General features: G+C 34.7%; 54 protein-coding genes (1 of these 54 running past the window's edge). 29 read left to right on the forward strand and 25 right to left on the reverse strand.

Annotated features, from left to right (window positions below; translation table 11 throughout):
* Window positions 1-5 precede the first annotated feature (5 nt).
* The 5 genes from T368_RS15305 to T368_RS0102795 are packed head-to-tail and all read right to left on the reverse strand — an operon-like array spanning window position 6 to window position 2,824.
* Window positions 6-164 (reverse strand): hypothetical protein, encoded by a 159-nt coding sequence (locus T368_RS15305; protein ID WP_004087035.1) that lies wholly within the window; start codon window positions 162-164, stop codon window positions 6-8.
* Window positions 161-988: a hypothetical protein gene (locus T368_RS0102780; RefSeq protein ID WP_004087034.1), complete on the reverse strand. Its 828-nt coding sequence runs from the start codon at window positions 986-988 to the stop codon at window positions 161-163. The genes T368_RS15305 and T368_RS0102780 overlap by 4 nt, the downstream gene beginning before the upstream one ends.
* Before the next feature lie 11 nt (window positions 989-999).
* Window positions 1,000-1,437 (reverse strand): hypothetical protein, encoded by a 438-nt coding sequence (locus T368_RS0102785; RefSeq protein WP_004087032.1) that lies wholly within the window; start codon window positions 1,435-1,437, stop codon window positions 1,000-1,002.
* The gene (locus T368_RS0102790; RefSeq protein ID WP_004087030.1) at window positions 1,437-2,624 is read right to left on the reverse strand and encodes a hypothetical protein; all 1,188 of its coding nucleotides are present in this window, start codon (window positions 2,622-2,624) and stop codon (window positions 1,437-1,439) included. Before T368_RS0102790 ends, T368_RS0102785 begins: the two co-directional genes overlap by 1 nt.
* An 11-nt stretch (window positions 2,625-2,635) precedes the next feature.
* Window positions 2,636-2,824, reverse strand: a complete 189-nt coding sequence (locus tag T368_RS0102795) for a hypothetical protein (RefSeq protein ID WP_004087028.1) — start codon at window positions 2,822-2,824, stop codon at window positions 2,636-2,638.
* Between the two features lie 378 nt (window positions 2,825-3,202).
* Between T368_RS0102795 and T368_RS0102800 the strand changes: the two genes are divergently transcribed.
* From T368_RS0102800 to T368_RS0102820, 5 genes are all read left to right on the forward strand, one after another.
* Complete coding sequence (locus T368_RS0102800; protein ID WP_230455641.1) at window positions 3,203-4,405, forward strand: M48 family metallopeptidase; 1,203 nt, start codon at window positions 3,203-3,205, stop codon at window positions 4,403-4,405.
* Window positions 4,392-5,381: a peptide chain release factor N(5)-glutamine methyltransferase gene (prmC, locus tag T368_RS13070; protein ID WP_230455633.1), complete on the forward strand. Its 990-nt coding sequence runs from the start codon at window positions 4,392-4,394 to the stop codon at window positions 5,379-5,381. Before T368_RS0102800 ends, prmC begins: the two co-directional genes overlap by 14 nt.
* A gap of 22 nt (window positions 5,382-5,403) precedes the next feature.
* Complete coding sequence (locus T368_RS0102810; RefSeq protein WP_004087022.1) at window positions 5,404-7,296, forward strand: mechanosensitive ion channel family protein; 1,893 nt, start codon at window positions 5,404-5,406, stop codon at window positions 7,294-7,296.
* A gap of 156 nt (window positions 7,297-7,452) precedes the next feature.
* Window positions 7,453-8,325: an isochorismatase family protein gene (locus T368_RS0102815; protein WP_004087021.1), complete on the forward strand. Its 873-nt coding sequence runs from the start codon at window positions 7,453-7,455 to the stop codon at window positions 8,323-8,325.
* A 120-nt stretch (window positions 8,326-8,445) separates the two neighbouring features.
* The gene (locus T368_RS0102820; protein ID WP_004087020.1) at window positions 8,446-9,258 is read left to right on the forward strand and encodes a spermine/spermidine synthase domain-containing protein; all 813 of its coding nucleotides are present in this window, start codon (window positions 8,446-8,448) and stop codon (window positions 9,256-9,258) included.
* 172 nt (window positions 9,259-9,430) lie between these two features.
* Here the strand turns inward: T368_RS0102820 and T368_RS0102825 are convergent, their stop codons facing one another.
* Window positions 9,431-13,879, reverse strand: a complete 4,449-nt coding sequence (locus tag T368_RS0102825; RefSeq protein WP_004087019.1) for a YhdP family protein — start codon at window positions 13,877-13,879, stop codon at window positions 9,431-9,433.
* A gap of 19 nt (window positions 13,880-13,898) precedes the next feature.
* On the opposite strand from T368_RS0102825, the gene mltG reads away from it, so the two are divergent.
* The 7 genes from mltG (at window position 13,899) to T368_RS0102860 (ending at window position 20,112) form a co-directional block, all read left to right on the forward strand.
* Complete coding sequence (gene mltG / locus T368_RS0102830) at window positions 13,899-14,801, forward strand: endolytic transglycosylase MltG (RefSeq protein ID WP_080628852.1); 903 nt, start codon at window positions 13,899-13,901, stop codon at window positions 14,799-14,801.
* Window positions 14,802-14,974: 173 nt separating this feature from the next.
* On the forward strand, window positions 14,975-16,138 hold the full coding sequence (gene sucC, locus T368_RS0102835; RefSeq protein ID WP_004087017.1) for an ADP-forming succinate--CoA ligase subunit beta: 1,164 nt from the start codon (window positions 14,975-14,977) through the stop codon (window positions 16,136-16,138).
* Window positions 16,139-16,169: 31 nt separating this feature from the next.
* Window positions 16,170-17,060 carry a succinate--CoA ligase subunit alpha gene (sucD, locus tag T368_RS0102840; RefSeq protein ID WP_004087015.1) on the forward strand — a complete coding sequence of 297 codons (891 nt, stop codon included), beginning with the start codon at window positions 16,170-16,172 and terminating at the stop codon, window positions 17,058-17,060.
* A gap of 187 nt (window positions 17,061-17,247) precedes the next feature.
* Window positions 17,248-17,580 carry a 4Fe-4S dicluster domain-containing protein gene (locus tag T368_RS0102845; protein WP_004087013.1) on the forward strand — a complete coding sequence of 111 codons (333 nt, stop codon included), beginning with the start codon at window positions 17,248-17,250 and terminating at the stop codon, window positions 17,578-17,580.
* Window positions 17,573-18,703, forward strand: coding sequence for a 2-oxoglutarate synthase subunit alpha (locus T368_RS0102850; RefSeq protein WP_004087011.1), 1,131 nt, complete (start codon window positions 17,573-17,575; stop codon window positions 18,701-18,703). Before T368_RS0102845 ends, T368_RS0102850 begins: the two co-directional genes overlap by 8 nt.
* 21 nt (window positions 18,704-18,724) lie before the next feature.
* Complete coding sequence (locus T368_RS0102855) at window positions 18,725-19,555, forward strand: 2-oxoglutarate ferredoxin oxidoreductase subunit beta (protein ID WP_004087010.1); 831 nt, start codon at window positions 18,725-18,727, stop codon at window positions 19,553-19,555.
* Window positions 19,555-20,112, forward strand: a complete 558-nt coding sequence (locus T368_RS0102860) for a 2-oxoglutarate:acceptor oxidoreductase subunit OorC (protein ID WP_004087009.1) — start codon at window positions 19,555-19,557, stop codon at window positions 20,110-20,112. The genes T368_RS0102855 and T368_RS0102860 overlap by 1 nt, the downstream gene beginning before the upstream one ends.
* Window positions 20,113-20,733: 621 nt before the next feature.
* On the opposite strand, the gene T368_RS0102865 is transcribed toward T368_RS0102860, so the two are convergent.
* Together T368_RS0102865 and T368_RS0102870 are read right to left on the reverse strand one after the other, a co-directional pair.
* Window positions 20,734-21,363, reverse strand: coding sequence for an META domain-containing protein (locus tag T368_RS0102865; protein WP_004087008.1), 630 nt, complete (start codon window positions 21,361-21,363; stop codon window positions 20,734-20,736).
* 11 nt (window positions 21,364-21,374) lie between these two features.
* Window positions 21,375-23,084, reverse strand: a complete 1,710-nt coding sequence (locus T368_RS0102870; RefSeq protein WP_027338281.1) for an ATP-binding protein — start codon at window positions 23,082-23,084, stop codon at window positions 21,375-21,377.
* Window positions 23,085-23,417: 333 nt separating this feature from the next.
* Between T368_RS0102870 and T368_RS0102875 the strand changes: the two genes are divergently transcribed.
* Window positions 23,418-24,884 (forward strand): hypothetical protein, encoded by a 1,467-nt coding sequence (locus tag T368_RS0102875; protein WP_027338282.1) that lies wholly within the window; start codon window positions 23,418-23,420, stop codon window positions 24,882-24,884.
* A gap of 283 nt (window positions 24,885-25,167) precedes the next feature.
* On the opposite strand, the gene T368_RS0102880 is transcribed toward T368_RS0102875, so the two are convergent.
* Window positions 25,168-25,734 (reverse strand): RDD family protein, encoded by a 567-nt coding sequence (locus T368_RS0102880; protein WP_004087002.1) that lies wholly within the window; start codon window positions 25,732-25,734, stop codon window positions 25,168-25,170.
* Between the two features lie 15 nt (window positions 25,735-25,749).
* Entirely contained in the window at window positions 25,750-26,460 is a 711-nt protein-coding gene (locus T368_RS0102885; RefSeq protein WP_004087001.1) for a uroporphyrinogen-III synthase, read from the reverse strand.
* A 184-nt stretch (window positions 26,461-26,644) separates the two neighbouring features.
* Here T368_RS0102885 and T368_RS0102890 point away from each other — a divergent pair, with 184 nt between their 5' ends.
* On the forward strand, window positions 26,645-27,397 hold the full coding sequence (locus T368_RS0102890; protein WP_004086999.1) for a hypothetical protein: 753 nt from the start codon (window positions 26,645-26,647) through the stop codon (window positions 27,395-27,397).
* Between the two features lie 61 nt (window positions 27,398-27,458).
* Window positions 27,459-28,277, forward strand: a complete 819-nt coding sequence (locus T368_RS0102895; protein ID WP_230455632.1) for a hypothetical protein — start codon at window positions 27,459-27,461, stop codon at window positions 28,275-28,277.
* Window positions 28,278-28,596: 319 nt separating this feature from the next.
* Here T368_RS0102895 and T368_RS0102900 read toward each other — a convergent pair whose 3' ends face one another.
* The 6 genes from T368_RS0102900 to T368_RS0102920 form a co-directional block, all read right to left on the reverse strand.
* Entirely contained in the window at window positions 28,597-29,682 is a 1,086-nt protein-coding gene (locus T368_RS0102900; RefSeq protein ID WP_004086996.1) for a DegT/DnrJ/EryC1/StrS family aminotransferase, read from the reverse strand.
* Window positions 29,683-29,694: 12 nt separating this feature from the next.
* Window positions 29,695-29,841 (reverse strand): hypothetical protein, encoded by a 147-nt coding sequence (locus T368_RS15310; protein ID WP_155116647.1) that lies wholly within the window; start codon window positions 29,839-29,841, stop codon window positions 29,695-29,697.
* A complete protein-coding gene (locus tag T368_RS13075) occupies window positions 29,841-30,662 on the reverse strand; it encodes an alpha-1,2-fucosyltransferase (protein WP_004086995.1) in 822 nt (273 codons plus the stop codon). Before T368_RS13075 ends, T368_RS15310 begins: the two co-directional genes overlap by 1 nt.
* Before the next feature lie 10 nt (window positions 30,663-30,672).
* Complete coding sequence (locus T368_RS0102910) at window positions 30,673-31,740, reverse strand: glycosyltransferase family 2 protein (RefSeq protein ID WP_004086994.1); 1,068 nt, start codon at window positions 31,738-31,740, stop codon at window positions 30,673-30,675.
* 173 nt (window positions 31,741-31,913) lie between these two features.
* Window positions 31,914-32,624, reverse strand: coding sequence for a peptidoglycan metallopeptidase Pgp3 (gene pgp3 / locus T368_RS0102915; RefSeq protein ID WP_004086993.1), 711 nt, complete (start codon window positions 32,622-32,624; stop codon window positions 31,914-31,916).
* A gap of 29 nt (window positions 32,625-32,653) precedes the next feature.
* A complete protein-coding gene (locus T368_RS0102920; protein WP_004086992.1) occupies window positions 32,654-33,067 on the reverse strand; it encodes a hypothetical protein in 414 nt (137 codons plus the stop codon).
* Between the two features lie 364 nt (window positions 33,068-33,431).
* Here T368_RS0102920 and T368_RS0102925 point away from each other — a divergent pair, with 364 nt between their 5' ends.
* A complete protein-coding gene (locus tag T368_RS0102925; protein WP_027338283.1) occupies window positions 33,432-35,135 on the forward strand; it encodes a cation:proton antiporter in 1,704 nt (567 codons plus the stop codon).
* A 428-nt stretch (window positions 35,136-35,563) separates the two neighbouring features.
* On the opposite strand, the gene T368_RS0102930 is transcribed toward T368_RS0102925, so the two are convergent.
* From T368_RS0102930 to lpxB, 8 genes are all read right to left on the reverse strand, one after another.
* Entirely contained in the window at window positions 35,564-36,406 is an 843-nt protein-coding gene (locus tag T368_RS0102930) for an SMP-30/gluconolactonase/LRE family protein (protein ID WP_004086988.1), read from the reverse strand.
* A gap of 73 nt (window positions 36,407-36,479) precedes the next feature.
* Complete coding sequence (locus tag T368_RS0102935) at window positions 36,480-38,339, reverse strand: lytic transglycosylase domain-containing protein (protein ID WP_004086985.1); 1,860 nt, start codon at window positions 38,337-38,339, stop codon at window positions 36,480-36,482.
* Window positions 38,340-38,365: 26 nt separating this feature from the next.
* On the reverse strand, window positions 38,366-38,644 hold the full coding sequence (locus T368_RS0102940; RefSeq protein ID WP_004086984.1) for a YggT family protein: 279 nt from the start codon (window positions 38,642-38,644) through the stop codon (window positions 38,366-38,368).
* 1 nt (window position 38,645) lies between these two features.
* Window positions 38,646-39,980: a glutamate--tRNA ligase gene (gene gltX / locus T368_RS0102945; protein WP_004086982.1), complete on the reverse strand. Its 1,335-nt coding sequence runs from the start codon at window positions 39,978-39,980 to the stop codon at window positions 38,646-38,648.
* 50 nt (window positions 39,981-40,030) lie between these two features.
* The gene (locus T368_RS13080) at window positions 40,031-40,480 is read right to left on the reverse strand and encodes an aminotransferase class I/II-fold pyridoxal phosphate-dependent enzyme (protein ID WP_004086981.1); all 450 of its coding nucleotides are present in this window, start codon (window positions 40,478-40,480) and stop codon (window positions 40,031-40,033) included.
* Window positions 40,477-41,547, reverse strand: a complete 1,071-nt coding sequence (locus T368_RS0102955; RefSeq protein WP_004086980.1) for a hypothetical protein — start codon at window positions 41,545-41,547, stop codon at window positions 40,477-40,479. The genes T368_RS13080 and T368_RS0102955 overlap by 4 nt, the downstream gene beginning before the upstream one ends.
* Window positions 41,548-41,685: 138 nt before the next feature.
* Window positions 41,686-42,507, reverse strand: coding sequence for a UTP--glucose-1-phosphate uridylyltransferase GalU (galU, locus tag T368_RS0102960; protein ID WP_004086979.1), 822 nt, complete (start codon window positions 42,505-42,507; stop codon window positions 41,686-41,688).
* Between the two features lie 119 nt (window positions 42,508-42,626).
* Window positions 42,627-43,775, reverse strand: coding sequence for a lipid-A-disaccharide synthase (gene lpxB / locus T368_RS0102965; RefSeq protein WP_004086978.1), 1,149 nt, complete (start codon window positions 43,773-43,775; stop codon window positions 42,627-42,629).
* A gap of 208 nt (window positions 43,776-43,983) precedes the next feature.
* Here lpxB and T368_RS16095 point away from each other — a divergent pair, with 208 nt between their 5' ends.
* The 3 genes from T368_RS16095 to T368_RS0102980 all read left to right on the forward strand — a co-directional run bounded on the left by T368_RS16095 (window position 43,984) and on the right by T368_RS0102980 (window position 44,847).
* Window positions 43,984-44,121, forward strand: a complete 138-nt coding sequence (locus T368_RS16095; RefSeq protein WP_004086977.1) for a hypothetical protein — start codon at window positions 43,984-43,986, stop codon at window positions 44,119-44,121.
* 64 nt (window positions 44,122-44,185) lie between these two features.
* Entirely contained in the window at window positions 44,186-44,578 is a 393-nt protein-coding gene (locus T368_RS0102975; RefSeq protein ID WP_004086976.1) for a hypothetical protein, read from the forward strand.
* A 53-nt stretch (window positions 44,579-44,631) separates the two neighbouring features.
* Window positions 44,632-44,847 (forward strand): hypothetical protein, encoded by a 216-nt coding sequence (locus T368_RS0102980; protein WP_027338285.1) that lies wholly within the window; start codon window positions 44,632-44,634, stop codon window positions 44,845-44,847.
* Window positions 44,848-45,223: 376 nt separating this feature from the next.
* Here T368_RS0102980 and purD read toward each other — a convergent pair whose 3' ends face one another.
* Window positions 45,224-46,549 (reverse strand): phosphoribosylamine--glycine ligase, encoded by a 1,326-nt coding sequence (purD, locus tag T368_RS0102985; RefSeq protein ID WP_004086975.1) that lies wholly within the window; start codon window positions 46,547-46,549, stop codon window positions 45,224-45,226.
* Window positions 46,550-46,853: 304 nt separating this feature from the next.
* On the opposite strand from purD, the gene T368_RS13085 reads away from it, so the two are divergent.
* The 10 genes from T368_RS13085 to ftsZ all read left to right on the forward strand — a co-directional run.
* The gene (locus tag T368_RS13085; protein ID WP_004086974.1) at window positions 46,854-47,840 is read left to right on the forward strand and encodes an RluA family pseudouridine synthase; all 987 of its coding nucleotides are present in this window, start codon (window positions 46,854-46,856) and stop codon (window positions 47,838-47,840) included.
* A 36-nt stretch (window positions 47,841-47,876) separates the two neighbouring features.
* Complete coding sequence (locus T368_RS0102995; protein WP_004086973.1) at window positions 47,877-49,223, forward strand: fibronectin type III domain-containing protein; 1,347 nt, start codon at window positions 47,877-47,879, stop codon at window positions 49,221-49,223.
* A 9-nt stretch (window positions 49,224-49,232) separates the two neighbouring features.
* Entirely contained in the window at window positions 49,233-50,753 is a 1,521-nt protein-coding gene (gene trmB / locus T368_RS0103000; protein WP_004086971.1) for a tRNA (guanosine(46)-N7)-methyltransferase TrmB, read from the forward strand.
* A 14-nt stretch (window positions 50,754-50,767) separates the two neighbouring features.
* On the forward strand, window positions 50,768-51,439 hold the full coding sequence (locus T368_RS0103005; RefSeq protein ID WP_004086969.1) for a cell division ATP-binding protein FtsE: 672 nt from the start codon (window positions 50,768-50,770) through the stop codon (window positions 51,437-51,439).
* A complete protein-coding gene (locus T368_RS0103010) occupies window positions 51,426-52,235 on the forward strand; it encodes an FtsX-like permease family protein (protein ID WP_004086968.1) in 810 nt (269 codons plus the stop codon). The genes T368_RS0103005 and T368_RS0103010 overlap by 14 nt, the downstream gene beginning before the upstream one ends.
* Window positions 52,232-53,692, forward strand: coding sequence for a murein hydrolase activator EnvC family protein (locus tag T368_RS0103015; RefSeq protein WP_004086959.1), 1,461 nt, complete (start codon window positions 52,232-52,234; stop codon window positions 53,690-53,692). Before T368_RS0103010 ends, T368_RS0103015 begins: the two co-directional genes overlap by 4 nt.
* A 13-nt stretch (window positions 53,693-53,705) precedes the next feature.
* A complete protein-coding gene (gene nth / locus T368_RS0103020) occupies window positions 53,706-54,344 on the forward strand; it encodes an endonuclease III (protein ID WP_004086958.1) in 639 nt (212 codons plus the stop codon).
* Between the two features lie 282 nt (window positions 54,345-54,626).
* Window positions 54,627-56,258 (forward strand): SurA N-terminal domain-containing protein, encoded by a 1,632-nt coding sequence (locus T368_RS0103025; RefSeq protein WP_004086957.1) that lies wholly within the window; start codon window positions 54,627-54,629, stop codon window positions 56,256-56,258.
* Window positions 56,255-57,640 (forward strand): cell division protein FtsA, encoded by a 1,386-nt coding sequence (gene ftsA, locus T368_RS0103030; RefSeq protein WP_004086956.1) that lies wholly within the window; start codon window positions 56,255-56,257, stop codon window positions 57,638-57,640. Before T368_RS0103025 ends, ftsA begins: the two co-directional genes overlap by 4 nt.
* A gap of 18 nt (window positions 57,641-57,658) precedes the next feature.
* On the forward strand, window positions 57,659-57,671 hold the 5' end (the start) of the coding sequence (ftsZ, locus tag T368_RS0103035; RefSeq protein ID WP_004086955.1) for a cell division protein FtsZ. It continues 1,190 nt past the right edge of the window; the window shows 13 of its 1,203 coding nt (coding positions 1-13); the start codon lies at window positions 57,659-57,661; its stop codon lies off the right edge, out of view.

Genomic DNA, 57,671 nt, shown 5'->3' on the forward strand with positions numbered 1-57,671 from the left:
CATTTCTAGTTCCTTTTACTCTCAAAAAATGTTGAAGTGAAGTCAGGTTGTCCTATGTCATTACGCTTAAATTTTTTAATTTTTTCAGGTTTAATTGTGTCTGCTTTCGCAGGATTTGTTTCTTTTATTGTATCTAATGCCATACTTGCATATAGAGTATTCATATTTTGGCATTCATATTTTGCATAACTTCATATTGTGATACTAAGACTTGTAATATCATGCTTTGTGTTCTTAGCAAGGCTTCTTGCTTTTCCTTATCATTCATCGTTCTAATTTTTGTATCGCTTAGTTGTTTTTGAATCTTACTCATCATTTCTTGTGTGTCTTTTCTGTAAAGCATGTTATATTTACTGCCATTGCTTGCACTGCCCTCTGTGTAGAGATTGTATGAGTTTAACACTTTATTGACACTTTCATTTTGTGTTTTTGCAATATTTTGTTTTCGTTTATCCTCTACTTCTTTTGCTTTTACAATCTCTTTGCGATAATTATCCATATCTCCATTTTTTAAATATTCTTTTGCCTTGTTTTGATATTTGTTTGATACCTCTTTTGTAAATTCCTCATTTGCAAGGGCATTCATACAAGCTTGTTTCAATGCTAATGTAGAATCCATGCCTTTTAGTTTTTTCTTTTGTTCGTTTATAAAATCTTTAAATGTATCACTTGCCTCTTGCAATATATCACAATCGCTTTTTATCCCATCTAAAAGTGATTCTATCCCACTTAGATTTAAGGCTTGTTCGTTTAGGTTTTGAATAGAATCCCATGCACCTTGTATTTCATTAATAAAGCCACTGATTCTATCTACATCAATTCCCATTTCCTCTAATTGCTTCTCAAACATTATCATTTCTTTTATCTGTTCTTGGTATTCCATAATAGCTTGTGTGAGATTAGAGAAGTCAAATACAGGCATATTAGAATACGCTGGTGTAAGACTTAACAAACTTGCCAAAACAATGCTTTTTAACGATATTTTCATGTCATGCTCCTTTATGTAAGTTTTCTATTTTGTATATTGATATTGTCAATAACCTTGCGATTATTTTCAATAAATAGTGTGCTATATTCTTGTTCTAGCACAGATAATCTATTATGTAAATCATCATCAACATAGACATCAAAGCTTTTTGCTTCATTGATGAGATTCCATATAGATTCAAGCATAAGCTTAAACTGCTTAATTGTGAAATTTGATTTCTTTGATTCTAAGAAGTTAATCAAATCTCTTAATTCCATATTGTATTTTGATTGCAAATTATTTGTCTTATTCATTTGTATAATTTCCTCTTTGGTGCAAATATCTTTACATTCTCTAATAACATGATTTTGTGTTTGCATATTGCCAACATGAAGTGCATTATGAATATCATGTATATCATCATTATGTTTATGTATGGCATAATCCCATGCTTTTTGCAATTCATTCATTACAATGTCCTGCCCTTTCTTACATCTTTTTCTTTGCTTTTTGTTTTCTCATAAGATTTTAGAGTTTCAGTTGCCCTTTCATAAGTTTTAGGGTAATTTTTTCTAAAATCAGGCAATTCTTTATTGACATATTCCATATTCTTTTGCATTTGTATTGCATGATTTTCTTTTTGCTTGGGGCTTATTGCTAATTTGTAGGCTTTTGTTTGTGATGACAGATTTCTTTGCATTTCAACTTCTTTTTTTCTTGTATTAATATAATCATCAAGCTCTCTCTTTTTTTCCGCTATTTCTTTTATTGCTATTACAGCGTATTCTTTTGTTAATTGCCAACCTTTTTTAGCCCCTTTCTTTAAAAGCTGTATAGTTTTATTTTTTTCAGGTCTCTCTCTTTTATCTTTAATGGCAAATAAGGCTTCATCAAGCATATATAGAGCCCTTATTAAATCCGCAAAGCTTCTTACTTTAATGAGATTATCAAGGGCTCTATCAAGATTCTCTTTTTCTTTTTCTAAGTTAATTGGCTTTTTATCTAAATCTTGCGTATCTCTTGTTTCTGCCTTATTATTATTGGGATTGTTATCCATATTATTATCAAGGGTATTGTCAAGTTGATTTGATAGACTTAGAATCTCATTTATATCGCTAAACTCTGTTTCAAATTGTTCTTTTGTTTTATAGGCTAGATTGTCTCTATCGTTAATATTTTCAATCTTTTCTACTTTTTTATTGAGAAAATCAAGGTTATTGTTGTTATGATTTTCTTTATTTTCCTCATGTTCTTGTTCCTTAGTAGCTGTGGGTTGTATAGTCGTAGTAGTTGCAATATCTTGCGTATTTTCATCATGTTCCTTTATATTAGAATCTTGTGTTTGCTGTATCATATCGTTTATGTCGCTAAACTCTGTTTCAAAGTTTTGCTTTGCTTGTTCTGCTATCTTGTCTGCTTCTAAAACCTCACTTGATATTTCATTGCTCGTGTCATCATAATCATCATAGGTTGTATGATTATCATCAAATTGTGTAAAATCCATGACTTGTTCGTTATCATTGGTGTTATCCTCCTCTATGATAATACCATCTGTGTCATACTCGTGGTCTGCAAAGTTATTATCTGTGTCTATAAAAATCTCTGTATTTTGTGCTTCATTTTCAATCACATTGCCATTTTCATCGTATGTTGCCATAGTCTATCTCCTTACTTAGATTTATTTGTGTTAGCTTTATGCTTATTAATAAAATCACTACATGCCTTAAAAGATGTCTCTGCTTCTTTTGGTAGTGAAATGCCTTTAGCTTGTGCTATCTTTTTTGCAAACTCTAGCTGTTTTTCTGTGGGTGGATTTTCTTTCTTGTTTTTGTCTATGAAATCACTACATGCTTTCATGGATTCTAAAACTTCGCTAGGTAAAATAATGTTATTTTCCTTAGCAAGTTTTGTGGCTAATTCAATTTGTTTTTCTGTGGGACTGCATGGTGCATTCTTGCGTGTAGTGGTTTTATGAAATCAAGGTAGGTAGCTTTAGATTCTGTGATTAAACATGAAAATCGCATTGCCATTTCACTTTTTATTTCTTAAGTTTCTTATCTACTCGTCATATCCTGCTCGTGAGCAGTAGGCTTAAACATAATTTCCCATTTTTTGCAACCAAATACTATAACTTACAGCACAATATTAGCGTGATATTTAAAAATTTATAATACACTAAAGGTTTTTTAGCGTTAAAAGGGATTTTATTGCAAAAAGGAGATTGCATTGTATCTTGTGATTTTGGCGTATTTGCTATTGTTTGTTACTCCTGCGATAGTTTTAAATATTTTGCAAATGCGTTATATACAAACTTATGCTACAAAGAAGCCAGTTATTCTTAACGCACATGATTATAGCATTGCTGCAAGTTATGCTATTACTCGTTGCTGGGTTGCGTTAATAGAGCATATTTTTAGTTTTATTGCATTAGTGTTTTGGCTATTCTTTGGCATTACCTATCTTACGCAATTTTATAATATGCTGCATATAAGTGGTTTTGGTGCAAATCTACTTGTGATTCTATCTTTTCTTGGCTTACACGCCCTTATTCATATACCTTTTAGTATCGCTCAAAAGCGTATAGATTCTCATTATGGCTTTAATAAACAAAGTGCAAAGGGTTTTGTGCTTGATGGCATAAAAATGTTTGTAGTGAGTGGGATTTTGCTTGGTATCATTTTTGCCTTGTTGTTATGGATTATGGAATCTCTTAGTTCTTGGTGGATTGTTGGCTTTTGTGTTGTATTTGCATTTCTTGTATTTATACAGCTAGTTTATCCCACGCTTATTGCTCCAATGTTTAATAAATTTTCACCTTTGGATAACGAATCTCTTCGTCAAAGGATTACCACACTTATGGAACATGCAGGATTCCATAGCAGTGGGATTTTTGTCATTGATGCAAGTAGGAGAGATGGTAGGCTGAATGCGTATTTTGGCGGTTTAGGCAGTATGAAGCGAGTGGTGCTATTTGATACGCTGCTAGATAAGATTAGTGAAGATGGATTGATTGCGATTTTGGGACATGAGCTTGGACATTTTAAGCATGGGGATATAACACAAAATATCATAATAAGTGGTTCTATTTTATTTGCTATGTTTGCTATTATGGGTTTATTTTTTGAACCTTTATGTTTGTATTTAGGACTACCTTTTACAGATAGCAGTATTCTTATACTAGCTATATTGCTTTTTCCAGTATTATCATTTTTATTTATGCCGATACAAAGTTATTTTAGCAGAAAGGCAGAATATAGGGCTGATGCTTTTGGTGCGTCTTGTGTAAGTAAAAAGGCGCTTAGTGAAGCTTTAGTGCGTCTTGTAAATGAAAATAAGGCTTTTCCATATTCACATCCAGCATATATATTTTTTTACTATTCTCATCCGCCGCTTTTAGAGCGACTTAAGGCACTTGGGGGATTGCATGATGGAAATTGATTTATTGTTGCGTATTGCGATTGCATTTTTAAAAGATATGAATCTTGAAGAGTTTAAAAAACTTGTGTATGAGACACAATTTTTACTCGCTGATATTAACTCATTTGAGAATGAAAAATTACCAAAAGATTCTCCAAAAGAGAGTAATAGAGTGCGTCAATCACTTGATATAAAAGCACCAGAGTTTCATATCGTAAGTCCGCGTTATGAGGCTGAAATCCTATTAGGACATATCTTAAATATGACTCGTGTAGAGTTGCATACGAACGCAAAAAAAGAGATTACAGACTTTGATAAGCAACGCTATTTTAAAATACTTGCTATGCGTAAAAATGGTGTGCCGCTTGAGTATCTTACAAATAAAGCAAGTTTTTATGATCTAGAACTCTATGTGGATAATAAGGTGCTAATCCCCCGCCATGAAACAGAGCTTTTAGTCGAACATGCCCTAGAGATTATCAAAGCACATAATATTACGCATTTTGTAGAAGTGGGTGTCGGTAGCGGTGCGATTAGTGCAGCGATCCTTACACATGCAAAAGAGACTTGTGCGATCGCTACTGATATTAGCAAGGAAGCATTAAATATTGCCAAGCATAATATACAGAATCTTGGTTTAGAAAATCGCTGTGATTTTGTAGAATCTGACTTGCTTTCTTCGCCTTATCTTATCATGCGAAAACCAATCACACTTTTAGTTGCTAATCCGCCCTATATCGCAAATAGCTATCCACTCAATCAAGAAGTGCTATGTGAGCCGCATATTGCGCTTTTTGGTGGTGAAAAAGGCGATGAGATTCTAAAAAAACTTATCCTCCAAGCAAGAGAGAAGCAAATACAATTTCTTATATGTGAAATGGGCTATGACCAAAAAGAGAGTATGCAAGAGATACTTTTAAATGTGGGTTATAAGCCAACTTTTTATAAAGATTATGCGGGTTTTGATAGGGGCTTTATCGCAAGACTTATGCCCTAATTTTCTAAATCAGGATTCTATAATGAAAAAATTACATTATTATCTCAGTGCATTCTTAATGCTTTGTAGTATTTGTGTGCTTGTCTTTGCAAAAGATATAACAAGCAAAGATACAAATAAGCAAGAAAAACTTAATGCAGAATCTTTGCCCCTGCATTTTGAAAGTTTAGCCCTATTGTTTCAGCATATCACAGATATTTCATGGCAGATTCACACATTACAGGGGAGTTATGATTTTAAGCAAAAAGAGGAATTAATCGCACAAAAAAATCTTTTATTGCAAAACTTTATCGCTAATATTAGGAATACAAAACAAAGCTTAGGCTTTGATATAGATGAAAATAAACAAATGCAAATGAGAATTGACATGCAGCTAAATGATGCTAAAATCCAGCATGATGCAGCTTTGATTCTAAAAGAAGAAATTGCTAAAAACAATCTTATTATAGAATCTCATTTAGCTACTCTCTTTAAAAATTTGCGAAAGCAAATTGACTTTTTTTCACAAAAACAAAAAGTAGTAGATATTATACAGCCAACACTCCAAGCCCTAAATGCCATGCCAACAACCTTTGATATATCAGCTGAAATCCCTACAAAACAGCAAAAAAATCTCAAACTACAAATAGAAAAATACAGAAACACACTCGCAAGTGCCATTGAGATTGTTTCATATTTAGAATGGCATGCAGATGAGCTTGTGCCACAAAATACGATACTACATGCTTGTATGCGATGGACACTGCAACTTCTCTCAAACTTTATGAGTGTTAATCATGGGAATTTGGTTTTTATTAAGATAGTTTTATCGCTTTTATGTTTTGTTATCCTGTGGGCATATCGCAAACTTATCACAAAGATTGTCGTCTATCTTATGGACCTTGCTATCCATCTTACAAATCAAGATAAAGACTTGCATGCTGCTATTCAAAAAAATCTATTGCAACCTATCTCATTGTTTCTACTTGCATGGAGTTTGCGTGTTTGCATTGGCGTGCTGTATTATCCGCATTTACAGCCAGAAAAGATTGAAGCGTGGTTTAATATCTTGTATATAGTAAATGTTGCATGGTTTATGGTAGCTTTAGTGAAAAGCTATGGCACGGTGCTATTAACAAAGATTCTGCAGAAACGAAATAATGAGTTTAGACGAGAGATTATAAATCTTATATTAAAAGCCTTGTATGCGGTTATTATTATTATCGCATGTTTGCTTATCCTAAAATATTTGGGCTTTAATGTGTCTGCTATTATTGCTTCACTTGGTTTAGGGGGATTAGCCGTTGCTCTCGCAGTAAAAGATATACTTGCAAATTTCTTTGCCTCTGTTATGCTCTTATTTGATAATTCTTTCTCGCAAGGCGATTGGATTGAGTGCAATGGTGTTGATGGTGTTGTGGTTGAAATAGGACTAAGAAGGACTACCGTTCGCACCGCAGATAACGCCTTGCTTTTTGTCCCAAATGCAGAATTAGCAGGGAAGATTATACGCAATTGGAGTCGCAGAAAAGCTGGTAGAAGAATAAAAATGAGTGTAGGCGTTACCTATGATGCAGATGAAGCAAAGCTAAAAAAATGTGTAGCAAGTATTAGACAAATGCTTTTAGACCACCCAGAAGTAGTAACAACGCCAATCTATAATCAAGAAGAAACACAACTCATGTCTCTAAGAAAAGACATTATTTCCCTTGATGATTTCTTAGGCTATAAAAGCGGACTTTTTGTCTGTGTGGAAGCCCTTGCTGATAGTTCAATAAATATTTTAGTAGAATGCTTCACTCAAAGTGTTTCAAAAAAAGATTATTTTGAGGTAAGAGAAGATATAATCTTTAAAATCATGGCAATCGTGCAGGAATGCAACCTTAGTTTTGCTTTTCCTAGTCAAAGCGTCTATGTCGAGACATTGCCAAAGTGAAAATAATACGCGAAATAATCTCAACAAAACAGCAAAATAAATATTGCATAGGTAGCATAAAATTAAATCACAAAACTTTATAGAATCTAACAGATTCAATAAACTTATAAAATGTTCGATATAAAAGAATCTATTCTCAAATATAGGGGTTTTATTATGCAAAAGACAATAGAGCAAGATAAAATAGACTTTCATCGCAGAGAGAGTATCGCAAGGATTGCAAAGATAGGTGCTTTAGGTGCAAGTGTGTTAGTTGGCACAAATATTCATGCCGAAACAATTGATGAAGCACAGGAGCAAACACGCAAACAGAACTATATAAATATTAATCCACTCTATGTAGATAGTGACAAAATGCTACTTCCAAAAACACAGATGAAGCTACAAAAAGATTCTGTTGGGCTTGTGGTTGTGAATCCGCAGATTGATTTTCTTAGCCCAAAAGGTGTGGGCTGGAGCTTATATGGTGCTAGTATTAAAGAAAATAATACTATTGAGAATATCGGTATGCTTTTTAGAGTGGCAAAAGCCCTGCGTTTGCCTACATTTGTGTCCTATGTGGTATGGAATAGTCAAGATTTAAAAACTTTGCCAAAAACACCTATGAAAAACTTTTCTCGTGGGACAAAGCTTGCCTATGGTAATGGCAAAGGTTTGAATGCAAATGATATTGAGCAAAGCGGGGCAGATTTCTTGCCTGAATATAAACCCTTTATACTTGATAACAAAACAATCCTTACAACACCTAGAAAGGATTTTGGACTTAAGGGGAGTGATTTAACCACTCAATTGCGTATCAGTGGGATTAAGCAGGTGATTTTATGCGGCATGGATGCAAATGTACATCTTGATTCCCATTTGCGTGATTTACTTGCGGAGGGTTTTGAAGTAGGTGTTGTGCGTGATGCTACTGCTGGGGCAAAGTTGCCTGAGGGTGATGGCTATCTTGCAGGGCTTATTAACTTCCGCTTTATTGCAAATGAACTTTTCTTTACACCAGATATCGTGCAAAGATTGCAGAATATGTAGATAAAGTCTTATCAAAAAATCCTTATGATGATAGAGAAAATCGTAGGAATACAGAGATAAACTATCATGAATTGACTATTTTTGCTTTATAATGCGACCATTTACAAATAAAGGTTTTTTATGTGGATGACAAGTGAAGTTACAAGAAACTTTCAGAATCAATATGCTATTACAAATAAATTTGCAGACTATAAGGGTAAGACAATTGATATTGAGTTGTTTAATACTGAAGCATTGCAACAGATTGCACTTATTAGTTTTAAAAATGATAAAAAAGAAGTAACACGACAAGCAGTAATGACGCAGCGTTATAACTTTATTGAAAGTGAAATGCTTACCTATATTCCCTATTGTGTGGCTACAAATCCAAAAAGAGTTCTCATCTGTGGCACATTGAATGCAACGATTGCTAATCATTTTGCACAGCATGATATGAGCGTAGATATGGTGGTAGGCGATATGGAAGCCCTTTATACATTAAGTGGCTTTATCCCTAAGTTTAAGGAAATACAAGAGAATGTAAATATTGCTTTTTATGAGCGATTTATGGATATTAAGCAAGCTGGCTATGATATTATTATCCATGCTTCTAGTCCAAAGCTATATGAGTTTGAGGCACTAAAAAAGATGGCAAGTGAAAAGTTTATTTGCGTTTTTGGGCTTGCTAATTGCTATCTAGAACCAAGCTTAGCTCTTGATACATTAGCCTTTGGCATGAATTTTGGACATGTGATGATGCCTTTTATGCTACCCACACTCACCCCGAGTTTCTATGCGTTTTTAAGTAACTACGCACACCCTTTAGCCGATTTACAACTACAAAAAAGCGATATGCTAGATAATTTACAATGCTATAATGCAAACCTGCATACTAGTGTCTTTAGACTCCCCACCTTTTTACAGCATATCATCGCACCTTATGTGAAGAATTAGATATAGAATCTTGAGTATTTGTGGCGTGGTGGCTATGAGATCGCAAGTTTTCTAATTACCTTGCTTTTTATAGGATTGTATTGTGAAATTAGATTCTAAAAGTATTTTTACGCCTAGTAATAAGCAAAACTTTAGAGTATAGAAGCAACCGCTTTATTGCTCTCATGTATCATTAATACAGAATCATCTCTTCTTCATCTTTTGAGCTATTCACTAGCATTTCAACTGGGAAAACGCGTCTTAAAATATTAAATGGGGCTTTGATAATGTCGGCAGCAAGTGTGATATTAACCTTTGGGTCAGAGTATTTGCCACTTAGAATAAGGTTTGTGCTGATTTGCCCCTCGCGTCCTAATATCAAATAGCCTATGATTGGAATCTTATTGATAAATTTACTAAGATTTTTAATTGTAGAAATGTTTAGATTCACATTCATTTCTTGCGTATCAATATCGATAATGCCTTGTCCATTTATATCCATAGAACTGCCAAGTAAAAATACATTTTGTAAGCCGACATAATCGCTATTAATCGCAAAAATCACCTTACCATAATTCACTTGATAGCCTTTTGCAGAGATATGCGGGTCTTTAAACATAAAGAGAGATGGCACTGTATCGATTAGGGCGAAAATATTTTGGACAGATTTAAAATCAATTAATGCGGTATTTTGAAGCTCTATTGAAGCATTTAAGATTCCACCGCGATAGATTCCATCAAGGCTAAATGCCCCACCATTTAGCATTTTTTTACCACCTTTTGCAGAAGCTAGAATAATATTGATAAAATCTCCACTAAAATTTTTTGCCTTTACATATACATTGTCTTTAATCAGTGAAGCATTTAAAATGCCCTTGCCATACTGCCCATCGACTACGATACGATTATCAATAAAGCGGATATTTACAGAATCAAATGGTGCGGTATAGCCCAAAAAGCTAAATTGCAAATCCTGCCCAATGATATTAAAATCTGTTGGCTTTATATTCATTTGCTTTCTTAATTTATTCTTAATTGCGATGAATTTTAACTCTTGCAAAATCGCTGCTTCAGAGTAAGGCAGGGCGTCTTTTTGCTTATCTTTAAATAAATCTATGAAGAATGGAATCTTTGATTGCATTGCTTCATCAATGTCAATGCGATAGCCCTTCATGCGTAACATACTAAGAGAATCTTGACTTTTAAAGTCAATATCATCATTTACAAGCACAACGATAGAGTTATCTTGCAAATGCCCTTTTAGATTCAAATCTGTAACGCGTTCATGTTTGATGGTATATAAAGGGTGTTTTAGCTTTGTGAGATTGAGTGTAAAATCTATACTTTTAAAACTTTCTTGCTTTGTTTTTGGATAAGGTGTAGTTTGCAAACTGAAATCCCCATGCGTTATGCCATAGTATTGGGCTAATGGGGAGAACTGCAAGATATTTTCAATTTTTGCAATACTTAATTGCAAGTTTTTACCACTTTCTAAATGCAGACTTAAAGCTGGGACATCAAGGACAATTTTATTATTCGCAAAGGATAGATTCAAATGAATATTTGCATTTTTGATATTTAGGAAGTCTTGGTCTAGCATGAATGAATCTTTTTCTTTTTCTATGGCTTGTTTTGCTAACTCTGTGAGTTCTTTTGTGCTTAGTTGCTTAAAAGGCTGGGTCTTTTTACTGCGGATTTTTAGGTCATTCCATACGGGATTGTTTTTTAAATCTTTCAATACCTTGTCATCTTCTTTTGCCCTCTCTCCATCATCTTTTATGTTTTGTTTAGGCAGAGATTTAATCACTTCTGGGGAGAGTTCTTTATTTTGTAATTGCTGTTTTCTCGCATCTTCTAGTAATTTATGCGAGTCGCTACTTATGCTATTATTTGGTGTTTGCATGTTTGTTCGCTGTATTGAATACTCATCAAAATATTTTAGAATCTTTTGAGTGTTACTATAAGGCATACTTTCTTCAAGATAGATTCCGCTATGTTGTGCGATATTGTTTTGTATAGAATCTTTAGGGTCTTCTTGTGGGGTAGGGCGATTTATCTTTTTTTGTTTTTTTATGTCGTATAGATTCTTAACATGTAGGGCAATTTTAGAATCATTGTTATTTACCTTAAGATTCTCATTATTTGGGCTGGGTAAATGTATGGTCGGCTTATTTGGTGCTAATCTTAAATCCTGCAAATTATGCGTATTTAATATGGCTTTATGTATATAGGTGTTTGCTTGTATATTTTGCTTATTTATATCAAGCAAGACATTGACATTTGCGTCTATAAGCCTTTGCCATTTTACCCTTTCACCATTGATATACACAAGCTTTTGTTGCGGTGTAATATCAAGGGCAATGTTAAGATTATTGGCTTGTAGTGGAATATCATATAATTTTAGGCTTGTATTTTGGGCTTGGATAATGCCTTGCAGTGAGAATAATGGGTGCGTTGGAATCTTTTTATTATGTCGTATTGCAATTTGTAGGTGCATGCTTGTGGTTTCTTTAGTGCTTGATTTAGTTAGGTTTGGATTATGTAAAAGTTCATTTGTGAGTGTTGTTTGTGGGTTTAACTCTAGAATCTTTTCATAGAGATTCTCATTGGTTGCTATTTGTGCTTGTTTTTCATTTGTATTTGTTTGCGTGGTTTGCTCTGTATTTAATGTTTGCTTAGTTTGCAATGCTTTTGTTACAGCATCTTCTGTGGTATTTATCGCACTATCTAATGTTTTTTTAGTATTTTTTGATTCTGTTTTGATTTTTGTCTGTTTTGATTTTTTCGTGTTTTGTGCGAGGGATTGCTGCATAATGGGCAGCACAACACCATAATGCTCTAAAAGTTTTGCAAGATTAGAATCAAATCGCACATTTTTTCCATGCAATTCAATAATTACATCACTATGAGGCATATTTGCTATAAGCACTTCTGATTGAGCTAGATTCATACCCGCAAATGTAGCATTTATAGGCGTAATCTTTAAATCAGTATCCTTAAAAGTTATTACCGCTTGTTCTGCAAGGATTGGCTTTACCCCCTTTGCTAGAGTAACTTCTGGCTTTTCTACAATGATTTCTGCTTGTGTGTTATGTAGTAAAGTATTGCCTATATCATCTAGGTTAATACGCATAGCTAGATTGCTTAAATGCAAATTATCGTATTTAATATTGTTAAATAGCCAGTCCTGCAAGGTTTTCTTTAGCTTTGGATTTTGTATATTATCTATAAATGGTTTTATAATGGCTAGATTATTGAGTGGGCTACTTTTTGCATTTATATTGATTTCATTAAAATTTGTGTCGCCTGAAAGCATGATTTTTTCATTATCATCATCTTTTATTGCCTCTAGGTTAAAGGATAATTGCTTCTTTGGCACAGAAAAATTAAGATTTCCTTCAAAATGCAGGGGCAGTGTCTTTAACTGAAATTTATTAATGTCTAAATGTATATTATTATGATTATTATTGATAGCGAAATCTGCGTCAAATAAAGCACCTTGTATGCGATAGTTTGTATCTGTGTAGTCAATACTCCATTTGTGATTATTTGGCAATACAAGCTCTTTTATATTTAGTCTTTCAAAATAGCTTAGTATGTAAAGTGTCCTTTGCGTGTATTGTATTGTGTTTTGCAAAATCTCATTAAAAGGTCTTGTTTCTTGTGTATTATCTTTACTTTCGTTGTTACTAAGTGTGCTTAAATCAATGGAATCTATTTCTAGTATTAACTTATTTTGTAGTTGTAAAAAAGCATTATATATAGTTATATTGCCAAACTTTAGATTTTGAAACGAGATTCCATTTGCTAGAATCTTGTAGCCTATAATCGTAACGCTAAGAATCACTACAAAAAATATAATAAGCCTTAATAGTGGATTGCCTTTTTTCTTTGCCTTCTTCTTGTGTTTTTTAGTATCCTTTTTTTCTGCGGTGTCATGCGGGGTGTCATCTAGCGTATATATTGCAGGTTTTGTGCTAGATTTTGTTTGGCTGGGATTTTCTTTTTTACTTGGAATATTGTTTGCAATGTTTAGATTATTGTAATCTTGTGTTTGTATAGAATCTTTGTCGTTAGAGTGTGCTATATTTTCATTACTACTAGGCTGCTTTAATGAAGGTCTTATTTGTTTTAGTGTATGATTGTTACTTGAAAAATCTATATAAGGTGTGTGTATGTGGTTTAAGTGCATTGTATCTTGTGTGTTTAATCTCTGTTGCAAAGCAAGGCTTATTCCTTGCAAGTTTAAATCATTTTCAAGCGATTTATGTGCGTTTAGATTCTCTTCTAGGAATAGGGCTTTTGCTTTGGAATCTAAATCATTAGAATCCAAACTAACAGAATCTAATATGGTAGAATCCGATATACTAGATTCTAAATCACGAGATTCTAAGTCTTTATACTCTTTATCTAAACGCAATGTGTTTTCACTTGATAGGGAAACATTAGATTCTAAATCTCTTTCTTTAGAATCTAAGCCAATGCTTTCATCATCGCCATTTACCTTATTGACTTGGAGTAGTGGAGCAGTATCTACACCCCCATCATCGAATACTTTAGAATCTTCTAACTCTAATTCATTTATTTTTTGGCTTGCTTCTAAATTACAAGCTAAGTTTTCATTATTTTCTTTATCTGGCATTATCAATATACTCTTTGAATTGTGTTTAATATTGTTACTTGGTATATGTTTTTATCTTTCAATCCCCTTGCATTCAGAGAAAATCATTTTTATTCCAAAGGGTTCAACGAAAGGAATTATAACACATTTGCAGACTAAAGGTTATAATGTAAGCTTGATTGATGCGTATTTTTTGCGACTTATTGGCAGACCACAAAGCGGCTGGATAGAATTACCACAAACGACTTTAAGCAAAGGGAAATTTCTAAATGCCCTTGCTACTTCAAAAGCCCCTATGAAAAATGTTACTTTAATACCGGGTGAGACAAACTACTTTTTTTTAAGGCAAATCGCACAGACTTTTAACTTTAATATCAATGAGTTAGAATCTCTTTATAATAAATATGCCCCTTATAGTGATGGAGTAATACTAGCAAATACCTATAGTCTGCCCTATCATGCCAATCCTGAATTTATCATACAAACACTCATCAATCAATCGCTTGAAAAGCATAAAAGCCTAGCAAATGATCTTGTAGGCTATTATAATGAAAAGCAATGGTTTCAAATCGTAGCAAAAGCGTCCATCATACAAAAAGAAGCAGCAAATGTTGCTGAAATGCCAATTGTCTCAAGCGTTATAGATAATCGCATTGCAAAAAATATGCCCTTGCAAATGGATGGCTCTCTCAACTATGGCAAATACTCTCATACTCGCATTACACCAGATAGGATACGCAATGATTTAAGTGAGTTTAACACCTACAAATATAGCGGGATACCACATACACCAAGCGGTAGTGTAAGCATTGATGCAATTAAAGCGGCAATAAATCCAGCAAAGACAGATTATCTCTATTTTATGCGTAATAAAAACGGCACACACGACTTTAGCGCAACCTATGGAGAACATCTCAAAAATATAAAAAAGGTAAAAAATTAACACTTTGAGTAAATTTTGTGAATTTTTATCACATTTTAACTTTTTTTAAGTGAATTTGTAAGAAAATTTGCTAACCAAAGCGAAACGCAACAAGCCTAGCACTACACAAAACACTTTGATGTGCTATCCTGTGTTTCACTTTGTAATTCCTTCGTGAAAAATAGGAGCATAACATGAATATACATGAGTATCAAGGAAAACAGGTTTTAAGAAAATATGGTGTAGCAACACCACGCGGTAGGGTGGCTAATAATGGCTATGAAGCAAAGGCTATTGCTAACGAGCTAGGCGGTAGCGTATGGGTTGTGAAAGCACAAATACACGCAGGCGGACGCGGTAAGGCAGGTGGTGTAAAACTTGCAAAAAGTTTAGATGAAGTGGCAACGCTTACAGATTCTATGCTTGGTATGACTTTGGTAACACACCAAACAGGACCATTAGGTAAAAAAGTAGGTCGTGTATATATTGAAGAGGGCTTAGATATTAAGAAAGAATTTTATATTGCCGTTGTGCTTGATAGAGGGCTTGAAATGCCAATTTTCATTGCTTCCACAGAAGGTGGCATGGAGATTGAAGAAGTTGCAGAGAGAAGTCCAGAAAAGATTATTAAAGTAGCAGTTGATCCTACTATAGGTTTTAGATCATTCCATGCACTTGAATTGGCACTTGGTTTAGGACTTACAAAAGAGCAGCAAAAGCCATTTAGTAAATTTGCAAAAGCACTTTATGAAGTATTTATTAATGAAGATGCAGAGCAAGTTGAAATTAACCCTATGATTCTTACGGGTGATGGTAGCTTTTTAGCGCTTGATGCAAAACTTGGGTTTGATAATAACGCATTGTATCGACATAGTGATATTGTAGCTATGCGAGATTTCACAGAAGAAGAGCCTAGTGAAATCGAAGCAAGTGAAAGCAATCTTAGCTATGTAAAACTAGAGGGCAATGTAGGCTGTATGGTAAATGGAGCTGGACTTGCAATGGCTACTATGGATATTATTAAATATGAGGGTGGACAACCTGCAAACTTCCTTGATGTAGGCGGCGGTGCAAATCCCACAACGGTTGCAAAAGGTTTTGAGATTATCTTAAAAGACAAGAATGTAAAAGCTATTTTTGTGAATATTTTTGGTGGTATCGTGCAATGTGATAGGGTTGCAAATGGAATCATTGAGGCTACAAAGCTTACAAGTGTGGAAGTGCCTGTTGTTGTGCGACTTGATGGCACAAATGCAGAAAAGGCGAAAGAGATTCTAAAAGGTGCTGGTATTAAGAATCTAATCGCAGCAGAGAACTTGAAAGATGGCGCACAAAAAGTAGTTGCAGCAGCAAAGTAAGCAAAAGTTAAAATCATATAAGGATAGAAAGATGAGTATTCTCGTAAATAAAAACACAAAGGTAATCGTTCAAGGTTTTACAGGAAAGGAAGGGAGCTTCCATAGTGAGCAGTGTATGGCTTATGGCACACAGATTGTAGGCGGTGTTACACCAAATAAGGGTGGCAGCGAACATTTAGGCAAACCTGTATTTAACACCGTTAAAGAAGCCGTAGCTAAGACTGGGGCTACTGTGAGTATGATATTTGTGCCACCAGCATTTGTTGCTGATGCGATTATTGAAGCAGCAGCAGGGGGCATTAAACTCGCAGTTGTAATTACAGAAGGTGCGCCTACAAAAGATATTATGTTTGCAAAAATGTATGCGAAGAAGCAAGGTATGGATATGATAGGACCAAATTGTCCGGGTATTATCACAAGCGATGAGTGTAAAATCGGTATTATGCCGGGCTATATATTCAAAAAATCTAGCACGAATATTGGACTTATCTCAAAAAGTGGGACGCTAACTTATGAGAGTGCTAATCAGCTTGTAACACAAGGTTTAGGAATCTCAACTGCAGTAGGTATTGGTGGCGATCCAATCATTGGTTTGAGCTATAAACAAATATTACCTATGTTTGAAGCAGACCCTGAAACAAAAGCAATTGTTATGGTAGGCGAGATTGGCGGAAGCTTAGAGATTGATGCCGCAGCTTTAATTAAAGAGCAAATTAAAAAGCCAGTAGTAGCATTTATCTCTGGGGCTACAGCACCAAAAGGTAAGAGAATGGGACATGCAGGTGCGATTGTAAGCGGTGGTAAAGGCACAGCCGCAGAGAAGCAAGAAGCATTGCGTGCAGCAGGTGTTATGGTAGCAGAAAGCCCAGCAGTTATTGGCGAAACAATGAAAAAGCTTTTAGCTGATAAAGGTATTAAGTAGTAAAATTATATATTGCTATGTTTTTATGCTGCAAACAAAAATAGTTTGTAGCTATCAATATGCTATATGATTTTATAGATCAGCACAATTTTAATCTTAGATTCTATATACAATCCATAGATATAGAATCTAGTCAAAGTTTTAAACTAACCCAAAAGTTCAAAATATTAATAAGGAGAACCTAAATATGTCAGATGTTTTAATGCCTGAAAACACGCCTGTGTGGGTCAATGAAAAACGCTGCAAAGCTTGTGATATTTGCGTATCGCGGTGTCCTGCCGGTGTATTAGCCATGCAGCTTGATGCACATAAAGTGTTAGGCAAGATTGTAAAAGTTATGTATCCACAAAGCTGTATTGGTTGTATGGAGTGTGAGTTGCATTGTCCAGATTTTGCTATCACTGTTGCCGATAGAAAGCAATTTAAATTTGCAAAAACAGATAAGGCTGCACAAGAGAGAGCAGAGAAAATAAAAGCAAATAGATTTATGGCGATTGAGGAGGGTGCAAACAATGCGTGAGGTAATTACAGGTGGAAATGAGCTTGTTGCAATGGGTGCAATTGATGCTGGTTGTAAATTTTATGGTGGCTATCCAATCACACCAAGCTCTGATGTTATGCACGAAATGGCACATTTACTGCCCCATCATGGTGGTAATTTTATCCAAATGGAAGATGAAATTAGTGGGATCTCTGTAGCACTCGGTGCATCTATGAGTGGTGTAAAAGCTATGACTGGAAGCTCTGGTCCGGGCATTTCTCTTAAAGCTGAGCAAATCGGTTTAGGTTATATGGCAGAGATTCCACTCGTTATTGTAAATGTTATGAGACTTGGTCCATCTACTGGTATGCCAACAAGGGTAGGGCAGGGCGATGTAGCCTTTGCAAAGCACCCAACACATGGCGATTATAAATCCATTGCATTAGCTCCCGGGACTTTAGAAGAAGCCTATACGCAAAGTGTGCGTGCGTTTAATCTCGCAGAAGAGTTTATGCAGCCTGTATTCTTACTGCTTGATGAGACTTTAGGGCACATGTATGGTAAAACACAGATTCCAGCATTAGAAGAAGTACAAAAAAACAATAAGGTAAGAAAGCAGTTTGGTGGCGATCCAAAAGATTATAAACCCTATGGCGTAGGACCAGATGAACCTGCGGTGCTAAATCCTTTCTTTAAAGGCTATCGCTATCATATCACAGGTTTACATCATGGTGCGATTGGATTCCCAACAGAGAATGCTGCTGAGGGACAAGCCCTTATTGATAGATTATTCAACAAAGTAGAAAGCAGGGCAGACTATCTAAGCAATAATGAAGAGCTTTATCTAGAAGATGCAGATATTGCGATCATATCTTATGGTAGTGCTACTTTAGGTATTAAGGAAGCCTTGCATGAATTGCGTCAGACTAATGAGATTAAAGCTGGTTTATTCCGCCCTATTACAATTTGGCCTAGCCCGGAAAAAGAGCTTAAGAAAATAGGCGAGAGTTTCAAAAAGATTCTTATGGTAGAGTTAAATAAAGGGCAATATAGAGAGGAAGTTGAACGCATACTTGGGCGAAGAGTAGAGTTTATGGGTCGTGCAAATGGGCGAACTATTGCACCAAATGAAGTGATTGAAAAATTGCGTTCTATGAAGTAGATTAGCGATAAAGGAAGAAATATGGCTTTTAATTATGATGAATATTTACGCGTAGAAAAAATGCCGACACTTTGGTGTTGGGGCTGTGGCGATGGTGTGATTTTGAAAAGTATTATACGCGCTATTGATGCAGTGGGTTGGAATATGGACGATGTGTGTTTGGTGAGTGGGATTGGCTGTAGTGGTCGTATGAGCTCTTATGTGAATTGCAACACAGTGCATACAACACATGGCAGAACTCTAGCCTATGCGACAGGTATAAAGCTTGCAAATCCAGATAAGCATGTAATCGTAGTAAGTGGCGATGGCGATAGCTTAGCAATCGGTGGGAATCACACTATACACGCATGCCGCAGAAATATTGATATTAACCACATTATTGTGAATAACTTTATCTATGGCTTGACAAACTCACAGACTTCGCCGACAACGCCAAAGGGCTTTTGGACTGTTACAGCACCCGGAGGCAACATTGATAATCAATTTGATATTTGCGAGTTGGGTGCGGCAGCAGGGGCGACTTTTGTAGCAAGAGAGAGTATTTTAGACCCTAAAAAGCTTGAAAAAGTGCTAATTGAGGGCTTTAAACACAAAGGCTTTAGTCTCTTTGATATTAACTCAAACTGCCATGTGAATCTTGGTAGAAAAAATAAAATGATAGAGGCTACTGATATGCTTAAATGGCTTGATTCTAGAATCTTACCAAAACGCAAATATGATGAGTTAAGCGAAGAGGAAAAGAAAGGGAAATTCCCAACAGGCATTTTAAAGCATGATACAGAAACAGAAGAGTATTGTGAGGCTTATGCTGCATATAAAGCAAAAGTAACCGCTAAAAAAGGAGGACATTAATGGAACATCAATTACGATTTACAGGCGTTGGTGGGCAGGGTGTCCTTTTAGCAGGTGAGATTCTAGCGGAAGCTAAGATTAGAGGCGGTGGCTATGGTGTCAAAGCTTCTACTTATACAAGCCAAGTGAGAGGCGGTCCTACAAAGGTTGATATTTTACTCGATAGTGAAGAGATTCTCTATCCTTATGCAATGGATGGTAATATCGATTTTATGCTATCTGTTGCACAGATGAGTTATGATATTTATAAGTCTGGCATAAAAGAGCAGGGCATTGTCGTATTGGAGCCAAACCTTGTAAAGCCTACTGATGAAGATAGAAAAAGATTTAGAATCTATGAGATTCCAATCATTACAATCGCAAAAGAAGAAGTAGGCAATGTAGTAACACAAAGTGTTGTAGCACTAGCCGCAACCGTTACTTTTACAAATTGTGTCCCAGAAGAGCTAGTAATTGAAACCATGCTTAGCAAAGTGCCTGCAAAAGTCGCAGATGTCAATAAAAAGGCTTATGAACTCGGCAAAAAATATGCACTCGAATGTTTAAATAAGCAATAAGCATAAATTAGCTACTATTCATCATGGAGTCTTTTTGTTTTTAAGGCTCAGAATAAAGGGCTTAGAAACCGAGATTTTATATCGCACAGAAACTGAAATTCCTTTGTTACTTCACTTGCAACACAATGCTTTTATGCTAAGTTTTTAAAAATTTTAAGGCAGCATTTTACGATCTTTCCATAGGCTAGATACTCTAGGAATAAAGCAGATGGGGATCACTATCGCAATAGGGCAGACTACAGAGCAATCAATCTTTTTTACATTGATGAGAAATGAATGAAAGGGCAACCCCCATTTTTTGGTGATTCATGAATAATACAATCTTATTTCAGATTCTAGAATATATAGGGGATTGCTCTGTTATATTTCATGTTATCTACACAACATTGAGACCCCATATCAACAGACTAGAAACATAAATTTCTTAAAGCCATACCCTTAGAGTATCACAAGTAAAGCATACAGAATCCACAAGCATTCTAATTGACAAACAGATAGAAAACCATGTAATTTCGTTTTGTAGATGCAATATCGTGTTTATTTGCAAGTTTCATGTGAGACACAAAACACAAAAATAAATATGCATACAATAAGATTCTTTATCCAATATGACCCAAATCGCTATTTTATATAAATTCTCATTCGCCCATTGTTTAGCACATAGCCTTTTCTATTTTTTAGTTTTGTTACTACATAGATTCCATCAAGATTGCGTATGAGTGTATTTTGAAAGTTTGCTACTTCTTTGGGGCTGCATGGCTTTCTCGTGCTTGCTGCTCCAGAAATAACGATTTTTGTGCTATCTTGCCAAAAAAACTTTGCTGTGTAGTCATTGCACCCAGCCTTTCCATATAGCATATCTTGCGATCTATCAAGATTAAAAGTTGCCTTTAAAGCAATATTTGCAAGTGTTGTAGCAGGCGTGCTTTCATCATCATTATCATCATCTTGATTTCTTTGTCTTAATTGCTCAAAACTTGCATTTAAATCATCAATCCTACTTGATCGCCTTTGTGTAGTAGAATCATATGTATTCGTAAAGTGTGCATTTGGATTGCTTTGTATTTGCTCTCTTGCTTGATAGGCAAGCTCTTGCGGACTTAGGACAACCTTATTATCAATTTCAAGCTTTACAATCTGATAATTACTCCCTTCAAAAATGCCCTTCATTCCAAACAAAAAGCAACCACTAATGCTACACACAATGAATAATAGAGTAAAAAAATATGTCGTTTTTATAATTTTTTGCATAGAATCCCTTATTATTGTTTAAAGCCCATTTTCTTAGAATCACCAAAAGCACTATTTTGCTCTTTTTCTACCTCTACTATAAAATCATCTAAACTAAATGTCAAATCTTTTCTTGTTGCGACTTTATAGCAAGTATTTGAAGTGATAATTTTTATCTGCCCACCACTAAGATTAAATTTGCTTAATTCCTTTGCAATTTTCTCTTTTGTCTCCTTAAAATCCGCATGTTTTGGGAAATGTAATAACCAAATTTTCTCACGCATTGCAATATCTGGCATATTAAAGCAAATCTTATAATGAAATCTTCTTGAAAATGCAGAATCAAGGCTATCAACAAGATTTGTAGTAGCAATCAAGATTCCACAAAATTTCTCAATTTGCTCTAAAAATATATTTTGCATTTGATGATACATGCGACTCGTGCTACCTGCTATATCATTGCGTGATCCTAGTAACTGATCTGCTTCATCAAGCAATAAAATAGGCTTTTCTTTTGTTGCCATAGTTATAGCATGATATTCATCAAAGATTCTACGCACATTTTTTTCACTCTCGCCAACATACATTGATAGCACTTTGGAGCAATCAAGATAGAGAATCTTCTGTCCTAAGTCCTTAGCAAGTCCATACGCACTAGAAGTTTTCCCTGTGCCACTAGCCCCATATAATAGGATTTTAGAATCTATATCAGCATGTTCTTTAATATCCCATTTATGCAATAGCTTATGCACTTTAGGATTTAAATGTTGCAATAAAATATCAAAATACTCTCTTACACTATCCTGCAAGATTACAGAATCTAAGCCCTTTTTTGGCGTAATAATGTCAAATATCTCACTCTTTGCGACCTCATCTTCAAGGTTTGCATTTTGACTAGATTTATCACACATAAGATTATTAAAAATATGCTGTGGTATGCAAAACTCTTGCTCCATAAATGAAAAATCCCCAAAAGATTCAAAACAGGTGATAATGCCACTTTTAAGTAGCTTTGCATTACTTGCAAGTAAGTTTTGCAAAATGATCTTTTCTTCTTCATTTTTACCAAGTGAGACAATCTCTTTTAATGATAGCCCAAATTCACCATTATATTGAGCTTGTGTGAGAGAGATAAAAATCAGCTTTTCATGATAATTTAGATGATGTTTTTTAAAATATTGCTGTATTTTTATTTTCTTTGTATTTTTTGTCGCATTTGTGTTAATGATATTTGCTAATGTATTATTGATGTAGTTATCACAAGATTGCGATAAGTTCGTATTAAGCACGGATTGAATCTTGTTGTATTGACGCATAAGATGTAGTCTCTTCCATTCATCTTGCAAATATTCAAGTGAGTTATTATAAATAGTATCTTTAATATCGCTATTAAACAAACGCCCATGCTCTAAAAGCTTTAAAAGATTAGGACTGACACTAATGACTGCATTACGCAACTCTAGCACACTCTCACACCTTTCTTGTGAGAATCTATCCTGTGTAGCTAACCAACCAAGCTTTATTAAATGTGAAAACTCTTTTAAATACGGCAATATTTCAAAGCCTTTTGCATAATATTTCTGCTCTAAAAATGTTTGAATGTCAATCTCATTTTCCCCACGCATATACAAAGCCACTATTTCATGCAGGATTGAAGCCTCATGTTTAGAGCAATTAAGCAGTGGAAAAACTAAGCTTTTTTCTATGGAATCTACAGAACAAAAATCAATCAAAAATCGCACAAACAACCTTTTTCTATCTCATCGCTATTTTTTCGCTTAGATTCTATCATGTTTATATCTAAAATAACTAATGTGAGATTATTTTGTAAGTCATAATACTAAATATGCATACCTTAAGAGTATCACAATTAAAAATTATTTAAAAATATTATTACTCAAAACTTTTGCCAACTCACAATATTAATGTTTCTAAAATATACATTACTAAATAGTCATATTTACATTTTGATATTTTTTCTACATTTTCTCGTTATTTTATTGCCTTTTCAGCATTTTTTTTGTAAAGTCAAAAAAGCTATGAAACATAAGCTAATCTCACTTTAAAGGATTTATATGAAAAATCAAGGAAGCAAATTCTTCAGCCGTCATTCAGGTAGCATTGTGGTAGCAGGTAGTCTTTTAGCGGCAAGTAGCCTTACTAGCCTAGAGGCAGCAAAGCTATCTGATGTGATTAATAACGCAAGTATTGATGGTTTTGCATTTGGTCGTGTGCATGCTGTTGATGGAAGAGATGGGGAGGGTGTAAGATATCAATTTCGCTTTAAGCCTACAATTACTTCAGGGGCTATTTATGGTGTGAGTGCGTCTGCTGGTCTCTTTTTCTCAAAAGGTTCTAGCACTCCCGATAACAACACAGCGGATAATGATATAGGTGGCTCTAGAGGGCAAACCATAGATTCTCTTGTGGATAGATTTAATATTGGAGACTTTTATGTTACCCTTGATGGTAAAGAAACGCTAAATACAAAAACGATTGTAAGACTAGGGCAAAGAAGTCCGGGTACACCTTTTAATGATAATAATTTAGATAGAGCACTTGGAGTTTTTGCGGAAAATAACGATTTGAGTGCTATGAATTTTGGTTTTCAATGGTGGGATAGCTGGATGGGTGATGATATTTATATTTCTCTGCCGGGCATTGATGCTAAGGGGGCTGGTATCGGCAATAATATGTTTATGGCATATATAAAAAGCGGTGCTGATTTTACAAAAGAGACAGGATTATCCTATAATCTTTGGTATGGCGGGATTCATCGATGGGTAAATGCTATGGTGTTTGGCGATATTGCTTATACTGCAAATTTTGGAAATCAAAGCTTAACACTTACAGGGCAGGTATCATACACTTCAATGGCTGATAGACCATATATTTATGGTGGCTCAAAAAGTCTTATAGGGCTATTTGGTGGAAATAGTGTATTGAATAATCAGGATTGGTATGCCAAAAATCGTGGTATGTATAATATCCGCGTTGATTACAGATATAATTTTACACAAGCAAGTGATGAAGAAGATGGAGCAGAAAAAGTTACAGGCTTCTTTGGTGCATCAGCAGGTCTTGCTGGTAGCTTTGGCGATGGCTTTGGCACACTTATTGATAATACAGGCGGATTAAAGCTTGGCGGACATTTGTGGAATAGCTACTCTGGGGCTGAGGCAAATGGCTTTGGAATCTTAGGCGTAGGTGGCTTTAAAAACTCTTCTATCATTGTGCCTTATGTAAAAGCTGAAATCGGTTATAAAAAGTTTGGTGCAGCCCTTGATGTAGCTTATGTTGATGCCTCGCATTTCTTTTATTTAAAGAAAGGTTCTACAACGCCTAGTGAAAATCTTAATAGGGATACAAGTGGTTTGTTGTATGGAAGTGGTAATCATATCAAAGCCGCACACTTCCTTGATGTTGCATTGAGTGCTACCTATAAATTTACAGATAGTATCAATATGCTTGCAGCCTATGGTTATGCGTTTGGAGACCCACAATTTGGACGATTTAGATTCCAAGTGAATTATGTATTTTAATACATAGCTAAAAATTATAAAGTATAAGCGATTTATTGCGATTTTGTTTGTTTTATACACAAGGTTACTTGTGTATAAAATCTTGCAAAAGTTACTTTGTGATACTAAGATAAAACTTCATCTCCACTTTAACTAAAATTTACTTTGCTGTATTTCATTTACTTTTGCAACTCTTATTTGCTTAGAATAAACGCAATTATTTTGTCAATCTAAATAGAATCTAAATGTGAATACGATACTCTATTATTACAGAACATCTAACATAGAAGCTAAAAAAAAGATTTTATTGCATAGCTTTTCTTGCAGGATTTGGTTTATATATAATATGGGTTTTTGATACTATCTCATGCAGTGTCTTTTTATCCTTACGCATAAAAGCAAATATCCATAAAAAGAAACAAAGCTCAATGAGCCATACAACAATAAATACAAATGCCTGCCATGCCTTTGGCGGCTTTTCTGTCCCATTTTCTACACCAAAATCTTTATCACTCACACTAGAATCAGAACACAGCATAATCTCTGCATAGCGAAAACCGGGAGTTTGCCCCTTTATCACAAAGAACAAAAAGAGTAAAAAGCAATATAATCCCTCACATAAAAAAATTGCGATTTGATTCTGTAAAAAATCCTCTTTGCCTTGCAAAAATATATATGTGGTAATGTAGAGTATAGGCATATTGAGTAAAAACATATCAGTAATAAAGGCTTTGAGACGAGCGGATAAAAAGTTGTATTTTGAAGTTTTGTTGTGAATATTGTGTAATTTTGTAGCATTTATCTTATTTTTTTCACGCGATTGACTTCCATCAAGGAATTTATTTGTATGCTTTTTTCTTGCTTTTTTCATTATATAAATCTTTAGTTAAGAATCTTTTAAGTCCGCATTATCTTGCATAGGCGTGTCATTACGCATAGCCTGTGCGACTTTCAATGCCTTGATAAAATCACCCTTTGCATTCAGCTTTCTTATATCATCTGCAAAGCTCGCATAAGTCGTATCGCCAAGTGAGATTGCAAACCATGTTGGATTCCATACATAATGCCCCAAAAATGTCTTATAATGTTTGGGAGAACCAAAGATAAATATACTCTCATCATCAAACATACATTTTTTCATATTAGTATTTTCATAACTTTCATAAACATTTATTGTGGTTATTTTACATTGATTTTCTAATAGACTAGCCATATCGTTTGCTTTATCTTTGCCGCATAAATAAAGGATATGCTTATCTTTCACATAGCTTGAAGCCAAGTTTGCAAGGGTTATACTATCACAGGCTTTTTCCGGGCAAAATAGCACATTACCACCCGCATTAATCCATGTTTCTTTCGTGCGTTTGCCAATCACAATCGCACTTTTTTCTAAGAGTAAAGACGCATACTCATGTTGAGCTATCGCCTTGATCGCATTTTTTGAAGTCAGCAAAATATAGTCAATAGATTCTAAATCTTTCTTGGTTATGCTAAAAGGCAAGATTCTAACATTTAGAAGGTTTAATATAGACACATTGTTTAATAGCCTTTTATCTATGTCTGGTATCTCTGTATCAGTTTTAAGAATATAAATCATCTCTATCCTAAGTTATGCAATTTTCTTAAATATCGGAGATATTTTGTAATGTTGCAATAATTTTATTATTGGAAAATTGAGTAACTATAAATATACAATAAACTCTGTGTAATTTTATTAAAGATAAAATATTTTATCCTAAGGCTTAGATTATTAAGTTATAATTGAATCTAAAAGGTAGTATATGCTTAGAATCTATTTATTCGTATTTGCCATATCATTATGCTTTTTTAGCTATTTATCATTTACTACAGAATCTAACATACCACAGGGTTTTGTTACGCACAAAGAAATAGAGACACAAGAAAAGCACACAGAAGAAACATTTACAATATACACACAAAAACGCATACACACAAGCTTTGCGTGTTTTCAAATAGCATTGCCAAAGGCATATATTATGCAACAAAAAGATAAAAATGCAAAAAAGATTCAGAGTGTGCAAAAGGGGCAAAAAATATGTCTAAACTTCCCACAAGATATACCAAATACTAAGCTAAAAATTACACTCAAAGAGATTGAATCTCAATGGGTGAGAGTAACACTTATGAACGATTCGGTGTTGCTTAATGGATATATCCCTATTAATGCTCTAAAAGACTGGCAAAAAATAGATTCTAAACACTTTGTAGAATCTAGTAGCGGCGGTGAGATTTTACTAGAGAATGCCCCAAAGATTATTAGTAAAAATCTTAAAAGTATAAGTGGTAGCTTTTCAATACCGCATATTTTACAAATCGCACGAGATAGGTTGGCTGTAAGCGATTGCGAAAGCGCAAGAACATGGTTAGCCTTAGCCCAGCAAGATGATAGGGAGAATTTAGCTATTTATGATTTATATGTGAAATTACTTATGTGTGAGGGGCAAAATGATGAAGCTTTAAGGCTTAAACAAAGTTTGGAATCTGTGCAGAATAAATCAGCAAAAACAAAATAAATTCAGAAATTACATTTCTTCAAACACAAAAAGGCTAAAATGCCGATTATAATGAAAGGTTATGACAAGGTGCGTAACACTCAATGGTTTTTACATTGAGAAAATTAAATATGGGAGCAGGATTATGTCGTATGTAAAAAATGCAAGTATTATGAAAAAAGGGTTTGTGGGTATCGTGCTATGCGGTGCGTTAGGTGTCAGTGCGAGTGCTGCATGTAGCAAAGCGGTATGCGTACATGGTGATGTTGGTGTCGGTGGGCTTGAAGTTGATTTTGGTGGTGATCGTAATGCCATAGTGAAAAGTAGGGGTGGATATGGTAAGCTTGGCTTAAAAATGCTTATAGTCCAAAGAGTGCAGTTGGGGTTAGCTGTTAGAATTGGTGGCGGTGTGAGTAAGCTATCTGGGGCTACACTAGCTGGGTTGGCGACAGATGATACATTTGGGTTATTTGGCGGTGATGCAAAGCTTGGCGTAAATATTGCAGGATTGAATGCACCGGTGTTTCTTAATCTTGTATTCGATGTGGATGCGTATGTCAATAGAGAATCTATCAGCAGAAGTCTTGGCATATTAGGCTTAGAGATAGAAGGTAGAGTTCCTGTATCAGAGACAACACATTTTACATATAGTGGTGGAGCTGGTATAGCAGATGGTCTGTATAAATTTCACACTACGGGCGATACAGCTTCTAATATCAAAGATGGCAGTTATGCAATCTTTGGAAGCATAGGTATTACTAAAAATATTGGTGAAAATGTGAGTTTTTATTTTAAGGGCGTCGGAAAATATTATAATTTGCAGGCTTCAAGTGGCAATACGCTTAATTTCCCTATTGCAAATGCGTGGCAAGCTGGTGCTGAAGCTGGGATAAGTTTTTAATCGTCTAAAGATTAATAAAAAGGCTTGATTGTCTTGTTTTTATGGTATAGAATCTATTATAAAGTTTATTTATCTGTATAATATGCATGATATAGGGCTATGATGGGCTTTTTACTTTTTTGGTAATGGTCCTGTTTGCATTGAATCTGCTTAACATAGATTTGCAGTAAAACATCTATTTATCATGCAAAAATAGTGGGATTAAAGTCCACTTGAGTTTTACACTAAGCAAATATAAGCCCCATATAGATTCTAGGTCTAGAAAAAATATTTACTTTAAGTCTCTTCAACTCAAGCTTTATTGCCTTATATCCATAGCTTAAAATCTATTCACCACTCTTACCACCTCTTCTGCTTGTTCCTTGCTCATAACCGGGCTAATCGGCAAAGACAACACTTCCCTATGAATCTTTTCAGTAATGGGTAAAGAGAGATGATTATATTCCTTATAGGCAACTTGTTTGTGCGGTGGGATAGGATAGTGGATAATTGTCTCAATCCCATTGTCCTTTAAATACGCTTGGAATCTATCCCGCTCTTCGCACCGCACGACAAATAAATGCCACGCGTGTCCTTCTTCACTCACGCATTCGGGCAAAACAATCTTTTTATTTGTGATATTTTCGCGGTAAAATTTTGCAATCTTGCGACGAGATTCATTATCAGAATCTAAGTGCTTGAGCTTTATCTCTAAAATTGCTGCTTGAAGCTCATCAAGGCGAGAGTTTAGCCCCTTGTAGAGATTGACATACTTTTTATGTGAGCCATAATTCCCCAATGCCCTAACTTTTTCCGCTACTTCTTTATGCTTTGTGGTTACCGCTCCGCCATCGCCTAATGCCCCCAGATTCTTCCCCGGGAAAAATGAGAATCCAGCCACATCGCCAAGTGTGCCAACCCTTTTGCCTTGATATATTGCCCCGTGTGCCTGTGCGCAATCCTCTATGATAGCAAGTTTGTGCTTTTGTGCCAGCTCCCATACCTTTTGCATCTCCACGACCTGCCCATACAAATGCACGACCAAAATCGCCTTTGTGCGAGGCGTTATGGCAGATTCTATTTTTTCTACATCAATATTGTAGGTTTGCAAACTTGGCTCAACAAAGATAGGTTTGCAGCCATTATCAGAGATAGCCAAAATTGAGGCGATATAGGTATTTGCCGGGACGATTATCTCATCATTTTCCCCTAAGCCTAGTGCCTTTATGCCTAAACGCAAGGCATCTAGTCCATTACCACAGCCTATGCAATGCTCTATCCCACAATACTCAGCAAATGCCTTTTCAAAAGCCCTGCTTTTTTCTCCTAAAATATACCAGCCAGATTCTAGCACCTCTTTCATCGCCGATTCTAACTCGTCTTTAAAACGCGAATTCATTGCCCCTACATCAAGAAATGGGATCATTGTATAACTCCTTTACGCAATAGTTTGCTTCTCAAGCGATTGTAGAGATAGAGAAAAAGTCTGTATCGCAATGTGAGATTTTGACAATGGGGGGGGGGGGGTGATTACATTATTACACGGCTGTGTAATTTTTGGTTTTGCCCCCCAATTTACAAGCATTACATTTTCCATTTCAAAAAACACATTGCGAACGCGTGGGGCAATAAGCAGTGGATTATGTGGTGCCAGAACTTAGCATACGCTCCCAAGCTCCCGTGAGATGTGACAATCACCTTGCAACGACTAAGCAGGTATAAATCCAAATAGCCTTGTTCTGGTGTATTAATATCACATATTTTAAATTGCTTATCCTTTAAAAGTGGTGCAATATGCTCTTTCACCCACGCTACATCATCGCTAAAGAGATAAAATACGCTTTTTGAATTCACTTGTGCGACAAGCTGAATAACTCTCTCAAAGTAAGTAAGACTGGTAGGCTCTCCATATACAATATGATTCTGCGATAAATCACCTCTTCTAATGTGAATGCCACACGATTGCGTATTTAGAATCTCTTGTAAAAGTATGTAAAATGGTGCGTCTTTTTGCTCTATTTCTTTAGGGCTAAAGTATGTTGCAAAGTGCCTTGCAAAATATATGTCATAATGTCTGCCTAAATAACCGCCGACATATAATGGAGGCTTGTGGGTAATGACTTTTTCATCATCAATAAAATATAATTTATTGTAGCGTTTTACCTCATCTTCAGTTGCGATTTTCATCTCTAGTTGTGGAAATGCTTTTGGCATATCAAAGGTTAAATCATAGATTCTATCATAGCCGTTTGTTGTATTATACAAGCCTTTGCCAGAAGTCTCAAACCAGCTTAAATCATATTTGACTTGATAGCCTTTTTCCTCAAAGGCTTTGCCTAGTGCGACAAAACCTATTTGACTTGCTATACCGCCATCTACTCTAATAATTATGAGATTATCTTCCATTGCATTTCCTTTACCAAATAAGCCATATAATCACGCCACATAACACAATATTCATATATAGCAATATCTTAAAAAGTTTCTTGTATTTGCGATATTTTGCCAAAGTCTTATCTGTTGTATAATGAGCTAAGTCTAAATAGGTCTTAAAATCAAAGTCATACATATCTTTCAAGCGTTTTGCACTCTCTTTTGTGCTATAAGATTCCATAATCTTATGGTAACCCCACACTTGCCTTGTTTCAATAGGCGACAACAAAGCCATTCTGCCTAAGAAATACTCTATCATATCTTCTTGCGGATTAATACCAAGTTTAGCTATTTCTTTTGCAAAGATTTTTTGAAGCAAATCTATATCTTTCATTGCTAAAAAAGTATCCATTAGCCACTCAATCTCCATATTTTCTCGTTTTATGGCTTTATCAGTTCTAGCACTCACATTACTTGTCTTTGGATCAAAACGATACATCACTAAAATATCATCAAGGATTTTTATCTCCCCATTTAAAAGTATCTTAATGTGCATTTGCGTATCCTGCTGATTACACATCGCAATATCTAAAGGATACAAAATCTCCTTAAAATCAGTTGTTTTCATTGCCATTCCGGGCGAAGTAAGATAATTCCCTCGCATAAAGAGATCATAGAGATGTTCTACTCTTGTTTTATTTTCAGATTCTCCAAATCTTTCTTTATCTTTCACCCCATTTTCATCAATTTTAATAAGGCTAGGATATATCGCTTTTATGCTTGGATTCTCGCTAAATGCCTTATAAATCACTTCTAGCGCATTAGGTGTAAGCATATCATCACTCGCACAAAATACAAGATATTCACCACTAGCATTTTCAAATGCTGTGTTTAATCCTGCGTTTATACCTTGATTATATGGGTGCTGTATAAGCTTTATTCTAGGATCTTTAAACTTTAGAATCTCATTTACATTATTATCACTAGAGCAATCATCTACAATAATAAGCTCAAAATCTTCTAAAGTTTGTTTCAAAACAGATTCTATAAAAAGCCCTACAAACTTTTCGTGATTGAAACTTGGGGTGAGAATGGAAATTTTAGGATTCAAATTTTTCCTTTAGCTATAAAGTAAGTCTAGATTATAGCGTAAATAAAGCAAGATAAACCAACAATCTCAATGTTTAACCAATATATAAATATACATAAATACTACAACACACTTTCTTGATGCTTAATTTAAGGATCGCAACTAAAATATGAGCTAATAATATAAATGACTTCTTAAAACAACGCATTCACCTTATTTATAAAATCAATAGGATCAACCTGCACTCCATTTACAAGCATACCAAAATGCAAATGCGCCCCACTCACTCTGCCTGTATCGCCACTTAAAGCCACCACTTGCCCTTTTTGCACCTTCTCACCAAGCTTCACCTTAATATCACTGCAATGATAATACATGCTAAAAACCCCCTCACCATGATCGATGACGACTGACTTACCTGCTAAAAAACGATCCTTTGCTATCACTACAATACCATCATTACTAGCCTGTATCGGCGTGCCGATTGCTGCACGAAAATCTGTGCCACCATGAAAGCTTTTTATCTCATTATTAAATACTCTCGCAGAGCCAAAAGGACTTGTAATTACGCTGTTTAAAGGCAACATAAAAGGCTTATTCCAATAACGCTTCTTTGTATATGTGCGATAGATCGCATTTGCCTCAGCAAATTCCTTTGCAATGCGATCACTCGCAGCTTTATTTGGCTTTGTCTTTGTTGTGTCTGTGATTGTGATTTTTTCTCTCTTATATGCACCTTGCACGATTTTAATGGAAAAGTCATTATTTAATCTTAGATTCTCTAAAGCTGAGCGATAGTTAATCACTACAAATGCAATCTTTTTATTAGAATCCTTTGGGTGCAAAACCCATGGGAAAACCTTATTATTTATGCGTATAACTTGTGGATTTTTCTCACTACTCACTGCAATAAAAGTTGCACCATTAGCAATCTCTATCGCACTAGACTTATTTTGTTTTGTTTTTTTTTAGTGGGCGTGTTTTCTGCGAGTTTTATTTCCTTAGATTCTGTGTCTGTTTGCAATAGACTTGTTTCAAACATGCTCTTATATTCTCGTGGCAAATCTTCTTGCTGCATATCCTTTGGCGGATTTATAGAATCTTGTGTTATAGGGCTTCTATCAATCGGGGCTCTAAAGCCCTTTTCATCTTTGGGGTTAAACCCTTTTTGTTGAATATCAAAAAGTCGTAAATCAGAATCTACTTCGCCATCACTAAAATCATTTTGAATAGCTCTCTTTTGCGACTTATTTGAATCTGGTAAAAAAAGTATAGAATCCGCATACGACATACTAACACAAAACATTACACCACAAGAAAAAGTAAAAACACATTTTGACAAATTCATAAACCACTCTCTAAAAATCTAAGATAAAGCGAACCATTATAGCATTTATATTTTAAAAACTCTAAACTATCATAAAGTTGTTTGCTGGAATGATATTGTGTTATTTTAAAGCCTATAAACTAGTATATTTGATATTTTTTTGTTATAATCCTAAGCATATCTGTATGTATTTTAGAGAAGAACTCAATATTATTTAATATGAAAATCTTTACAGACTTGCTTAATTAAAGTATGCTAATGCACTTTATGTAAGAGTTGAATATTTCTTGTATGTAGAGATTTTGATATAAAAACAGGTTATATTAAGGTTTATTAAACGAGGTGTCCTATCGATTTATATCTTGTTATACTTTGCGTTTTGGCAATGGCGGTTATTTCAGGTATTGTGCTAAGTTGGCTTAAGATTCCAACCATTATTGGCTACATTCTTACAGGTGTGCTAACGACTTATATCTTTGGCTTTCAGCTTGAAGATTCTGGTGAGTTGAATGATATAGCTGAATTTGGGGTTGTGTTTTTGATGTTTATGATAGGGCTTGATTTTAGTTTTAAAAGCCTTACTTCAATGAAGCAAGAAGTGCTAGTCTTTGGCGGCTTACAGATTGGAATCTCGATTGCCTTTTTCTATGTTGTATGTTTTTATTTTTTGGGTTTTAACTTTTCTACCTCTATCATTATTTCAAGCGCAGTAAGCCTTAGCTCAACGGCAATTGTGCTGAAGTTTTTAAATGAAAGCGCTCAAACAAAAACGCCTTATGGCATGGCTTCAGTTGGAATCTTGATATTCCAAGATATTGCAGTTATCCCAATTTTACTTATGATTAAGCTTTTAAGCGATAAAGATTCTCATCTTTCTGCCCTGCTTTTAACGACACTGATTTCTGCGATTATCGTGCTTATAGTGCTATTTTTGCCCGGACGCATTATGGCAAAACTATTCCTTCGTTTTTCGGCAAATATGAAAACAGATGAAATCTTTGTGGGTGCAGTCTTTCTAATCGTTTTAGGTGCAGCATATATAAGTAAATCTTTTGGTTTTTCTTTGGCGCTTGGAGCATTTTTGGCAGGTATGATTATCTCAAACACGCCGTATAAATATCAAGTCTCTTCAGTCCTTACACACTTTAGAGATATACTTTTAGGTGTATTTTTTATCACCGTGGGTATGCAAGTAGATATTATCTTCTTGCTTGAATATTTTGTTGTTATTCTTATCTTAGTAGTACTTATGATGGGTGCAAAAGCCTTACTCATGTATTTATTCTTATTTAGAGGACAGAGGATAGGATTAAGGATTGCATTATCTCTAGCACAAATTGGGGAGTTTTCATTTGCGATTTTCCTTTTAGCAAGTCAGCATAAAATCCTTGATTTACACCTTGATGGCGGGGTTTTAAAGGTGCTGTTTGGAGAAGAGTTTTTTGCAAGCATTACCCCAGATAAAATCTATCAGTTTTTGACACTTATGGTGATTTTTTCAATGATTGCTACACCTTTTATCTTAGATAGACTAGATAAGGTTACAAACTTTTTCTTGCGTTATCTTACACCTGTAAGCAGTTTTTTTGCACGCAGAAAAGCAGAATCCTATGACGATACAAAGGCGGATCATACAAACCACGCGACAGACCTTGAAAAACATGTTGTAGTGTGTGGTTATGGTGAGCTTGGCAAAAAAATTTTAGAGTATTTTAAGGGTTGTGATGTGCAATACATTGCTGTGGATAAAAACTATAACAAGGTGGAAGAGGCAATAAAGAAAGGTGAGCCTGTAATTTATGGTGATATTACGCGTAGGCAGATTCTAGAGCAGCTTGGCATTACTAAGTGTTCTGCGGTAATCATTGCCATAGATTCTATCGATAGTGCGCAAAGAGCCCATCAAGACATTCATGCCTTATCGCCTTATTGTAAGATTATCCTTAAGACAAAAAGCTCTAAGTTTGCTTCAGAGATTCAATCTCAAGGTGTGTATGCGGTAGTCCATGAGCGTAGGGAGATAGCAAAGATTCTAAGCGATCTAGCTCTGCAAGCAGTAGATGAGAATAAGCAGCAAGCAGATAAATAAAGTAGATTCTAAGTAATTTTATCTCATATGACTTTATAGCTCGAGATTAGAGCATTAGAATTTATTTTTATTCCATTAAGCACGACTTAATAGACTTAATATTTGTCTGTAGTCAAAATAATAAATTAGGTTTTTTATTTAAAGACACATACTTGGACATTGCCGTCTCTAGAAAAACAATACGAGAACGCTTGATATAAGATGATAAAATTTTGCTGATATAAGCAACTTATAGATTGAAAAACAGATTCCTTGCTTTTTTGTGTTTTCTAAAATTTAGAATGCGGTTGTTTTTAGCTATATAAACCCAATTTTACAAAAACCCCTTGAAGATTGCGTGGAGCTTTGGTGCAATATCTTTTTTTATGGTCTCCATGCTAGCTTTACTGTATTGCAACACGACAGCCACTAGCTTTCAGAATCTAATATCACTCTGGCATAATCTTTTGGACTTGATTGTTCAGTGTATTTGGTATCCATAAGGCTTGTTTATCAAGCAAAAATTTTGCTGGTGCTTGTAAATCCTCATCGATATCAATCGCATAGACTTTGGCGTTAGTAGAGATTTTATATAGCTTCGTTGCGTTTTTATGTCCTTCTGTAGCCACTATGATGCCACCATGATTAGTGAGTGCGATGCCACATATCTTTTCAGCAAACTCATGGACTATACTTACTTCCTTTGTTTCAATATCTATGCGTAAAAGGCGTCCTTTTTTCTGATCTTTATCAAAAGTGCTTGCATAAAGAGCTTTTTTATCTAGTGCTATGTTTTGCAACGAACCTAGCGTATTATCAATCGCAACAAAGGTATAATAACTCTTCTTTTTGAGATCTACAAGTAGGACCAACTCCGTCTCACCATCAGCCACAAGCAATGAATTAGAATCTCTAATTGCAATATCATTTAGCATATTAGCACCGCTAATAGGGAGATTTAACACTTGTCTTTTTGTCGCAAGGTTAAACCCTTTTAGCATATTCATATCTACGACATAGAGAATATTATCAAGTATTGTCATGCTTTTTGGGACATTTAGGTTTGCTATAAACTGCAAGTCAATGATTTTCCCAGTCTTATTAAGCTTACTGATAAAGCCACTGCCGCTTTTCGTGAGATTGGGATTATCGCCTAGATTACTTACAAATACACTGAGGTTTGTCATAGCGATAGCTTGTGGTGTGCTAAACCCTTCAATACTTACAACGCGATTGCCTTGTGCTTGTAGCATTAAAAAACATAAACAGAAAAATGCAGATATTTTTTTCATAAAATAACCTTTGTGATAAATGGATTCTACATTATAGTCTAGAATATATGGATTCCATAGATTCTAGAAAGTTTTATCTCGTAATACTTGGATTTTCATAAAGCAAGGTTTCAGATAATATTTTTTCAAGATTCAATTCCTTACCAAAAAGCTTTTCATAGATAATAAAATTCGCTAATACTCTCATACCATAATACCTTGTCTCTTCTAGTGGGATAAGCTCCATGCTAAGCCATGGCTCATACTCTCTATTCTTTAAAAATAGCTCATTTTTCTTTAAAGTCCTGCGTAAAAAGCCCGGTCCGCCATTATACGCATAGGCAACAAAAAGCGGGTGTTTATACTCTCTCTGCAATTGCTTTATAAAATGTCTGCCCATCTCCAGTGAAGTCTTTGGGTCAAATAGATCATTATATTCTATATCAGTGCGTCCCATTTCCTTTGCAAATGGCTTCACATTAGCCGGCATAATTTGCATAATGCCTAGTGCAAATGATCGTGAAATAAGCGTTGGGATAAAGTAGCTTTCTTGCCTTGCGATTGAAAATACCAAGCTTTGTTCTTCTTTTGAGTTCCATTTAACTAAGCCTTCATAAGGTGTAATGTAGTAATTTGTCGCATGTTTGTCAATCTTTTGCATGAGATAGGCAAGTTGAGGCATAGTATCTTTATATGAAAAATATGGGATCACTTTTGCAAGTTTTATGGGGTCGCTTGTGTGTAGCATGGTGTTTGTGATATTCTGCCATACATAAGGATCTTTAATATCAAATGGTGGATTATCAAACGCAAGGGAAGGAAGTTTTGTAATAATAGTATATTTTGGTTCTTTATTTAGCTTTTGTGCGGCATAAATGCTAAAGATATTTACATGTTTGCTTTGTAGTAACTCTTCTAAATACTTTTTATCTTTACTCACAAGATACTGCCAAAATACTGCTCTATCAATGAAAAATGCGATATTGGATTTTTGCTTTGCTCTTTTAAAGTAGTTCATTGCCTTATCTTTTGAACCAAATCGCAATTCATTAATACCAAGCAGAAAAAGCGTATTATGCGGGGCTTGCATTATATCACTCTCTAAAAGCATTTTTTTGAGATTACTAACATTAGAATCTAGGGCAATAGAATTTAAAATATAATAGAATCCTTGTGTATTATAGGCACTTAATCTATTTAAATCTTTGTTTGGGTCTTTACTTTTTATCCTAGATTTTTCATCAGCACTCAACGCATGATATACCATGCTAAACACGATTGCATTGTCATTAAAAAGATTGTTTGTGCGATCTTGTGTAGCTAGAATCTTAATAGCCCTTGTAGTATCTGGGTTTGTTTTTGCAAGACGGCTAATAACTGCCTCTCTCTCTTTAGCCCCCAAAGTCTTAAAGGCTGCCATTCTATTACGCACAGAGATTACAAGACATGCGTTATCTTCTTTTAATGCGGCTTGTATCTGCATATTTTGACATGTAATATCTCGTGGCATTTTCTCTGTTTTACCAAGATTTTTTAGCGTTTTACGCAAGTATGGATTCTTTGCATTTAGTAGCTGATAGGCTTCATTAATCTGTGCTGCATTGAGTTTGTTTTCATTGAGATATTGCCAAATGTAGAAATCTCGCACAATGCCCTTTGGTTTGCCTTTAATGTAATAGTTAAAAAACTCTTGTCCTTTGAGATGATTGCCCTTGTGTGTTGGTGTGTTTGAATGAGATATTGCCTGTGTTTTATGTGTCGTATTTGCAGTTGCTACTTGTGCGACTTTAGTAGGTGTTTGCACGCTAGATTCTGTTGTATGATGTATCTTATTATGGTCTGTTTGATTTGATTGATATGGCTTATAAGTCTTTGTTTCCTGTTTGCCAAAGTCTATAATGCTATCTGCATAACTTACAGAAAATATAAAAAAAAGTAGAGAGAAATATCGCATAAAGCCCCTTTGTTTTTATAAAATAATTAATGAAAAGCAAGTAAGAATCTAACAAGCGTTAGGTTAATAAACTGCAATACAAGAATGATTATTAAAGGTGCAAGTTCTAAGCCATTAAATTCCGTTTTTACAAATCGCTTTACAAATGAATATGCGGGATATGTCAGTCTATTTAAAATATCCATGAGTTGGCTATATGGATCAGTGCGCGCAAGGTGTAATATCGCACTGATAAAAATCACCCAGCAGTATAGTGTAATAACCCATGAAAGTATATTTCCAATCGCATTTAATACTAAACCCATATTATTTCCTTACAATATCGCTTATAAATGGCTTTAAAACATGATAGAGTTTATCAAGCTCTATGCCGTGTTCCTGTCCGCTTAGAATCATTCTCAAAGGTTTAAAAAGAGATTTTCCTTTATATCCGCTTTGAGTTGCAATAAAGTCTTTAAACTCATTATAATCATAGCCCTGAATCTTGTCTAGATTCTCTCTTATTATCTTAAGAATGTTATCAAATTCATTATGAAACTCTACTAGATTCTCTCGCTTTTTATCTATTGCTAAAAATATAGAATCTATATGTTCTTTTAATGCTATTTGTGTGCCTACTTCATTGAGATAAAGGGCAATTAAATCATCAAAGCTTTGTGGAGAATTTAAGCGCATAGATTCTAAATTTGAAAAAAGCGGATAGAAGCTAGAAATCTCTCTTTCTCGCATAATATCTCGGCTAATTTGTGCCATTTTCTTATAATCAAATTGCGCGGGGTTACTCGCAACATTCTCAAGACAGAAATGCTCTATACAAGATTCTAAACTAAACAATTCGCCAAGTTTATTCTCTAACTTTGTATTCCCTAGTAAAATGAGATAGTTTGCAATAGCCCTTGCCTCTAGCCCTTGAGATAGAAGCCATTCTACACTTGAAGCTTTATCTCTTTTTGACATTTTTTTATGCTCTTCATTAAGAATGATAGGTAAATGTGCGTATTTTACATTTTCGCTAAAGCCCAATGCTCTTTTAATGAGTATTTGCTTTGGTGTATTGCTGATATGATCTTCCCCCCTTATAATGTAGCTCATCTCTTTATCATCAACACTGCACGCAAAGTTGTAGGTAGGAATGTCATTTCTCATAATCACAAAGCTATCAATTTCATTGGCATTAAAAGAAATCTCGCCCTTTATAGAATCTACAAAGCTAACCGCCTCATTTGCCCTTAGTCGTATAATAGGGCTTGTGCTTTTTGCCCCTTTTTCAAGATCTGCCCATTCATCTTTGTATCTAAATGCAATCTTTTGTGCCTTTGCCTCTTCTCTTTTCTCATCTAAAAATTCTTTAGAGCAATAGCAATAAAATGCTTTTTCTTCCTTTATTAATTGCAGGGCTAAATCTCTATGCAATGCAAAATTATCACTTTGATAAATCACAGATGAAAACTCTAATCCAAAAGTTTGTAAAAGGCTTAGAATCTCTTTATCTTTTCCCTTTATATTTCTTTCTAAATCTGTGTCTTCAATCCTAATAATAAAGGGTTGTTTTAGCTTTTTTGCCATGATATAGTTAAAAATAGCAGCGCGTAAATTACCAATATGCATATCGCCTGTTGGCGATGGGGCGAAACGAAGCATACTTTTCCTTTTTAATAGCTTTTAAATAAATGGGTAATTCTACCTTTATTTTATAAAGTTAAATAAATAAAATCTAATGCGTTTAAGAATAATACAATTTCTTTCACATAAGATTCCATATATTCTTTATCTTTTAGTGCTGCAATGGCTGCTACTTGTGAGAGATGAGTAATATTTTTTGCGTTACGAAGTAAATTTAATGTAGCAATGTTTTGTGCAGAACTTAAGCAATAGCCTATACGAAATGATGCTAAGCCAAATGCCTTTGAAAAAGTCCTTGTGATGATAAGATTCTGCATTGTTGGTAATAAATATGCCACACTTTTACCACAAAACTCATAATACGCCTCATCTATGACAAACAGCATATCGCCATATTTTGTGATAAGTGATTCTAGTTTCAATATATCGTGCAATGTGCCAGTTGGATTGTTGGGATTACATATATACGATTTTTGGTTGCTGGTGAAAAAATAAATCAGTATTACCAGCTTTATCACTCTTTTGTATTGACTACAATATCGTAGTTTTTATTAAAATAACTTAGCCAGTCTGTTACACTCATGCTTTTAAAGACTTTCAATGGTTGAAAATTTGGTGGATTTTTAAGTGTGAGTTGAATGTCTAGTTCTTTTGATTTGTTCTGCATAATATCACTTACGCCTTGTATGAGAGTTTGACTATTTGTGCCTATATATGATGCAAGGAAAGGCGTACCGATGAGTTTCATAAGGCTTAGATTTGCTTCAAATTGTGTTTCTAAGGTCTTTTTTTGCTCTGAAGTAAGCTTATCATTGGCTGCTAGAAAATCCTTAAATGATTGTTTTGGCTGAATGTTAAATTTTAATGAAAGTAGTTCGTGTGGGATATTTTGAGCTTGCAGTTCCTCTTTATTAGAATCCCCATTCATAGCCATTGCTATGTCATATAGAATCCCAATTATATGTGTGCGTTCGGCATTTGGTGTGAAAACATTTACAGATTCTATATTGGTGCTAAACATTTGTGATATGAGATTACATTGTGTGTTTGCTGTGATTGTATGCGATGTGCCTTCATCAGTCTTGTAGAGATAGTCTTGCTCACATTCTAGCCTATTTGGCAGTAACGAGTCGGCACTATGATTAAAAAATGCAATGAGCGGCTCTCTTGTAGAATCTCCAAAAAATTTATTCATAGTTGGGTATTCTATATCTGTTTTTACCCTAAATGAAAGATGATTTTTACTCTTTATATCCTCGCTACTCAATGTAAAATTGTGAAGTCGTATGCTCTCATGTATATCATGGTGTGAGGTTGTAAAGTCGTCCATATAAATGGTTATCTTTTCAGATTTGCACTTATAATCCATAAGTCCGCTACATTTAAATGGTGTATAATCAAAGCTTTGAATACCATATTGGCTACTTTGGGCTTCTTTTACCTGAATGCGCGCAAACTCCATACCTTGATTAAGACGGCTTTCTACTTCTTGCAACATTTTCCTTGATGCAAAATAAAGCACTATGAGCAATATCGCAATGATGACCGCGCCAAAAAGCACAATCTTTCGTGCAAGTCTATTCATAATAAATTCCTTTGACAACAGATATTGTAGCTATGTATGCCATTTGAAAAATTAATCGAGCATTCTAGCATAACTTTTATAATCTGTGAAATACGCACACTTTTAATTTTTTAGTTGAGGCTGTCAATGTAAAAAGTGTTACTTTTGCGATCGTTTATAAAAATCATTTGTTGCTTTCACAAAGCCATCGATACTACCGCAATCATAGCGGATTCCCTTGAATTTATAGCCGATAACTCTGCCTAACTTTGCTTGCTCTAAGAGTGCATCTGTAATTTGCAATTCACCATTAATGCCGGGCTTTGTCATACGCAAGATGTTGAAAATATCAGGCGTTAAGATATACCTGCCAATGATGGCTAGATTGCTTGGGGCTTTTTCAACGCTAGGCTTTTCAATCATGGATTTTACCTTATAGATTCCATCTTCTAGCATATCGGCTTCGATAATGCCATATTTATGGACTTCATTAGAATCTACTTCTTCGATAGCTACGACAGAACAGCGATATTTTTCATAGATTCTCATCATTTGAGTAAGCACCCCCTCACTCTCGCTATAACATAAATCATCAGCTAAAATCACTGCAAATGGATTCTTACCCACAAGTGTTTCGCCTGTAAGTATCGCATGCCCCAAACCTCGCATTTCCTTTTGCCGTGTGTAACTAAAAGTAGCAGTTTCCATAATATTTCGTATCTCACTTAGCAAAGTCTCTTTTGAAGTGTCTTTTATTTGATGCTCTAACTCATAGCTAATATCAAAATGGTCTTCAATACTTCTTTTACCACGCCCTGTAACAATCGCCATTGTCCTGCAGCCTGCATCAAGGGCTTCCTCCACGCCATACTGAATGAGTGGTTTAGTAAGAATAGGTAGCATTTCCTTTGGCATTGCCTTTGTCGCAGGTAAGAATCTCGTGCCATAACCTGCTGCTGGGAATAAACAAGTCTCTATCATTTCTATCCTTTCTTTATTGTGTCGTTTTATTTACAAACGATAATTATACAAAAAATAATGTGAATTACATTTTTGACTTCACAAGATTCTATGCCCTCTTTGCTATAAAACACTTAAAATCAAGGCTCAAGTAGCCATTTTGCTACATTATCCTTGCTACCATGTTTTAAGTATTTGCGTAGTGTAGATGTGCCTTCAAAATATTTTTGATAGTTGAAGTTTTCATAAGCTTTAAGCATATTTTTAGCATTGCAATCATTTTGTAAAAGTTCTTCATGTAAGTAGTCATCACCAAGCCCAGCTTTTTCAATATCTTTGCCATTTTCTTTCAACATAGCTTGGTAGATAATATTTGCTAGTCCAACAAAATTTAGCTTTACAAACATTCTTGCGATAAAGTAGTCAATCCATTTTGCACGATAGACAAGCACAAATGGAATCTGCATAAGACTTGCCTCAAGCGTCGCAGTCCCCGCACACACAAAGGCAAAAGACGCATTACTTAAGCCCTCTTGCGTATTATATACAATATGGAACATATCTATATCACCATATATTTCCATCATTTTTGTATCGCGGAATTTCTCTGGGATAATAAGCCTTAATATTACGTTTTCATACTTTTCTAAAAGTTTTTTAGCTAAGATTCTATAATCATTCATAAGCTTTTTTATCTCGCTTTTGCGACTACCGGGCATAAATACAAAGATATTAGAATCTTTATTATAAAACTGCTTAGATTCCGTATAAATATCAAGCAGAGGGTGTCCTACATATCGAGCCTTTTTTTCATAATAGTGCAGTTCAAAGGGCCAGATACATGCAAGTTTATCAAATAGCCTCTCAATCTCTTTTGCACGCCACTCTTTCCACGCCCACACTTGCGGCAATATATAATACATAATAGGAATATTTGGGTTTTTCTCTCGTATCTTTTTCGCAAGTCTTAGATGAAATGATGAGCTATCCATTAAGAGAATCTTATCGCATGTAAGGGCTGCTTCACTAAGGATTTGCATTGCTTTTTTAAAGAATAGAATCTTTTTTGCTACATCGCTAAAACCCATAATGGCAAATTCACTAGGGCTTAAAACTTGCCGTCCTATCTCACTTTCACATACACCAATGAGTGTGCAAGATTCTGGCAAAACTTTCGCGAGATTTCTTAAGTGTAGATTAGAGCTTGGCTCAAGCGCACTGACAAAGATTTTAAGTTCTTTTGTGCTAGATTTAGCAGTTAAGTCTTTACTTGTTGTAATATCTTGCATTTTTATCCTTATTGTATTTCATTATGATTTAAGATTCTATATTGTTTTATTAAATCGTCTTTATTTGAGAATATTATTTATTCTGCAATGGCAGTCGTTATGAATTTAAGATAATCTCAAAGATAGCATTCAAGCTCAACCTGCACAATGCGTAATATTTGTAACGCTAAGTGTTTAGCTTATGGGATGAATTTGTAAAGGGGAAAATATGGCGGATGCAAATAAGACAAAAGATTCTCATTTTAAGCACAACGATTTTATGAATCAGTATGATGAATATAATAGCGAAGTAACACATCGTTTTGATATAGCCACGAAACAGTGGCTAACAAATAGGGATTTCTAAAGCGCATATCACTAAATGACTAGATTCTGCCTTAAATGAAGCAGGTGGGATAAGCAATCTAAGAATGGCGATAGAGTGCTACACTGATGTAGTAAAAAGACTAACAGGACAAAAAGATAATACAATGGATTTACAAGCACTTTTTAATAAAAAGGGCAACGAGCAGTTTTTAGATATAGCATTAGAGCTGGTGGCTAGAAAAGATGAAGTGCTATACGCACATTTTAGTGCGATTGCAAGGGAGATTGAAAGCAGGTATAAAGAATACAGGGTAGATGTTTGGGACAATGAAAAGGGTATCTCTGTGCGACATAGTAAGTTTGATGAAATAAAGAAGTTTTGTTTTTATATAGCAGCAGAGATTGAAAAAACAAGTGTGTATTTTGAAGGTTATTTGGAGAATTACAACACAGAGCAAACAAAAAAAAACTTACCCCAAAACTTAAAGAAATTTTAGGTGTAAGAGATGATGATAAAGTTTTTCTTGCTGACACACTCGAAGATGATTATTTGGCATTAAAAGAATTTCATAAATTTGAGTTGAAAGACTTCACACAAGAAAGATTTATAAACTTTTTTGAAAGTGTGAGAGAAAAAACTGATAACTTTAATCAAAAGATTAAAGATGATTTAGCAAAAAAGGACAAGATTCAAAACTTGCTAAGTTTTTACTTGGTAGTGATTAGAAACCTATTCAACTTTTTATCATTACGACAAAATCTATAAAGATTTTTTCTTAATGTATAAAAGACACAAATATCACAAAATAGATTCTTAAAAAATAATGCTAAGTGTTTAAGTTTATGAGTTTAAAGCTTTTTAGCTAGACAATGGCTTTTTAAAACCCTTGTTAGATACACATTTGTGTTTATAGTGATTAAAGCTATATCCTAAGTTTTACTATAAAACACAGCTATGTTATTGGATTTAGGTAAAAACAGATAAAACTATAATGAATATTTATCCCTGAAATCAAGATAAAAAGCAATAACGCCAAATGCAGCTGATAGTAGCACAGCGATAACTATAAAGCAGCGGTTCTTAACCATACATCCATCTTCAAACTTATCTAAAATCATAAACAAATAACACGCAAAAGATTCTACCGCAATGCTTGATACGCAATGTCTTTTCTGTAATGCTTGCCTTTAAAATCTATCTTTTCTACAAGTCTATAAGCATTATCTCTAGCTTCTTGTAAGCTTTTGCCTTTACCAATGGCAACTATGCTTCTTCCGCTATTTGCATACAATATAGAATCTTTTAAGCTAGTATTTGCAAATACGAGATGTCCATATTCTGTATTTATGTCTTTTGGATTTATATCATTAAAAGTTATTTTTGCTGGATAATCGCTTGATTTAAGATCTTGTGCGTAATCGCTACTAGTCATTACCACACATACAACACAAATATCATTAAAGAGAATCGACTCTAAACTCTCGCCCTTAGCATAGCTATACATAAGCTCTAGGGCTGAAGTCTTTAAAAGCGGCATTAAGACTTCGCATTCTGGATCACCAAAACGCACATTATATTCAAGTAAGTATGGCTCATTTTTTACTACCATAATCCCTGCAAATATTACGCCTTTATAGGGTGTGCCATTCTCTTTTAGTGCGTTAAAGGTTGGGGTTAGAATCCTATCTTTAATCTTTTCTTCTAAAACTTTATTATAGAGTTTTTGAGGCAGGTTTGTATAAGCACCCATACCACCTGTATTTGGTCCTTTATCATTATCAAATAATCTTTTATGGTCTTGACATGCTGGTAATACTACATAATCATTTCCATTACTTAAAGCAAATACAGATAACTCATAACCATCTAAAAACTCTTCAATAACGACTTCTTTCCCTGCATCACCAAAGAGTTTGCCCTCTAGCATAAGTAATAACTGCTTCTTTGCCTCTTCTTTAGAATCTAGTATCAACACACCTTTACCACCACAAAGTCCGCTTGCTTTAAGCACGATAGGTAAGGGCAGGGCGTCTATAAAGCTATATCCTATCTCTATATTTTTTAATGTGATTTCCTTATATCTTGCGGTAGGAATGTTTAGCTTATGAATAAAGCTTTTCATATAAGCCTTTGAGCCTTCAAGCCTTGCGTTTGCATAACTTGGACCAAAGACTAAAATATTATGAGATTCTAAAAAATCACTCACACCTTGCATAAGTGGGGCTTCTGGTCCTATGATAACAAAGTCTATATTATGTGTTTTTATATGTGTTAATAATTCATCATGGTTTTTATAGCTAAAATGTCCTGCATTGAAAAATAGCGTTGCGGCTGGATTCTCTGGAGTGAAAAAGATTTTATTTACTTTTTTATCTTGCTGCAAGGCAAGGGCTATGCTGTATTCTCGCCCACCATTGCCGATAATTAAAACATTGATTGATTGTAGTGTATTATATGAGTTTTGCAAAATATGCCTTTGTGTTAGAATCTTATACCCAAAGATCCGCTACTCTCGTGTATTGTGTAAGCCCAACTAAAGCTACAACAAATAGGGTCTTGCGAGTTAATTAGGCGGCAGATCTTAAAGCTTATCAAGCCCTTCACTATAAAAATAGAACAGAAATACCGACACACATAGCTCTAAAGCGTAACCCAAAAATATATTTTAAATAGACTACCAATTATAAAAGAGAAACACGAAACCTCTAGGCAGCAAAATTATAGCAAGTTTTCGCTAAAATTCATTTATTAATTTCGTGTTAGGAAAACAAATGGAATTGCTGTATCATTTTTGTATTTTACATGATTATATGCGGCTTGATAACGCATTGCAAGAGATTCTAAAGATTTCACGCTCACAAGCTAGTCAATGGATAGAATCTAATCTTGTAAAAATGAATGAAAAAAATACAAAAAAATCACAGATTCTAAAAAAAGGCGCTTGTATTGAAATCTATACAATAAAAAATACTTCAAAAGCAATAAACACAGATGAGTTAATACAAGGGCTAGATATAGAAGTGATATATGAAAATAGCGATTATCTTATCCTGAATAAGCCAAGAAATCTAGTCGTCCATCATGCCCCAAGTGTGAAAGAGGCTACACTCACTGATTATTTAAGTATGAAAAATTATGAATTATCAACGATTAATGGAGAGATGAGGTTTGGTATCGTGCATAGGCTTGATAAGGATACAAGCGGGGCGATTTTAGTAGCAAAGAATAATGCTAGTCATTTGCGTTTTGCTGAAATGCTGCAAAATCGCACAATGGGTAGAATCTATATCTGCGTGATTAATAAAGCCTTGCAACATAACACTTTTGTGGAATGCTATATGGGGAGAAATCCTAATAATCGCTTGAAAATGGCAAAGCTTGATAAAGAAAAATATCCATTCGCAAGAGATTCTAAAAGTGAGTTTAGAAAGATTATGGAGAGTAAAAATGGGGTATTTGAGCTTATTGGTGTGCGGCTTTTTAGCGGTAGGACACATCAAATACGGGTGCATTTAAGCACACTGCAACGCTATATCTATGGTGATATGCTATATAGCCCAGAGAATCTAAAAAGCACATATAAGACAAAAATGCTACTACACGCACAGCTACTTTATTTTGATGGAAATGTTTTTAGTGCAAAAATACCCAAAGATTTGCTAAAATTCCTAAATGAAAATTTTATTAACTATGAAAGTAAGCTAGAAGCATTTTTATCTCAATGGCAAGATGAATTAAGAAAAATTGCAAGAAACTAGATTCTAAATACCGAAATATTACAAGGAGCATAGTATATGATTTATGTATATAGACAATGCCTTATTATGTTATTTTTATTATTGCATGTAGTGGTATTTTCTGCATGTTCAAGTTCAAAAATCTTTAGTTTTATGGGTATAAAAGATGAGATAGACCCTAATTTACCTGTGGTTAAAACCTTTCGTGCATTGCCTGATGTAACCTCTGTTGGCTTTGAGTGGAAAACACCAGAAGATACGACAAATATTGATGGCTATGTGATTTATCGCGAGAATAAAAAGAAGGAATTTGAGACAATCGCTGTTATAAAAAATGCCTTTTCAACGCATTATTATGATGATAAGCTAGAACCACAAACTGAATATACCTATGCGATTGCTGCGGTAGGAAAAGATTCTAAAGTATCAAAGAAAAGCACACCACTAAAAGTAAAAACTTCTTTTATAGATCCTGTGAGCTTTGTATATGCCTCGCAAGATTACGCACAAAAGATTAAGATTTTTTGGAGTCCTAGTCCAAATCCTATTGTAAAGAACTATATTATTGAAAAGCAAGAGAAAAAGGGGAAGTTCATTGCCATCGGTTCTACAACAAATCGCATGTTAGTAGAATTTTTTGATAGAAATATAGAAAATGGAGCAGAGCATACCTACAGAGTTATAGCCCAAAGCCATGATGGCACAAAATCTGTGCCAAGTCAGCTAGTAGTCGGTAAAACAAGGGCATTGCCGCCTGTTGTAGCAGGCATTAAGACCACGCAAAATAGATTGCGTGAAATTTGGTTAGAATGGGATAAAAGTGATTCCAAAGATGTGATTGGCTACAATGTGTATGTATCAAATACTCTAAATGATAATTATAGAAAAATCGCTTTTGTAACAAGGGAATCTTATACTGACAAGATAGATTCACACGGGGCTATAAGATATTATAAAGTCAGTGCGATTGATAAATATAAACTGGAATCAAACTTGCAAGAAAATGGCGTTGGCGGACAGACACTTCCACCACCACTTGCACCAAATCTAACAAAAGGTGCGATAGAAAATACAAGTGCAATAATCGCATGGGAAGGGGCGAATGATAATCGTTCTGTAAAATATGTTATATATCGTAGCGGTAGTGATGGCTCAAAAGATAAATTTAATCAAGAACAAAATACAAGCTTTACAGATAGAAGTATAAAAGAGGGTGTAAGCTATACCTATCATGTTGTAGGTGTGGATAAATATGGTATAGAATCTACTCGAAGCAGACAAGTTACCCTGCAGCTTGCACCACAACCAGCAGCACCAAATATACCAGTTTTACAACCAGCACAACCTGTATCGCCAGAGCCACAAAATGCAAATACAGCTAAGCAAGATTCAACAAAAAAGTAGGGCTAAAATATGCCGCATTTTATTAGCAAAGACATGTTTATATATGATAACGATATAGCACACGATGATTTTATTATAAAAGAAATGCTTGTGAATAAGAGATTTAATAATCTTTTTTTAATCCCTATAATCCATGAAGAAGAGATGTTTTTTATACGATGTGTGAAAAGGGCAAATGATTTTTTATATAAGGTTGATAAAATCACGCGTCCTAGCAATCTTTTATTCATTAAAAAAGTATTGCAATTTATCGCATCTCATCTTAATGTAATTACACATAATTTAAATCAAACGCAAAATAAGCACACAAGAGGTATGCAGCTAGGCTATTTAGTGAATCTTGAAAGACTTTCTACATTAACGCCAGATTATATTGAAATAGGTTTTGGTAGTGGGCGACATATCCTTGATTTAGCTAAGAAAAATCCACAGAAACTAATTTTGGGCTTTGAGATTCATACACCTTCAGTAAGGCAGGTTATAAATGCGATAGAATTGTATCATTTAGAGAATCTTTTTATCTGTGATTTTGATGCAAGGCTTGGCATTCAAGCCTTAAGTAAAAAAAGCGTAGAGACCATATTCCTGCATTTTCCAGTCCCTTGGAATAAGGCAAAGCATAGAAGAGTATTTCATAGGGAATTTTTAGAAAATAGCTTTAGAATCTTAAAAGATACAGGGCATATCAATCTGCGTAGTGATGACTATGAATATGTGTTAGATAGTATGAAAGAAGCGATGAGTGCGGATTTTACGCATTTTGAGATTCTAAAAAATAGAGATATAGATATTGTAAGTAAATATGAGGCAAGATGGAGTAATATGAAAAAGGATATTTATGAAATGCGTATTTTTCAGCATGATTTTAGACAGCAAAATCACGATAGCCTTGAGGGTGTGTTCTCTTTACCGAGTTTAGAAAGAAAAGTAGATTCTATAAATACTAGAAACCAAGAAATACAGAATCTAGATTCTAAAAACATGCATCCTAAACCCTGCCCAGATTTGGTAGAAAATCTAGAATCTACAACAAATTGTCATGTTGAGCGTAGCGAAACATCTAGTATAGAATCTACAAGGGATTGTACGCAAGATTCTAAAATGGAATCTAAAAAAGATTTTTCGCCTTTTTCAAAGGCTCAAAATGACAAGTTTCCAGATTCTAACACAACACAACACAACAAAATTCTAGAATCCCTATGCAATAAAAAATGGATACAAGTTTCTATATTCATTAGTATCGGCGATATATACTCCACACAATCTAGTGCGAGTGAAAATATAAGCATTGCTAATCTTACTTTTGGTAGTTTTTATATGCCTTTTAATACTTATTTAATCCTAGATTCTAATCATAAATTACATTATCTAAAAAAGCCCTTATCTATCCGCTCTCATTTACAAGCACACAAATTTTTATGTAAAATATTGCAAGAGACTATGGAATCTGCTTCTATCACGCTAGATTCTAAGCAAGATTCCAATAAACTAGAATCTACTAAAAAAGATTCTATAAAAACAGCAAACTAGCATAAAGGTTATAAATGGATACGATTATAAAAGCAAAGCAACTTTGTCTAGGCTACAAACGCACAGGGCTTGTGATAAAAAATGCAAGTTTCAATATATATCCCAAAGATTTTGTGTTTATTTCAGGTGCGAGTGGTAGCGGTAAAAGCACACTTTTGCGTTCCATTTATGGCAATATCAGCGTGCAAGAAGGTGAGCTTAGTGTTTTGCATTCTAATATGAAAAAGATTAGTAGTCATAAACTCATGCTTTTGCGGCGTAAAATGGGGATTGTGTTCCAAGATTATAAGCTTATACAAGATTGGAATGTAGAAAAAAATATCGCATTGCCTATGATTATTAATAAATTTCCAAAAACAGAGATAAAAACCCAAGCAGAAAAATTACTCTCTCACATTAGCCTTTTACATAAAGCAAATAAATATCCGCAGGAATTAAGCGGTGGAGAGCAACAAAGAGTAGCTCTAGCAAGGGCAATAGCACATAGACCAAGACTTATTCTCTGTGATGAGCCTACAGGCAATCTTGATGATTATTCTAGCGATATGATTTGGGGACTTTTGAAGTCATCAAACGAGCAATTAAACATTACAATAGTCGTTGTAACGCATAGAATCCCAAAGCATTTGAATCTAAAATATAGAAAAATAGAAATCAAAGAAGGTTTAATCCATGAATACGCTTAAACAACACCTATCATTACTTGTCCCACTTATTACCATGCTTTTTAGCTTACAATGTCTGCTTATTTTAGAGCGTATTGTAGCAAATCAAGAAAGATTTATTACACAAAAATATGCTATTGGAATCACGGCTAAAAAGCCCATTAGCTTTGATTCTGTGCGTAAAAAAATAGTTGAAGCAAAGGCATTAACAGAGATTAATCCAAAAGATTCTATTGCAAAACTTACAAAAGATATTAACGATACAAATCTTACAAATCTAACAAGGCAATTACCCTATTTTTATAGCTTAAGCTTAGAGTATTTTCCAAGCACAGAGAGATTAAGCACGATTGAAGCAGTGTTGAAAAAAAATCCCAATGTATTATCTGTTGATACTTTTTCAAAAAGGCATTTAGAAAACTATACTTTATTAAGTTTTATTAAGTTTAGCGTTATTACTTTTGCGGTGATTCTAGCAGTTGTTAGCTTTATGCTTATGTTAAAGCAAATTGAGATATGGCGTTATGTCAATAAGGATAAAATGGAGATTATGGATATTATGGGGGCAAATATTTGGATACGCAATAGAAGCTTATTTAAACTTGCCCTAATAGATTCATTTTTAGCGAGTTTTTTTATTGTTATCCTTGTATTTTATGTAGCAAATTTGCAAATCACACTTGAAACATTACAAGCATTAAATATAGGATTAAATATATTTCGCATTCCACCAGATTTTATAAAGCTCTTTTTGGCTGCTTTCATATCATCTAGTTGCTGCGTTATATTTGTGATATTATCAAAGGCGCGTGCATGAGAGAATGCCTTGAGCGATTTATCCTTATTAGTGCATTTTTATGCTATGGTGCTATGGCAGTAGATTTAAATGAGATTAATCAAAATATACAAAAAAATGAAGCACAAAAAAGCAAGATCGATAAACAAAGGGCAAATCTCAATCTAAAATTAAGCACATTGGGACAAAACATTAACAATAATATGCAGCAGATTAAAAAGCTTGATGCAGAGATTCAGAATCTTGCAAAAAATATTGAAAGCAATAAAGACCAGAATAAAAGCCAAGAAGCAAGACTGCAAACCCTTGAAGATAATCTAGCAACACTAAATGTTTCTCTAAATCAATCACAAACAAAGCTTTCAAATCTCATACTCCAACACATGACCATTGCCTATGTGCTTGATGATGAAGAGAGCTTAAACCTTGAAGATATGGTAACAAGAGAAGCATTCAAGATTCTAAAAAAGCAAACAACAAGCGAGATTAAAGAGATTGAAAAGCAGCAAAGAAGCATAGTAAAGCAGATTAATGATATTAATAGCAGCATTAAGGAAGTAACGCAAATTATTACTACACAGGAGACAAGACACCAAGATTTGCAAACAATGATAGCTAAACAAAAGATTCTAGTAGATAACATGCGTAATGAAATGCAGGTTTATAACCAGCGATTAAAAGCTATTGATATGCAAAAAAAAGAGCTTGATAAACTTTTGGGGCAGTTAAATATCTTAAAGAAAAATACACAAGAAGAAATCCGTAAAAAACAAGAGGCAGAAAGAAAAGCAAAGCTAGAGCGAGAAAGACTAGCAAAATTAGAAAGGGAGAGAAAAAGAAAAATAGAAGAAGAGAAAAAGAGAGCAGCCCTAGCGAAAGCCGAAGCAGAGAAAAAGGCGAAAGCCGAAGCAGAGAAAATCGCAAAAACAGATAGCAAAAAAGCACAACAATTCTTAGGTGAGCAAAATAAGGCGATACAAAGAAAGTATGATGCAGCAGTGAGTTCAGCTGAAGCGTCAAATACTATTAATAGCTTTGAAGAGCTAAAACGAGTAGATAGCGTATATCAGCGTCCAGAAACTGCAAGATATACAGGCAAAAGGGCTGGATCGCCTCTTGATTCCTATGTGATAGAACAGGCATTTGGCGATTATATTGATCCCGCTTATAAGATTAAAATCTTTAATAATGGCGTGGTGCTAAAACCTAAGAAAAATGACGCACAAGTCTATAATATTATGGATGGTAAAGTAATTTATGCAGAAGAGATGCCCGGACTAAAAAAGGTTGTGGTTGTAGAGCATGCAAACTCAATGCATACAATCTATTCTATGCTTGATAAGATTGCCCCCACTTTAAAGAAAGGCTTTGTTGTAAAAAGGGGATATGTCATTGGGCGCATTCATGATAGATTGAATCTTGAAATCGTGCAAAATGGAAAGCATATCAACCCAGTAGAAGTTATGGCAAAGAATTAAAAGCGAGTATAAATTGAGAAAGAAAGAACGCATTGCAAACATTAAAGCCCTATTTTTAGAGCATTATAAAGACGCACAAACCGAATTGCAATATACAAATTTATATGAGTTATTAATAGCAGTTATGCTATCAGCCCAATGCACTGATAAACGCGTAAATATGGTAACACCAGCATTATTTAAGGCATATCCAAGCACAAAAGAATTAAGCAAGGCAGACTTAGGAAGTGTCATAGAACTTATAAAATCTGTCTCTTTTTTTAATGCAAAAGCAAAGAATCTAATCGCAATGGCAAAGAAAGTAGAGATAGAATTTAATGGCGAGATTCCCACAAATCAAAAAGATTTAATGTCGCTTAGCGGTGTTGGACAAAAAAGTGCAAATGTTGTATTAGGTGAGTTTTTGGGTATGAATTACATGGCAGTTGATACACATGTATTTCGCGTTAGTCATCGACTCGGTTTAAGTAAAAGTAAAAGTGCGATTGATACAGAAAAGGATTTGACAAAAGCTTTTAAAGAGAATCTTAATATTTTACACCAAGCCTTTGTGCTATTTGGTAGATATCAATGCAAGGCATTAAAGCCTATGTGTGATGATTGCTTTGTAGCAATGTATTGTGTAAGTAAGGCAAATTTTAAACCGCAATGAAATTTCAGAATCTTTAAAGAATAGAATCTCTATAAACTAGGGCAGGGTAGGGCGAGATTCTCAAAGTCTTATTTTATAAGAATTTTTTGCATAGATAATATACATATTTACCACACATTAACCTATATTTAACTCAAAATATAACACTAATTAAAAATTGAAAAATAACAGACTAAACTTATAAAATATTGTATTTTTTCTGTTATAATGGCAAAACTTTTTCAGTCAAAAAACATAGATCATTATTGTTTCAATTTTTATTATTTTCAAAAGGAATTGTATATGCTAGAATGGATGCAAAAGCACAAGAAATATTTAGTTATTACCGTATGGGTAAGTGCTTTGGCATTGGTCTTTGCAAGCATGGTAGAGTGGGGTGGTGGTGGCTTCTCCGCAGTATCAAGCGATAGCGTTGCAAAGGTTGGCGACATATATATTAGCCGTCAAGAATATCAAAGAAAATATAATGAAATTTATGATAATGTTGCTGAATACATGCGTCAAGTAGGGCTACCAGATGATGGTAAGCCTATGCCAGAAATAAAACAAGAAGCCTTTAGAATCTTGGTGCAAGAAAAATTGCTAGAAATGCTTGCAAAAGACATTGGTGTAAGCATAACTTCAAATGAGATTCTAGAAGCCTTGCTTAATACGCCTGAATTTCAAGATGCAACACATACTTTTAATAAAGAGCAATACGAAAAGCTATTGCAAGCAAATCGCTGGAATACCGCTGATTATGAAGCGTTTGTAGCAAAGGCTTTGTTGCAAGAAAAAATGCAGAATTTTCCGTTAGCACCAGTTTCTACACTTGAGACAAATGCCTTTATGAGTGCAGGTAAGATTAAAGATGTTGCGGAGTTAAGATTGCTGCATAAAGATTCTGTGCTAAAAAATGCTGTGTTACAAACAACAGATTCAGAAGTTCGATCCTATTGGGAGAGAAACAAAGAGAGATATTATAAACCAGTAAGCTATAAGATAGCATATATGGCACTTGATATGGGAGAAATTAACACAAATAGGGCAATGCTTGAGAAGTTCTATAAAGACAATGAGAGAAAATATAAGAATCTAACATTTGAGCAAGCCTTAGAGGAAGTGGAAGCGGACTATCGCAAAGCGATTTTGGGTTTTGCTAGTTCTTATATGGCTACTATAAGCAAAAATATTGCTGAAAATAATAAAGATTTACAGATTAAAACAAGCAATGTTGTTACTACAATGGAATCTCAAAGCATTGCTTTATTGCAAAAGCATTTTGATGGCGATTTAGATATTAAAGATATAGCACTGCAAGACATTCCATTATATAGTTTGCAGCTTAATGACGATGGGAGCAATCACTCTGCCTTAATCACTGCAGTAAGCGGTGGTGAGGGCTTACTTGCACCTTTAGAGTATAGCAAGGATCATTGGATTATCCCTTATATTACCGAAAAGATTCCAAAACAAGCACTTAGTTTTGAGTTTGCAAAAGAGTTAGCTAGTAGGGATTTAATGCTAGAAAAACAAAATGATGAGTTTAAGAAAATGGCATATACCAAGCTTTCACAAATAGGCGAAGAGAGTTCTAGGAAATATCGTGTCGCTACTTTATCATTATGGCAGGAACAAAATATGCAATCTCATAAGCAGTTACTCTCGCTTGGTCTAAATGACATGGATATACGACAGGCATTAGATTATATCATGCGACATAATAAAAAAGAGGGCGTTGTGTTTCTTGGTAGCGACAAGGCACTTTTATTTAGAGTTGTTAAGCAAGAAATGCCTAATTATGCAGATCTAGTAAATATTACAAATGCAGAAGATGAAGCCCTGCAAGAAGCAAAGGTGAGAGATCTTAGAAATGCTATGTTTGAATATGCTATGAAACATTATAAGGTTATTGACTATAGGAGGCAGAATTGAATAAGATTATTCTAGGTGTTGATGTTGGTTCAACAAAAATCTGCTCTATTATTGCTGATGTTAGGGGTTCTGATGTGCAAATCATTGGGACTGGGACATGTAAGACACAAGGTGTTAAGAAAGGTGCAATTGTAAATATAGAGCAGGCTGGCAGTGCCATTAGAAAGAGTATCCACGAAGCAAAGCTAATGGCTGGAGTGGATGTCTCAAAAGCCATAGTATCCTTGTCTGGTGCGCATACAAAAAGCATAAATGTAAGCGGCAGTGCTAATGTGATGGATAGAGAAGTTAATATCGACACTATCAATGCCGCATTGAGTTTTGCTGTGCATAATGCTGGGATTCCAAAGGATTATTCAATCGTGCATGTACTTCCCCATCATTTTAGATTAAATGATAAAGAGCATGTAGAAGATCCTATAGGTATGACAGGTAGTCGCTTAGAGGTTGATACTCATATTGTTACTGTGCAGACTGCAAGTTTAGAGAATCTCAAAAAGGCTATTCGACTGGCTGGAGTTGAGATTGAAAACATTGTCCTTGCATCTTATGCGGCTTCAATTGCGGTATTACATGAAGATGAGAAAGATTTGGGTGTAGCATGTATTGACATGGGAGCGCAAACTTGTGAGCTTATGGTCTATGATGGTAACTCTATGTGCTATAACGATTTTCTTGGCGTAGGTTCTAATCATATCTCAAGCGATATGGCGAGATTTCTTAATACGCCTTTAAAAGTTGCTGAAGAAATTAAGATTAAATTTGGGAATCTTTTGCCGAGTGCAGAAGAGCAGGGCAGGGTGCTTGAAATCCCGCGTATAGGCAATAATGAAGAAACTATCGATGTTCCTTTGCGTGATATATATTGTGTTATGGGTGATAGGGTAAAGGAAACCTTGCGGATATTATCAGATTCTATTGGCACGAGTGGATTAAAAAAACAGATAACAGGCGTGGTGCTTACAGGTGGAATGGCAAATTTAAAGGGTATGCGAGAGTTTGCTTCTGCTGCGTTTAGCCCACTTTCTGTGCGTTTGGCGCGTCCTACTGAGATAGATGGCTTGTTTGATAACTTAAAAGATTCTAGTAGTTCTGTTGTAGTGGGGCTTATTCTTTATGGTGCAGGAAACTTCACCAACTATGAAAAAGATTCACAAAATAATATTAGGAGTAGGCATAATGCGTTAAATATGGTAGAATCCGATTACGAAACACAAACACAGACAATGCAAACAGACTCTAATTTTCAGATAGATTTGCGGGATTTAGATCAGCCCAATGCTGATGGACTTGAAAATCAAGCTGGGAATACAAGTAGTTCGCAGGACGAAAAGCCCTCATTCTTACAACGAATCAAGGCTTGGAGTAAAGATTTATTTTAAACAATTAAAGGTGAAAATATGAATAACAATG

The organism is Helicobacter bilis ATCC 51630, from assembly GCF_000686565.1.
Classification (GTDB): domain Bacteria; phylum Campylobacterota; class Campylobacteria; order Campylobacterales; family Helicobacteraceae; genus Helicobacter_A; species Helicobacter_A bilis.

Excerpts from the sequence above, each read along its gene's own strand:
- T368_RS15305 (WP_004087035.1), bottom strand. The coding sequence starts at position 164 with ATGAATACTCTATATGCAAGTATGGCATTAGATACAATAAAAGAAACA.
- T368_RS0102780 (WP_004087034.1), bottom strand. The coding sequence starts at position 988 with ATGAAAATATCGTTAAAAAGCATTGTTTTGGCAAGTTTGTTAAGTCTT.
- T368_RS0102785 (WP_004087032.1), bottom strand. The coding sequence starts at position 1,437 with ATGAATGAATTGCAAAAAGCATGGGATTATGCCATACATAAACATAAT.
- T368_RS0102790 (WP_004087030.1), bottom strand. The coding sequence starts at position 2,624 with ATGGCAACATACGATGAAAATGGCAATGTGATTGAAAATGAAGCACAA.
- T368_RS0102795 (WP_004087028.1), bottom strand. The coding sequence starts at position 2,824 with ATGAAAGCATGTAGTGATTTCATAGACAAAAACAAGAAAGAAAATCCA.
- prmC (WP_230455633.1), top strand. The coding sequence starts at position 4,392 with ATGATGGAAATTGATTTATTGTTGCGTATTGCGATTGCATTTTTAAAA.
- T368_RS0102810 (WP_004087022.1), top strand. The coding sequence starts at position 5,404 with ATGAAAAAATTACATTATTATCTCAGTGCATTCTTAATGCTTTGTAGT.
- T368_RS0102815 (WP_004087021.1), top strand. The coding sequence starts at position 7,453 with ATGCAAAAGACAATAGAGCAAGATAAAATAGACTTTCATCGCAGAGAG.
- T368_RS0102820 (WP_004087020.1), top strand. The coding sequence starts at position 8,446 with ATGTGGATGACAAGTGAAGTTACAAGAAACTTTCAGAATCAATATGCT.
- T368_RS0102825 (WP_004087019.1), bottom strand. The coding sequence starts at position 13,879 with ATGCCAGATAAAGAAAATAATGAAAACTTAGCTTGTAATTTAGAAGCA.
- sucC (WP_004087017.1), top strand. The coding sequence starts at position 14,975 with ATGAATATACATGAGTATCAAGGAAAACAGGTTTTAAGAAAATATGGT.
- sucD (WP_004087015.1), top strand. The coding sequence starts at position 16,170 with ATGAGTATTCTCGTAAATAAAAACACAAAGGTAATCGTTCAAGGTTTT.
- T368_RS0102845 (WP_004087013.1), top strand. The coding sequence starts at position 17,248 with ATGTCAGATGTTTTAATGCCTGAAAACACGCCTGTGTGGGTCAATGAA.
- T368_RS0102850 (WP_004087011.1), top strand. The coding sequence starts at position 17,573 with ATGCGTGAGGTAATTACAGGTGGAAATGAGCTTGTTGCAATGGGTGCA.
- T368_RS0102855 (WP_004087010.1), top strand. The coding sequence starts at position 18,725 with ATGGCTTTTAATTATGATGAATATTTACGCGTAGAAAAAATGCCGACA.
- T368_RS0102860 (WP_004087009.1), top strand. The coding sequence starts at position 19,555 with ATGGAACATCAATTACGATTTACAGGCGTTGGTGGGCAGGGTGTCCTT.
- T368_RS0102865 (WP_004087008.1), bottom strand. The coding sequence starts at position 21,363 with ATGCAAAAAATTATAAAAACGACATATTTTTTTACTCTATTATTCATT.
- T368_RS0102875 (WP_027338282.1), top strand. The coding sequence starts at position 23,418 with ATGAAAAATCAAGGAAGCAAATTCTTCAGCCGTCATTCAGGTAGCATT.
- T368_RS0102880 (WP_004087002.1), bottom strand. The coding sequence starts at position 25,734 with ATGAAAAAAGCAAGAAAAAAGCATACAAATAAATTCCTTGATGGAAGT.
- T368_RS0102885 (WP_004087001.1), bottom strand. The coding sequence starts at position 26,460 with ATGATTTATATTCTTAAAACTGATACAGAGATACCAGACATAGATAAA.
- T368_RS0102890 (WP_004086999.1), top strand. The coding sequence starts at position 26,645 with ATGCTTAGAATCTATTTATTCGTATTTGCCATATCATTATGCTTTTTT.
- T368_RS0102895 (WP_230455632.1), top strand. The coding sequence starts at position 27,459 with ATGACAAGGTGCGTAACACTCAATGGTTTTTACATTGAGAAAATTAAA.
- T368_RS0102900 (WP_004086996.1), bottom strand. The coding sequence starts at position 29,682 with ATGATCCCATTTCTTGATGTAGGGGCAATGAATTCGCGTTTTAAAGAC.
- T368_RS15310 (WP_155116647.1), bottom strand. The coding sequence starts at position 29,841 with ATGCTTGTAAATTGGGGGGCAAAACCAAAAATTACACAGCCGTGTAAT.
- T368_RS13075 (WP_004086995.1), bottom strand. The coding sequence starts at position 30,662 with ATGGAAGATAATCTCATAATTATTAGAGTAGATGGCGGTATAGCAAGT.
- T368_RS0102920 (WP_004086992.1), bottom strand. The coding sequence starts at position 33,067 with ATGAATTTGTCAAAATGTGTTTTTACTTTTTCTTGTGGTGTAATGTTT.
- T368_RS0102925 (WP_027338283.1), top strand. The coding sequence starts at position 33,432 with ATGGCGGTTATTTCAGGTATTGTGCTAAGTTGGCTTAAGATTCCAACC.
- T368_RS0102930 (WP_004086988.1), bottom strand. The coding sequence starts at position 36,406 with ATGAAAAAAATATCTGCATTTTTCTGTTTATGTTTTTTAATGCTACAA.
- T368_RS0102935 (WP_004086985.1), bottom strand. The coding sequence starts at position 38,339 with ATGCGATATTTCTCTCTACTTTTTTTTATATTTTCTGTAAGTTATGCA.
- T368_RS0102940 (WP_004086984.1), bottom strand. The coding sequence starts at position 38,644 with ATGGGTTTAGTATTAAATGCGATTGGAAATATACTTTCATGGGTTATT.
- gltX (WP_004086982.1), bottom strand. The coding sequence starts at position 39,980 with ATGCTTCGTTTCGCCCCATCGCCAACAGGCGATATGCATATTGGTAAT.
- T368_RS0102955 (WP_004086980.1), bottom strand. The coding sequence starts at position 41,547 with ATGAATAGACTTGCACGAAAGATTGTGCTTTTTGGCGCGGTCATCATT.
- galU (WP_004086979.1), bottom strand. The coding sequence starts at position 42,507 with ATGATAGAGACTTGTTTATTCCCAGCAGCAGGTTATGGCACGAGATTC.
- lpxB (WP_004086978.1), bottom strand. The coding sequence starts at position 43,775 with ATGCAAGATATTACAACAAGTAAAGACTTAACTGCTAAATCTAGCACA.
- T368_RS16095 (WP_004086977.1), top strand. The coding sequence starts at position 43,984 with ATGGCGGATGCAAATAAGACAAAAGATTCTCATTTTAAGCACAACGAT.
- T368_RS0102975 (WP_004086976.1), top strand. The coding sequence starts at position 44,186 with ATGGCGATAGAGTGCTACACTGATGTAGTAAAAAGACTAACAGGACAA.
- T368_RS13085 (WP_004086974.1), top strand. The coding sequence starts at position 46,854 with ATGGAATTGCTGTATCATTTTTGTATTTTACATGATTATATGCGGCTT.
- T368_RS0102995 (WP_004086973.1), top strand. The coding sequence starts at position 47,877 with ATGATTTATGTATATAGACAATGCCTTATTATGTTATTTTTATTATTG.
- trmB (WP_004086971.1), top strand. The coding sequence starts at position 49,233 with ATGCCGCATTTTATTAGCAAAGACATGTTTATATATGATAACGATATA.
- T368_RS0103005 (WP_004086969.1), top strand. The coding sequence starts at position 50,768 with ATGGATACGATTATAAAAGCAAAGCAACTTTGTCTAGGCTACAAACGC.
- T368_RS0103010 (WP_004086968.1), top strand. The coding sequence starts at position 51,426 with ATGAATACGCTTAAACAACACCTATCATTACTTGTCCCACTTATTACC.
- T368_RS0103015 (WP_004086959.1), top strand. The coding sequence starts at position 52,232 with ATGAGAGAATGCCTTGAGCGATTTATCCTTATTAGTGCATTTTTATGC.
- T368_RS0103025 (WP_004086957.1), top strand. The coding sequence starts at position 54,627 with ATGCTAGAATGGATGCAAAAGCACAAGAAATATTTAGTTATTACCGTA.